This is a genomic window from Bacteroidota bacterium, from assembly GCA_016722375.1.
Classification (GTDB): domain Bacteria; phylum Bacteroidota; class Bacteroidia; order Chitinophagales; family LD1; genus Bog-950.
Window position 1 is genome coordinate 115343 of sequence record JADKJG010000010.1, and the last position, 40561, is coordinate 155903.

The 40561-nt window shown below is 42.9% G+C and carries 31 protein-coding genes, 2 tRNA genes and 3 pseudogenes (1 of these 36 only partly in view); 25 read left to right on the top strand and 11 right to left on the bottom strand.

The features are described 5' to 3' along the window. Window positions 1-2603, top strand: the 3' portion of a protein-coding gene (locus IPP77_14340; protein MBL0310800.1) for a hypothetical protein. 1 nt of this gene lie to the left of the window's left edge; only the last 2603 of its 2604 coding nucleotides appear in the window; its start codon straddles the left edge of the window (only 2 of its three bases are visible, at window positions 1-2); it ends in the stop codon at window positions 2601-2603. Between the two features lie 155 nt (window positions 2604-2758). On the opposite strand, the gene IPP77_14345 is transcribed toward IPP77_14340, so the two are convergent. Both IPP77_14345 and IPP77_14350 read right to left on the bottom strand, forming a co-directional pair. Beyond that, window positions 2759-4069, bottom strand: a complete 1311-nt coding sequence (locus tag IPP77_14345; GenBank protein ID MBL0310801.1) for an IS110 family transposase — start codon at window positions 4067-4069, stop codon at window positions 2759-2761. Window positions 4070-4452: 383 nt separating this feature from the next. Then, window positions 4453-4632 carry a hypothetical protein gene (locus IPP77_14350; GenBank protein ID MBL0310802.1) on the bottom strand — a complete coding sequence of 60 codons (180 nt, stop codon included), beginning with the start codon at window positions 4630-4632 and terminating at the stop codon, window positions 4453-4455. Window positions 4633-5463: 831 nt separating this feature from the next. Here IPP77_14350 and IPP77_14355 point away from each other — a divergent pair. From IPP77_14355 to IPP77_14365, 3 genes are read left to right on the top strand one after another with little or no spacing between them, the layout of a single operon-like run. Then, complete coding sequence (locus IPP77_14355; GenBank protein ID MBL0310803.1) at window positions 5464-5877, top strand: transposase; 414 nt, start codon at window positions 5464-5466, stop codon at window positions 5875-5877. Then, entirely contained in the window at window positions 5817-6188 is a 372-nt protein-coding gene (locus IPP77_14360; protein ID MBL0310804.1) for a transposase, read from the top strand. Before IPP77_14355 ends, IPP77_14360 begins: the two co-directional genes overlap by 61 nt. After that, window positions 6131-6322: a hypothetical protein gene (locus IPP77_14365; GenBank protein ID MBL0310805.1), complete on the top strand. Its 192-nt coding sequence runs from the start codon at window positions 6131-6133 to the stop codon at window positions 6320-6322. Before IPP77_14360 ends, IPP77_14365 begins: the two co-directional genes overlap by 58 nt. A 612-nt stretch (window positions 6323-6934) precedes the next feature. On the opposite strand, the gene IPP77_14370 is transcribed toward IPP77_14365, so the two are convergent. Beyond that, complete coding sequence (locus IPP77_14370; protein MBL0310806.1) at window positions 6935-7510, bottom strand: rhomboid family intramembrane serine protease; 576 nt, start codon at window positions 7508-7510, stop codon at window positions 6935-6937. Between the two features lie 83 nt (window positions 7511-7593). Further along, on the bottom strand, window positions 7594-10683 hold the full coding sequence (secDF, locus tag IPP77_14375) for a protein translocase subunit SecDF (protein ID MBL0310807.1): 3090 nt from the start codon (window positions 10681-10683) through the stop codon (window positions 7594-7596). Window positions 10684-10997: 314 nt separating this feature from the next. Here secDF and IPP77_14380 point away from each other — a divergent pair. From IPP77_14380 to IPP77_14460, 17 genes and pseudogenes are all read left to right on the top strand, one after another. Next, window positions 10998-11068, top strand: a tRNA-Trp gene (locus IPP77_14380). A gap of 63 nt (window positions 11069-11131) precedes the next feature. Next, window positions 11132-11329: a preprotein translocase subunit SecE gene (gene secE, locus IPP77_14385; GenBank protein MBL0310808.1), complete on the top strand. Its 198-nt coding sequence runs from the start codon at window positions 11132-11134 to the stop codon at window positions 11327-11329. 1 nt (window position 11330) lies between these two features. Then, on the top strand, window positions 11331-11864 hold the full coding sequence (gene nusG / locus IPP77_14390) for a transcription termination/antitermination factor NusG (GenBank protein MBL0310809.1): 534 nt from the start codon (window positions 11331-11333) through the stop codon (window positions 11862-11864). A gap of 26 nt (window positions 11865-11890) precedes the next feature. Beyond that, window positions 11891-12319: a 50S ribosomal protein L11 gene (rplK, locus tag IPP77_14395; protein ID MBL0310810.1), complete on the top strand. Its 429-nt coding sequence runs from the start codon at window positions 11891-11893 to the stop codon at window positions 12317-12319. Window positions 12320-12449: 130 nt separating this feature from the next. Further along, window positions 12450-13143: pseudogene (locus IPP77_14400) on the top strand (50S ribosomal protein L1). 32 nt (window positions 13144-13175) lie between these two features. Continuing rightward, entirely contained in the window at window positions 13176-13697 is a 522-nt protein-coding gene (locus tag IPP77_14405; GenBank protein MBL0310811.1) for a 50S ribosomal protein L10, read from the top strand. Between the two features lie 1366 nt (window positions 13698-15063). Next, the gene (gene mraZ, locus IPP77_14410; protein MBL0310812.1) at window positions 15064-15555 is read left to right on the top strand and encodes a division/cell wall cluster transcriptional repressor MraZ; all 492 of its coding nucleotides are present in this window, start codon (window positions 15064-15066) and stop codon (window positions 15553-15555) included. Window positions 15556-15570: 15 nt separating this feature from the next. After that, window positions 15571-16530 carry a 16S rRNA (cytosine(1402)-N(4))-methyltransferase RsmH gene (rsmH, locus tag IPP77_14415; protein ID MBL0310813.1) on the top strand — a complete coding sequence of 320 codons (960 nt, stop codon included), beginning with the start codon at window positions 15571-15573 and terminating at the stop codon, window positions 16528-16530. Between the two features lie 87 nt (window positions 16531-16617). Further along, complete coding sequence (locus IPP77_14420; GenBank protein MBL0310814.1) at window positions 16618-16986, top strand: hypothetical protein; 369 nt, start codon at window positions 16618-16620, stop codon at window positions 16984-16986. A 139-nt stretch (window positions 16987-17125) separates the two neighbouring features. Beyond that, on the top strand, window positions 17126-18400 hold the full coding sequence (locus IPP77_14425) for a hypothetical protein (protein MBL0310815.1): 1275 nt from the start codon (window positions 17126-17128) through the stop codon (window positions 18398-18400). Next, a pseudogene (locus tag IPP77_14430) lies at window positions 18312-18845 on the top strand (peptidoglycan glycosyltransferase). Before IPP77_14425 ends, IPP77_14430 begins: the two are co-directional and overlap by 89 nt. Window positions 18846-19228: 383 nt before the next feature. After that, entirely contained in the window at window positions 19229-20695 is a 1467-nt protein-coding gene (locus tag IPP77_14435) for a UDP-N-acetylmuramoyl-L-alanyl-D-glutamate--2,6-diaminopimelate ligase (GenBank protein ID MBL0310816.1), read from the top strand. A 9-nt stretch (window positions 20696-20704) separates the two neighbouring features. After that, a pseudogene (locus IPP77_14440) lies at window positions 20705-21958 on the top strand (phospho-N-acetylmuramoyl-pentapeptide-transferase). Continuing rightward, entirely contained in the window at window positions 21959-23296 is a 1338-nt protein-coding gene (gene murD / locus IPP77_14445) for a UDP-N-acetylmuramoyl-L-alanine--D-glutamate ligase (protein ID MBL0310817.1), read from the top strand. Between the two features lie 93 nt (window positions 23297-23389). Beyond that, window positions 23390-24577, top strand: a complete 1188-nt coding sequence (locus IPP77_14450) for an FtsW/RodA/SpoVE family cell cycle protein (protein ID MBL0310818.1) — start codon at window positions 23390-23392, stop codon at window positions 24575-24577. Between the two features lie 42 nt (window positions 24578-24619). Continuing rightward, entirely contained in the window at window positions 24620-25720 is a 1101-nt protein-coding gene (gene murG, locus IPP77_14455; protein MBL0310819.1) for an undecaprenyldiphospho-muramoylpentapeptide beta-N-acetylglucosaminyltransferase, read from the top strand. Then, window positions 25717-27078: a UDP-N-acetylmuramate--L-alanine ligase gene (locus tag IPP77_14460; GenBank protein MBL0310820.1), complete on the top strand. Its 1362-nt coding sequence runs from the start codon at window positions 25717-25719 to the stop codon at window positions 27076-27078. Before murG ends, IPP77_14460 begins: the two co-directional genes overlap by 4 nt. 1486 nt (window positions 27079-28564) lie before the next feature. Here the strand turns inward: IPP77_14460 and IPP77_14465 are convergent. Then, window positions 28565-30370 (bottom strand): ABC transporter ATP-binding protein, encoded by a 1806-nt coding sequence (locus IPP77_14465; GenBank protein ID MBL0310821.1) that lies wholly within the window; start codon window positions 30368-30370, stop codon window positions 28565-28567. A gap of 206 nt (window positions 30371-30576) precedes the next feature. Here IPP77_14465 and IPP77_14470 point away from each other — a divergent pair, with 206 nt between their 5' ends. From IPP77_14470 to IPP77_14480, 3 genes are all read left to right on the top strand, one after another. Further along, window positions 30577-31497: a hypothetical protein gene (locus IPP77_14470; protein MBL0310822.1), complete on the top strand. Its 921-nt coding sequence runs from the start codon at window positions 30577-30579 to the stop codon at window positions 31495-31497. A gap of 104 nt (window positions 31498-31601) precedes the next feature. Continuing rightward, window positions 31602-34151, top strand: a complete 2550-nt coding sequence (locus IPP77_14475) for a carboxypeptidase-like regulatory domain-containing protein (GenBank protein ID MBL0310823.1) — start codon at window positions 31602-31604, stop codon at window positions 34149-34151. 126 nt (window positions 34152-34277) lie between these two features. Next, window positions 34278-34469, top strand: a complete 192-nt coding sequence (locus tag IPP77_14480; protein MBL0310824.1) for a cold shock domain-containing protein — start codon at window positions 34278-34280, stop codon at window positions 34467-34469. A gap of 115 nt (window positions 34470-34584) precedes the next feature. Here the strand turns inward: IPP77_14480 and IPP77_14485 are convergent, their stop codons facing one another. The 3 genes from IPP77_14485 to IPP77_14495 form a co-directional block, all read right to left on the bottom strand. Next, a complete protein-coding gene (locus IPP77_14485) occupies window positions 34585-35400 on the bottom strand; it encodes a T9SS type A sorting domain-containing protein (protein MBL0310825.1) in 816 nt (271 codons plus the stop codon). Between the two features lie 175 nt (window positions 35401-35575). Continuing rightward, window positions 35576-36289: a hemerythrin domain-containing protein gene (locus tag IPP77_14490; protein ID MBL0310826.1), complete on the bottom strand. Its 714-nt coding sequence runs from the start codon at window positions 36287-36289 to the stop codon at window positions 35576-35578. A 111-nt stretch (window positions 36290-36400) separates the two neighbouring features. Beyond that, window positions 36401-36473 (bottom strand) — tRNA-Val (locus IPP77_14495). A 75-nt stretch (window positions 36474-36548) separates the two neighbouring features. Between IPP77_14495 and mltG the strand changes: the two genes are divergently transcribed. Next, entirely contained in the window at window positions 36549-37562 is a 1014-nt protein-coding gene (mltG, locus tag IPP77_14500) for an endolytic transglycosylase MltG (GenBank protein ID MBL0310827.1), read from the top strand. Window positions 37563-37607: 45 nt separating this feature from the next. Here mltG and IPP77_14505 read toward each other — a convergent pair whose 3' ends face one another. The 3 genes from IPP77_14505 to IPP77_14515 form a co-directional block, all read right to left on the bottom strand. Further along, window positions 37608-38486, bottom strand: a complete 879-nt coding sequence (locus IPP77_14505) for a class I SAM-dependent methyltransferase (protein MBL0310828.1) — start codon at window positions 38484-38486, stop codon at window positions 37608-37610. 20 nt (window positions 38487-38506) lie between these two features. After that, window positions 38507-39070 (bottom strand): TrmH family RNA methyltransferase, encoded by a 564-nt coding sequence (locus tag IPP77_14510; protein MBL0310829.1) that lies wholly within the window; start codon window positions 39068-39070, stop codon window positions 38507-38509. A 115-nt stretch (window positions 39071-39185) separates the two neighbouring features. Then, entirely contained in the window at window positions 39186-40130 is a 945-nt protein-coding gene (locus tag IPP77_14515; GenBank protein MBL0310830.1) for a carboxypeptidase regulatory-like domain-containing protein, read from the bottom strand. Between the last annotated feature and the right edge of the window lie 431 nt (window positions 40131-40561).

Genomic DNA, 40561 nt, shown 5'->3' on the forward strand with positions numbered 1-40561 from the left:
TGTCTCATTTCACTGCGCCGATATTTCCTGAAGACAGTCTCCCCGCCACAAGAACACTTGCCTCTGCCGATTCCTTGATCTCCATAGATTCCACCATCGTTCTGACACCCGACACTTTATCGAAAAATGATACCATAGAATTTGCCAGTCAAGATCAAATTTCCGAAATCATCACCTATCATGCCGAAGACTCCATCGTTTACGACATGGAGACCAAAAAGATGTTTCTGTACAACCAAGCCGATTTGGTTTACGGAAAAATAAAACTGAAAGCCAACCTCGTCAATTTCGACTGGACAACCAGCACCCTCAGTTCGGAAGGCACCCCCGACAGCACAGGGCGGATGGTCGGCACACCGGTTTTTTCTGAAAACGATAAGGAATATGAAGCCAAGCGAATGGCGTATAATTTCAAGACCAAGCGCGGGAAAGTGTATGAGGTCATCACCAAAGAAGGCGATGCCTATATCCACAGCAGCGAGGTGAAGAAGAATGAATTTGATGAATGGTATGGGCTCAAGTCTAAATATACCACCTGCGATCTGGAGCATCCCCACTTTTATTTTCAAGCCAAGAAAGTCAAGATTGTTCCTAACAAAGTAATCGTCACCGGTCCTACCAACCTATGGATTGCCGATGTGCCCACTCCCATCTATCTGCCCTTCGGCATCTTTCCCGTCAAACAAACGCGGCGCTCCGGCATCGTCATTCCCGAATATGGACAGGATGGTTTGCTCGGTTTCTTTCTGCGCAACGGCGGCTATTATTGGGCGATGAACGATTATCTCTCTCTAAAGTTCACCGGTATGATTGCCACCAACGGAACCTTTGGGCTGGGGCTGGCTTCTCAATATGCACTGCGCTATAAATTTACCGGCGCGGTCAATTTCAGCTATACCCGCACCCGCCCTCCTGATCCTGACCTGCCGCATCAAAAAGGATCCAACGCCTACAGCTTTTCCTGGTCGCACAATCAGGATCAGCGCTCCATGCCCAATTCCACCTTTGGGGCCAGCGTGAACATGCAGTCGGCTGATTATTATAATGCCAACCGTATTACAGACGTTTCGAGGCTCAACACTTCTTTCAACTCCACCATCAACTACTCGCGCACTTTTGCCGGCACGCCCTTCAGTCTTTCCATGAACATCCGCCATGAACAAAACCTTTTGAACCGCACCATCGGTTTCACGCTGCCTACCTTCCGCCTCTCCATGTCGCGCGTCAATCCTTTCAAACCCAAGATTCAAACCGACAAACGAAAGTGGTTCGAGAGCATTGGCATCAGCTATTCTTTCGAAGCACAAAACCGGCTCGACACTTATGATTCCATCATTTTCAAAAGCGATACTTGGAACAAATTCCGTTTCGGCATCAACCAGAACATCAGCATTGATGCACCCATCACGCTCTTCAAATACATCAACGTCAACCCTTCTTTCAGCTATCAGGAACGCACCTATTTCAAAGGCGTTGAAAAAATATGGAACCCCGACACCCTCTATATCTCCAAAGCAGATGGAAAGATAGACACCCTCTATGGCCGCGTAGAAAGCGATACTTCCTGGCGGTTCAATTCTTCCCGAAATTTCAATGCCTCCATTTCTGTCGCCACCAAAGTGGTAGGCATTTACAATTTCAAAAACAGCAAGCTGAAAGGCATGCGCCATATTTTCACGCCCTCCGTTTCGTTCAACTATCGCCCCGATTTCTCTACCCGCGCTTGGGGATATTATCGCACCGTGCAAAGCAACGCCGAAGGAACACCCCTCCGATATTCAACCCTCGACCCCGGCGCGCTCTACGGCATTCCCCAAGCGGGCAGCGAAGGCTCCGTCAACTGGAGCTTGCTCAACAGTCTAGAACTGAAGGTATTTTCAAAAAAGGATAGCGTGAACCACGAAAAGAAAGTAGGACTGTTTGACCAAATTACCCTCTCCGGCTCCTATAACTTCGTGGCCGATTCGCTGCGCCTGCGGCCCTTTGTGCTGAGTGTCGTTTCCTCCCGCATCTTCAACCTCATCAACCTAAACTTCAATGCCGTTTTCGACCCCTACACCACCGACTCCCTCAACCGCCCCATCAATACTTTTCAATGGGCGGCCAAACGGCAACTACTTCGTTTTGCTACCGCCAATGTCAGCTTGAGCACCTCGCTCCATTCCAAACTCCGAGGCGACGTGGCCGCGCCCGGCGTGGTTCCCAGAATGATGACCGATTATGTCAGCTATTCGCCCGACCAGATTTATGATTTCAACATTCCTTGGAACATCAGCCTCTCCTATCGCTTCAACCTCAGCCGCGGAAACTACCTCAACCCCGACACCCTCATCACCGTCCAGGCCATCAGCCTCACCGGCGATTTCAACCTCACGCCCCACTGGAAATTCACCCTCTCCACCGGCTTCGACATCTCGCGCAAACAAATCACCCTCACCAACATCTCCGTCATCCGCGACCTCCACTGCTGGGAACTCACCTTCAACTGGACTCCGCCCCTGCCCACCTTTCCGCAACAACAATTCTCCATCATCCTCCACCCCAAATCGCCCACCCTCAAAGACATGAAACTGCAAAAGCGAAACTCGCTGCAATATTTCTAAACGCAACATTTTGTGACTGCAATATTTTAGACGCAAAATATTGCGTCTCTACATAAATATTTGGGCGGCTTACGGGCTTTCGGCTATATCTTTTTCTTAACTCTAAAATATTTTTGGAAAGAAAAAGGATGCCGCCTCTATCCTGAGGACACACCCTATCCCATCGGCACTAATTGCATTTGCATTTTCTTTGCCAGCCGCTCCAGATACTTTTTTCTTTGATCATGAAGGGATACTTCATATTTTTCTATACCCTGCTCTACAAAGGCTTCTCCCTGAGTCATCACTCGGTAATAATAACAGGCAATTTTTCGGGCAATGGCTTTAATCGCCACTCCGCTTCCCCTTCGGGCACGGATTCTTCTTCCAAAAGAACCCAGCGCCAGATGCTTGCTCGTCAGAATACCCTGCGCTAGGTTTCGGAAGAGCAAACTCGCTTTATTCGTTCGTTTGACCGTCAGTCGCCGATTCATATTACCCGACTTACTTCGCATCGGCGCTAACTTCAGCCAACTGACAAAATGCTTTTCGCTTTTCCACGCATTCATATCCACGCCTACTTCACTCACAATCTGTAGAAAACTGTAATCCGTAATGCCTGCAATACCCGTCGGGTCTTTCCCTTCCGTCATCTTTAATAAAGGCTGATGCAGTTCTTTAATCTGTGGACGATTATAACGCATGGGCTTGCGCTTGCCCCCGCTCTTTATTTCTTCCTTTCCCTGAGTGATTTGCTCCAACAGTTCGCCCACTTCCCGATCACATTCGTTAATCAGGTTCTGGTAATAATGCCAGGTTTGATGGGCCTGTTTGAGCGCAAAGAGATGCTCCTGCCGGTAATCTCCCTGCAAGGCTTTCAGCACCAAATCTTTTTTCTTCTTCAAGATAGATTCATGACAATAGCTTACCAATACCTCCGGATCTCTTTCTCCTTCCAAAATCGCTGCTATCATCTTGCTGCCGCTGGCCCCCATGATATCACTGATGACTTCTGTTAAACGCACATTCATTTGCGTTAACGCTTTTTGCATCAAGTGCGTCTGCGTGGCTTGTGCACGGATATGATCCTGACGAAGACGCATATAGCTGCGCAGCCTGCGAATGTTTTCATCCGGAATAAAACTTTTCTTCAACAACCCGTAAGCATGCAACTGCCGCAGCCACTGGCAATCTTTTACATCGCTTTTCCGTCCCGGCACATTCTTCGCATCCCGGCCATTGACCAGATATACTTCGATGCCCGCCTCCTCCAACACCGCATACAGAATCACCCAGTACACTCCGGTGGACTCCATCGCCACGGTCTTGATGCCCTGTGTTTTCAGATAATCCCGAAGCGCATAGCACCCTTCCGTATAGGTAGGAAAGACCTTGACTTCTTCCTCACCCGCATCTACAAAAAAACTCTTGCTGCCGATATCTATCCCCGCAGCTTCGGGATGAACAATCTCTAATGCTTTACCCATAAATTTGATTTTAAATGATGATTAAAAAACGCCCGATGGCCGACTGTTTTTTTGTAGGAAAAATATCATCCTGAACGGGAATACGACTCAGCGCATCACCAAGTAACACTACATCTAACAGCCGGAACAAGATTCCCTGACAGGTATAAAACACTACTTGAAAGCGCTGTTACTTCCAGCGGGCCGCGCAAATTTACAACGTTATGCCATGTCCTTTCTCTAACAATCCGGCGGGCCGGTTATGGCTTCCCTGCCGCGGGTTCAGCCCTCCTTACCTTCTAACTGTATTTTCTCTGTGTTCCCAGCTCCTCTGCGCCCACTGCGTGAAATAAAGTCAAAAACAAAAGTCTTAAAGGCTTTTGTAGTTTCAATAACGTTCATCCTTACAGGATTAGATAGATGGATGGTTGTTTTTCTACCAAAGGCATCAATCCTACGGATTGAAAACCACCATAAGCAAACATTCGTGAATAGCTTCTATCAAGTTCCGCAGGAACTATCTTTTGGTAGAAATAAATAGTCTCCACTGTGTAAGCTCCATCGGAGCGACCGAATGAATACATTTCACGCGGAGAGCGCAGAGATGCAGAGCATCGAATCTTTTTATTGTTCTTTCTCTGTGTTCCCAGCTACTCTGCGCCCACTGCGCGAAATAAAGTTTTTCTACCAAAGGCATCAATCCTACGGATTGAAAACCACCATAAGCAAACATTCGTGAATAGCTTCTATCAAGTTCCGTAGGAACTATCTTTTGGTAGAAATAAATAGTCTCCACTGTGTAAGCTCCATCGGAGCGACCGGATGAATACATTTCACGCAGAGAGCGCAGAGATGCAGAGCATCGAATCTTTTTATTGTTCTTTCTCTGTGTTCCCAGCTACTCTGCGCCCTCTGCGCGAAATAAAGTCAAAAACAAAAGTCTTAAAGACTTTTGTAGTCTTCATCCAATGATAGCTCCTCTTATATGTATGAGCCTTCTACCAATTCCTAAAATATCTTCAAATTATTCGTTTTATTCATTCCATATATTTGGAAAGAGGCCAACTGTTTCGTTTGGTATATTCCGTATGTTTTGAAACAGGTCAACCACTTCGTTGTGTATATTCCATATATTTGGAAATTACTCAACTGGCAAGTTTAGTATATTCAGTACATTTTGAAACTGGTAAACTGGTTCGTTTTGTATATTCCACACATTTGGAAACATATCAACTGATTAGTTGTATATATTCCATACATTTGGAAATAGCTCAACTGGCCAGTTTAGTATGTTCATGTTTTCATGAAGTAGAGAGGTTTGAAAAACAGATGCACAATTGGGTGTAAACAAGACAGGTTGTGTAGTTGATAGTTAGTGGGATATTTGTGCTATGGATACAAAACAACTGAGTCTTATGGATAACATTTGGTCATTTTCAAAACGGAATAAACAATCAAAAGCAGTGATAATGCTTGCTAAGATAGATGCTGTAGTAAACTGGCAGGCCTTGGTCGCCTTGGTGCAGGTAATAGACAAGAGTAACACTGGTAAAGGGGGACGCAAACCCTTACCGTTTGAATGGAAAGTAAAAATGTTGTTCCTGCAATATGCTTTCAATTTAAGCGATGAAGAACTAGAAGATCAGTTGATAGACCGATTGAGTTTTCAAAAATTTGTAGGAATCAGTTTTGCCCAAGAGATACCGGACTTCACCACCCTGTGGCACTTTAAAGAGGCCTTAGTGAAGCATCAACTGATGGACCGCATATTCTCCGGCATCAACCATCAGTTGGAACTACATGGTTTGATGTTAAAAAAGGAACGATAGCGGATGCCACCATCCTAGAGTCAGCCAACAGGCCATTGAGCAAGAAAAAGCGCGAAGTATTGGCCGTCAAGCCCAGTGTTCAAATAGATACAGATGCCCAAAGCACCGAAAAGAATGGCAATAAATACTTTGGATACAAAGGACATATAGGAGTGGATGTAGGCAGCAAACTGATACGCAAACGGAAGTTCACCCCTGCCAATGTGCATGACAGCCGAGCCTTAGAAGATTTGTTAAGCGGAGATGAAAAAGTATTTGGGCAGATAAAGCCTATCCTAAAAACCAACACAAAACTATTGCCCGAAAATTAGGCATCTACTATGGTATTTTAGATAAGAAGAAACGGGGTGGCAAATTATCGAACAAACAGGAGAAGAGAAACAAACAGAAGTCAAGCGTAAGAGCAGCGGTAGAACACCCCTTTGCCTTTATGCGAAGAAGCTAAGAATGGGATTGGCCACCGCAAAGACAAAAATGCGCAATGCGTTACGCTTTGATATGAATTGTATTATTTACAACGTGCTTCGAGCAGCGTATTTGATGAAGATAAAGGTGGGGTGATGGGAGTCGTCTGTCCCGTTCATAAAGACGAACGAAAAGGATAAAAAATCAATGAAAACGGATTCATCAAACCACATAAAAACACTATTCAGCAGTGGTGATGACATCCCAATCCACAAAAAAACCTTTAGCGAATAACAAGTTCATCAATAAATGGGTTTTTCAAAGAACTCAAGTATGTCCACTGCTTCGTTTAGTATGTTCATGTTTTCGTGAAATAGGTAAACTACATCGTTTGGTATATTCACAATTTAGGGAATTAGTTCAACTGCCTCGTTTGGCATATTCACGATTTCAGGAAATAGCCAAAGTGCTTAGTTTGATATGTTCACGATCTCATGAAATATATCAACCATGCTTATTTGTAGCTTTCTGTAATAAATAGCAGTTGTATTATCTAAAAAGAGAAGCCAGGTAGGGAAATGAGCACAAGGGCTATTCGCCCCTTGATGGGTATTCATCAAAGAATCGCCTCTCTTCTTCTTGCCCCTCCAGTTCATTTTCGGTAGGCGGCGGCAAATCTTTTTTGCGCAGCAAAAAGGCCATGAGCGCGCCACTGAGTGCGCCATACAAATGCGACTCCCACGAAATACCCTGTGTGGGAAAGAACCCGACAATCATTCCCCCATAAACCAGCACGACAAACAGCGCAATGACCACCGAAGTACGGTCTTTGCGAAAAATGCCAAGCCCTAAGGAAGCCGGCGATGCCATATATAATGCCGCTGATGCCAATGTGGATGCCGGTGGGCGGCGCTAGTAGCCAAACCAGCGCGCCGCTCATCAGGTGTACGGCCACCAAAACGAGCAGGGCAAAACGTGGGTAGGCATTAAGCAAAACCAAGAGCAACACGATGATGGGCAGGGTGTTTGAAATTAAATGTTCAAAGCTGCCGTGAATAAAAGGAGAAAAGAGGATGCCCGGTAAGCCAGCCCGATGCTGCGGCCAGTTGCCATAGTGCGAGAAGTCATAGATGCCGAAATACTGGATGAATTGAACCAGCCAAAGTACCGACACGAGCAATAGCACGAAGACGATGCTTCTCCAGAAACCTATTTTTTCGCGAACCACTTATCGAATTAAATGGAATAAATCAGAAAAAAAAAACCCGCTACCGATCTGGTAAGCGGGTTTTACAAATATCTATGATAAACTTAGGCGGTTTTATTCTTCCGACTCATCAAATCCACCACAATAGGCGAAGCGACAAAGATAGAAGAGTAAGTACCCACAAGCAAGCCAATGATGAGGGCGAAGGCAAATCCGTGAATAGAGGTTCCGCCAAAGAGGAACAGAATGAGCGCCACCAAGAATACGGTCACAACGGTCATAACTGTACGGCTCAAAGTTTGGTTGATCGAATCGTTCACATTCTGCACCAGCGTACGGGTAGGATGTAATCCCACCGTTTCGCGTATCCGGTCGAAAACCACCACCGTGTCATTCACCGAGTAACCGATGAGGGTCAACACCGCGGCGACAATGGTTTGATCCACTTCTAAGGAGAAAGGAACCAGATGGCGGAAGAGAGAGAATACTCCCAATACAATAATCGGATCGTGAACGAGGGCGATAATAGCTCCTGCGGCATACTCCCAACGTTTGAAACGCAGGAAGATGTAGGCGAAAATCAGCAAGAAGCCGAAAATGACAGCAAACATGGAACTCTGGCGAATGTCGTCGGCAATGGAAGCTTCAATCTTGATGGTGCTCTTCACGTTCTTGGCACGGAAGTTATCGAGCGAAGGATACTCGGCGAAGAACGGCTTGACTCCTTCATAGATACGTGCCTCGATGATGCTGTCGGTTTCAGGTCCCGCCACATCTATCATATAGGCCGTAGTAATAGAAATCTGGTTATTGCTGCCATAAGTCTTCACTTGAGGAGTTCCATCCAGAGTTTGCCCCAAGGTTTTTGCCACCTCTTCGGTCTTCACATCTTTATCAAACTGAACTACATAGCTGCGTCCACCTTTGAAGTCCACGCCTAAATCAAAGCCGTAGAAAACAAAAGAAGAGATACAAACAACCAGCATCACCGCAGAAATGGTGTAGGTCACTTTGCGTCTGCCCATAAAATCAAAAGTGGTACCTTTTAAAAGATTCTGAGTGAATTTGTTGCCGAACTGAATGTTGAATTTGCGGTCAAACGCCCAATCGAACAAGATACGCGAAACCAAGACGACAGTGAACATAGAAGTGATCAAACCAATAATCAACACCAGACCAAATCCACGAATAGGCCCCAGACCAAATACATATAGCACGATGGCGATGGCCATGGTAGTCAAGTTTCCGTCAATGATGGCGTTATAAGAATGGCTATAGCCTTCTTCCACGGCCAGCCTCATCCCCTTGCCACGAGCTACCTCTTCGCGAACGCGCTCGTTGATAATCACGTTGGCATCTACCGCCATCGCTAGGGTCAATACGATACCCGCCATAGCAGGGAGGGTAAACGATGCCCCGAATGAAACCAAGGCGCCAATCAAAATAAACAAGTTGAGGAACATGGCCGTATTGGCGATAATACCCGAGGTGCTGTAATAGCTCACCATAAAGAGGAACACCAGCAAAACACCCAGAAGAAGAGAAACCAAGCCTGCTTTAATAGATTCTTTACCTAATGAAGGCCCAATAACTTGTTCTTCAATAACTTGGGTTCTTGCTTCGAGTTTACCGGATTTGAGGATGTTGGCCAAGTCAATAGCCTCTTCTAACTGGTCAATACCGGTAATTTGAGAACGGCCTCCGGAAATCTTCTGTTGTACCCGTGGGGCAGAGAACACACGATTATCCAAAACAATCGCGATACATTTCTTGGTGGCCTTGCCGTTTACGGTTGCGTTAACTGCGGCTTCGGTCATCTTCTCCCACTTGGCTGCTCCCATAGAGTTCATAGAAATATCTACTTCGGGAATTCCGTATTGGTCATAAGACTGGTAAGCATCATTAATAACACTTCCACTTAAAGGAGCTTCAGGTGAAGAAGGATTTTGTTTGATAGCATACAGGCCATAAATGTTTGCCTGTTGCGAAACCGGATGGGCACTCCATAACAGCTTTAAGTCACGAGGCAAAGCAGAACGAACTTCGGGACGCGCCAACAAGCGATTAACCCGTGCAGTATCTTTACCCACAGAGCGACCAATCATTGGCCCTTCGCCATATTGCTGTGATTGACCTTCCTGAATGATATTTGGATAAAGCACTTCAAACAGAGGGTTAGAATTCTTATCGGCAGAATCTTTTTTAGCCAAAGCAGAAGTATCGGAAGATGCCTGCAAAGTGGTATCTCCAAACAAAGAAGATCCGGCAGAAGCGATAGTATCGTTATCGTTAGAAGCAACTACGTCTGAATCGGTGGCTCTTTTATCTTTCGCTATAGATTCCCGAAGGATATTGTTAACGTCGCCTAGGTAATTGATTACTTCCTGAGTTTCGTAAGTATCCCAAAATTCTAACTGCGCCGTTTGCTGCAATAGTTTGCGCACACGAACCGGATCATCTACACCGGGAAGTTCTAAAATAATTCTTCCGGTATTTTCTTGTAAGGAAATATTAGGAGAAGCTACACCAAACTGGTCAATACGGGTTTTTAATACCTGGAAGGTTTCATGAATAGCCGCATCAAAATCTTTACGCAACACATTCGCTACTTCAATATTGGAAGAATTCAGATTAATCTTTCCCTGATAACTTTCTACCGTAGCAAAGATGGCAGCGAGCTTAGCATCCTTATTTAATTTTTCAAACTCTGCCTGAAACAAGGATAGAAAATCGCCTTGCTTGCTTTCTTGTGCCTTCTTAGCATTGGCAATGGCCTGATTAAACTGAGGATTTTTACTATTGCCCGATAGCTTGCGCAACACATCATCCTCCGAAATTTCCATGATGAGGCTCATGCCACCCTTTAAATCTAATCCAAGACTGAGGGCGTGTTCCCGACAGAACTTATACGTATATATATCTCTCAGTCCCCAAACATCTACAATCGGAATACCCGCTACCGAGTCGAGATAGTTATGTCGAAATACCTTCTTGATATCGGAGACAGAATCTTCAAACATTACCAGTTGAGCCGGGTTTAAACCCGCTGGCGTCGCGATCTTTACATGCTCATTGGCATAGGTGTCTGCCTTGCCTTCAACCCAGTTAGAAAGAAAAGTAAATGAAAGCTGGAAAATACAAGTGAGAACCAGAATAATGGTGAAAAATTTAATAACACCTCTGAGGTTTTGCATGTCTGATGGTTTAATCTAAAAAAAAACACAAGCCCCGCACTTTTCAGCGAGGCGGGCGCAAATATATAAGAATGAGGATAAAAAGAAAGGAGACAATGAGATTTGCATCTAATGTAATTGCGATCTGCAAAATATGGCTTACTTTACCGATATAAATGATGCGCTACCTTTAAATATTCTAAGCCAAGTAAGTCTTGGAGTTTATAATTGGAGGTGATCTCAACAAAGTATGGAATAATTAAAAAAGGTAAGTAATTAGGTCAAGGGTTTTGAAAATACAGTCATGTCATTATATTTGCGTCCCTTTTAAAAAGAGGGGCATAGTTCAGTGGTAGAATAGCGGTCTCCAAAACCGTTGACGTCAGTTCGAATCTGGCTGCCCCTGCAATGGGATTTTGGAATATTTGGAGATGGAGTTAAAACAAGAAAAGAAGTAACATAAATATAAATGAACAAGGTAACAGTCTATTTCAGAGAAGCTTATGATGAGCTGGTGAATAAAGTAACCTGGCCAACTTGGGTAGAATTACAAGAAAGTTCGGTAGTCGTGATGGTTACTTCATTAATTATTTCACTGTTCATATTCGGCGTGGACCTTATTTTTAAATATGGAGCACAAGAACTCTACAAACTCATCGTCGGCTAAAATGGCAGAGGAAAAAAAATGGTATGTTGTCCGTGTTATCAGCGGGCAGGAGCGGAAAATACGCGATCACATCATGTTGGAAGTGACCCGTTCCAAATGGGGTACTATTGTGAGCAACATATTGGTACCGACAGAGAAAATATATACCATTAAGAACGGCAAGAAAACCATTAAAGATAAAACCCTGTTCCCCGGCTATATATATATGGAAGTGGAAGACAAGAAAATGTCGCAGGAAATGTGGACTTCTGTGCGTCAGGTTCATGGAGTACTTGGCTTTCTCGGTACCTTATCGAATGCCGAAGTAATGAAGTTGTTAGGTAAGGCTGATGAGATGATGGATGCCACTGAAACTATGGCTGAGCCGTTTATCATCAATGAGGATGTAAAGATTGTAGATGGTCCTTTCAATGACTTCGTAGGTAACATTGAGGAAATCAATAACGAAAAGAAGAAACTCAAGGTCATCGTCAAAATATTTGGAAGAAGAACCCCGGTGGAAGTAAGCTTTATGCAAGTGGAGAAAATAAGTTAATCAAAAACAGTAAATCGAAATAAACAATGGCAAAGGAAATTCAAACATTCATCAAGCTCCAAGTAAAAGGAGGTCAAGCAAATCCCGCTCCACCAATCGGCCCAGCTTTGGGTTCCAAGGGAGTGAACATCATGGAGTTTTGCAAAAGATTCAATGCACAATCTCAAGACCGCATCGGAAAGATTCTTCCGGTGGTGATCTCAGTATATAAGGATAAGAGTTTTGATTTTATAATCAAAACTCCTCCGGTTCATGCTTTACTCATGGAATATACCAAAAAGCAGGCAGGTTCTGCTGAACCCAATCGTAAGAAAGTGGGCACGGTTAGTTTAGACATCATCAAGAAGATTGCTGAAGAAAAAATGCCCGATCTGAATTGCTTCACTATTGAATCAGCCATAAAAATGGTAGCTGGTTCTGCTAAAAGTGCAGGATTTAACGTAGAAGGATATTAAAACTGGTAACGGCTCGTTGATGACAGTTTATGGAAATATCCTTACTGTTAACTACTAACCGCCATCCACCAACTATTTTCATAACCGAGGAAGGGCTTCATTGACCCGCTTCACCTCAAAAACAACAACAATGAAATTAACTAAAAAAAGAAAAGTAGCACAGGCAAAAGTGGACATCAACAAGTTGTACACTTTACCCGAAGCCTCCAAGCTGGTGAAAGAAACCACGACTTGCAAATTCGATGCCTCCGTTGACCTTCACATTCAATTGGGTGTGGATCCTAAAAAAGCCGATCAGGCCATCCGGGGAACAACTGCGCTTCCGCACGGAACGGGTAAAACCAAGAAAGTATTAGTGTTAACCTCTGCCGACAAGGAAGAAGAAGCAAAGAAAGCAGGTGCTGATTTTGTTGGCTTGGACGAGTTTGTTCAGAAGATTGAACAAGGTTGGATGGAGTTTGATGTCGTCATCGCTTCACCAAACGTAATGGCTAAGATTGCCAAGATTGGTAAAATACTCGGCCCTCGTAATCTCATGCCGAATCCTAAATCAGGAACCGTTACTCCCGAAGTAGGCAAAGCTGTAGAAGAAGTAAAGAAAGGTAAAATAGCCTTCAAGGTAGATAAGTTCGGCATTGTGCATAGCTCTATAGGTCGTGTATCTTTCAGCGTGCAACAGATTAATGAAAATGCTGAGGCTCTGTTGCAAACGCTGGCGAAATTAAAGCCTGCCACTGCAAGGAATTTATTTCAAAGGTATCAGCATGGCTTCTACCATGAGCCCCGGAGTCAATGTTGATTACAAAACAGTTAGTGGATTATAATTTTATCACCCTCTATATAAATATAGCGAACAATGGAAAAAAATAAAAAGAACCAGGAAATAGCTGATTTGAAAGAAAAATTCAGCAATTCAACATACTTCTATTTGACAGATTCCTCCACTCTTTCAGTGGAGAAGATTAACAACTTCCGCAGACTTTGTTTTAAATCAGGTGTCGAATATCGCATCTCGAAAAACACGCTGATTAGAAAGGCATTGGAACAGTTGGAAGGAAACTATGAGGCCATTTATCCTTTACTGAACGGGCCTACCGGTGTTATGTTTTCTACAGACGGTGCCGTGCCTGCAAAGGTGATTAAAGAATTCAGAAAAGACGGTGAACGTCCTATCCTGAAAGGTGCTTATATTGACACTGATGTGTTTGTCGGTGATAATCAGTTAGCGATACTTGCCAGTTTGAAGAGCAAAAAGGAATTGATTGGCGAAATTGTCGGCTTATTGCAGTCTCCTGCTCGCAATGTTATCAGCGCCCTTCAAGCTTCATCTTCTCAGAAGATTGCCGGCCTATTAAAGGCTCTGGAGAACAGAAGCTAAACAAATACGATAGTCGGTTTATCTCTTCTTAGATGAGGATTGACTTTCAAGCATTCATAAAATAAAAAAATGCCCCAATGGGGCATTTTTTTATTTATCCCAGAATGTATTTGGTTGAACTGCAAATAGACAATTAGAAATTCGGATATTGATTTTTGTTTTAGGGAAAGGAGTTGTCAATTTCAAGTAAGGAAAACTTACTCGAAAAACAGCGCATATTTGATTGATTAGAGTGATAATAAAGCAAAACCTATGACAGATTTAAAAAGGTGCAGCGGTTCTCTGAAAAGATGAAGATTCGGTAGTTCGTACGCACAATTTCCTTAACTGAAAAGTACGAGTGATAATTGCATAGACTCATGTTTTGAGCTAAAAAGCACCTATCTTCAGCTATTTGGTACCGAGTAGCAGCTAACAGGGACCGAATAGCCGCCAACAGGAACCTATCTCTTGCGAACAGGCACCGAGTAGCTACGAACAGGTACCTGTCTTTAACTAACAGGGACCGAGTAGCAGCTAACAGGCACCTGTCTCTTACTAACAGGGACCGAATAGCTACAAACAGGGACCTATCTCTTACGAACAGGGACCGAATAGCTGCGAACATGCACCTGTCTCTTGCTAACAGGGACCGAATAGCTAGAGATGGGTACCGAATAGGAATAAGTCGGTCAAAAATTGAAAGAGAAGAGGACAATTTGGCAAAGCCGGTTGAAACGGCAAAAGCTAATGCCTACTTATAGCTGCTTCGTGTGTAACACCTATTTTCAGACAACGATTATTGCCGAATTAACTACTAAAAGGGAGGCAAATACAAAGACGGGAAAATGCAACTGGATTCTGTCATGTAAGTATTGTTTACAACAGACAAACAACTCCTTCCTATCTGTCAAATACAACTTTACTAACGGCTACTGTCTATCTGTGATTAAAACGCCCGCAGTTTAATCACCAAAGGTTACATGTTTAGACATCGTCGGTACCCAAAACTACTGGTTCTTCGGCATCCTGAGGACAACATGTAAAGGATAGCATAAAATGGATACTATCCTCTACACTTTTTGTCCTTTTTCTAACAATCCGGCGGGCCGGTTAAGGCTTCCCTACCACTACCCTGTTAGCAAACTGTTCATGGACTGTTAATACAGGTTCATAACCTGTTGATAAGGTCTGCTTTATGCACAATAGGTCTACTTCAGATACGAATTCCCACTTCATCCCACCTCTGAGATCCAATGTAGATAAGGAAATTTGACACTTTCGTTGCTGTGGAAAATTAAATTACCTATATTTGGGTCATAATGTGGTATGAAGTGGGCAAGGCTCTTACATTTGTCCTCGTAATTGAAAGAATAACAGAAACAAAATGAATTTCCTCGGACAGTTTGATTGCACAATGGACGACAAAGGGCGGATAAAAATGCCTGCATCGCTGCGCAAGCAATTTGCCGACAACGACAAGGGGAAATTTATGATTGCTAAAGATCTTGAAGACTGTCTGGTGATATATACCGTGAAAGCATGGGAACAACAGGCAGCTCGCTTGCAAAAGCTCAACCCATTCAACCTTAAACATCAACAGTTTATCAGTGCCGTTACAGTTGGTTTAACTGAAGTGGAGATGGATGGTGCCGACCGATTTCTTGTTTCTAAAAGCCTAATAAAATATCTCGGCAACGGAAAAAACATTGTGATGAAAGGAAAGTTCGACCGCATTCAGGTTTGGGATGCCGATAAATTTGAACAATACACACAGGGGAATATTGCCAACGTTCAGAGCCTGTCTGATGAAGTGTCGGGTTATCTGGATGAATTGGAACAGCGCCCCAACCAACCACCCCGAAAGGGAGGAGATTGAGGTAACGCCATAGATATGACGAAGCCTGACAAAAAAAGTGAAATCAAAGATTCTAACTCTGGAGTAGAATTAGAAGAGGTAAAATATCATACGTCCGTTCTTTTACATGAGTGTATAGAGGGTCTCAATATCCAACCCGATGGAGTCTATGTGGACGCTACTTTTGGTGGTGGTGGTCATTCAAGCGAAATTTTGAAAAAGCTGGGCAAAAATGGAAGACTTTTTGCTTTCGACCAAGATGAAGACGCACTAAAAAACACATCGGCTGACAAACGGCTGACACTGATTCATGCCAACTTTCGAGAAATGAAAAATTTTCTGCGACTGTATGATGCTCTTCCGGTCAACGGCATTCTCGCCGACTTAGGAGTTTCAAGTTGGCAATTCGACACCGCCGAGAGAGGTTTTAGTTATCGCTTTGATGGCCCGCTAGATATGCGGATGAATCAGAAAGGGGAGCGAAGTGCTAAAGAAATATTGATGAAATATACAGCAGACGAGTTGCAACAGATGTTCAGTCAATACGGAGAGGTTCGAAATTCAAAAACGTTGGCACTATCCATTGTAAATGCTCGGAGTGTGAAACCGCTGAAAACCATTGCCGATCTGAAAAGAATTGCAATTGAAAACCGCATGGGCGAAGAACACAAATATCTGGCACAGGTTTTTCAAGCTATTCGGATAGAAGTGAACAATGAACTGGAGGTATTGAAAGCGTTTTTATTACAAACGCATGAGATGTTAAGTACTGGAGGACGGTTGGTGGTTTTAACTTTTCACTCGCTCGAGGACCGTTTGGTTAAAAACCTGATACGAAATGGAAATTTGGAAGACGAACCAGAGAAAGATTTTTTCGGAAATTATGAGAAGAAGTTTAGACCGATAAATAAAAAACCAATTGTGGCAAGCGATATAGAGATGAAGGTAAATTCAAGATCGCGGAGCGGGAAATTGAGAATAGCTGAGAAGATATGACAACTAGAAGATTTAAAAAATAAGAAAGAACAAAACAAAAAGAGCACTCCCAACTACTTCATAGGTTAGAGGCAGGGGTGAGACAATATGGAAGATCAGAGCACAGAAGAGAAATTGGATATTATAAAGTCTAAAAAAGGCTTTGCGATGCTACTCGGTCGTTTAGATTCAGTCAGCGAATCTGGGTTGAAAAAGGTATTGACAAATATGCCTGCGGTATTGTTCCTTGCTTTACTGGCTATCCTACACATTGCTAATAATCACATGGCGGAAAATTATGTGAGAAGCATTTCTCGTACAGAAATAGAAGTTAAGGAATTACGTTGGCAATATATGTCCACCGCATCCGATCTGATGAAAAAAAGTAAGCAGAGTGAAGTGGCAAAATTGGTGAGCGTCCAAGGAATCAAAGAACTGAGAATCCCTCCCTACAAAATCGAAGTGAAGAAAAAATAGTTCATGCAGAACAAGGCGAAGACTCTTACCGGAGAAACATTAACGCTACACGCGTCGGGAAGAAGCCTATGTAAGTTCCAGATGAAAACTAAAAAAGTGGTGCCATTTCAAAGAGAAGAGGAAATGAGTATCTGTTTATATGGCAAGCAATAAAAAGAAGGAAATCCTCTTACGGGCATATCTGGGCTACATGCTAGTTTGCATGTTGGGATTCGCCATCTTGGGGCGTGCTTTCTACATTCAATCGGTAGAAGGCAGCTACTATATCAGCTTGGCAGATAGTCTAACCATCTTCCCAAAAAAGATTTCAGCCGAGCGAGGAAATATTTTTGCAGATGATGGTCGTTTGTTTGCCACTACGCTTCCCACCTTCAATATACATATAGACTTCAAAACTACTGCTAACCACTCCGAACTTTTCAATAAGAAAGTGGATTCAGTGGCCCTTTTGTTGGCAAAAATGTTTCCCGAAAAATCTAAAGAGGGTTACAAAAATGAATTGATATACAGTTATAAAATGAAGAAACGCTACTACCTATTGAAGCGTAATATTTCATTCTCACAATTAGCAGAGATGCGAACCTGGCCAATGTTTCGGGATGGGCGATATAAGAGTGGTATGTTATCTGTACAAAACGAAAGACGCTTTCTTCCCTTTGGACAGTTGGCGAAGCGCTCTATTGGATTCACCAATGTGAATCATGCCAAAGTAGGACTGGAAGGAAATTTCGATCAGTTGTTGCGGGGAACACAGGGACAAATGATGGTTCAGAAAATTTCAGGAAACATTACTGTCCCAATTGATTCACGCGAAAGCATTTCACCACAACCAGGTAAAGATATTTACTCCACTATCAATGTAGAATTGCAGGATGTAGCGGAAGACGCACTACAACGCACCCTAGAGCATCATCGGGCAGATCATGGTTGTGTAGTACTAATGGAAGTTAAAACCGGAAGAATAAAGGCCATTGCCAATCTTGGTTTAAATAAAGATTCCTTATATGAAGAGGTGGCAAATTATGCAGTCGGTGAAGCAACAGAACCAGGCTCAACCTTCAAGATTGCTACGATCGCGTCATTAATGGAAGATGGATTAATAACGAATAATACCAAAATAGATGTAGGAAATGGAACGGCAACTTTTTATAAGCTAACTGTAAAGGACCATGATATTCCCGAAACCCCGCAACTGACAGTCAAGAGAGCTATTGAAGTTTCATCGAATGTAGCGGTAGCAAAACTGGCCTATCAAAATTACGCTTCCAACACCCCGAAAGTTCTACGATCACTTGGTCAAGTTCGGCTTCACGCAACCGGTAAAAATAGAACTCCCCGGCGCGGTTCAACCGGTTCTAGCAGACCCGAAGAAATGGAGCGGCGTATCAACTCCTTTTATTGCTCACGGTTATGAAATGCAGATAACACCACTACACACGTTGATGTTTTATAATGCTATCGCTAACAACGGGATCATGGTCAAGCCTCAAATAGTTGAAAAAATAATGGAGTATGGTGAAACGATAGACTCTTTTGAGAGCGTAGTGATAAATAAGAACCTGCTGGGAAAAAGAACCATTCAGCAATTGCAGGAAATATTGAAAGGGGTAGTAGAGAACGGTACAGCTATAAACCTCAAAACAGATTACCTACATGTTGCAGGGAAAACCGGCACCGCAGTAATTGCTCAGGGGAGAAAAGGTTATAAAGGCGATGGGAACAAGGTGTATCAGGCTTCTTTCTGCGGTTATTTTCCTGCCGAGAATCCCGAGTATTCTATGATTGTTGTGATTAATTCACCCAGTACCAATGGTTATTACGGAAATGTGGTAGCCGGTGCAATTTTCAAAGAAGTCGCAGACAAAGTTTATTCATTGAATCTACACATGCATGAAGCAGTGAATAACAGATTGATATCTGAAAATAGAACTCCGGATTTTCAAAAAGCCCGAATGGATGATTTGAAAAATATCTATGGTTTTTTTGAAACAAAGCTAAACGACCTTAATAGCGAGTGGGCTTCGACCGTTTCAAACGATCAAAAAATTACTGCGAGTGAAAATGAATTTGAACCGGGTATAGTGCCTGATGTAAGAGGAATGAGCCCGAAGGATGCAATTTATATTCTAGAAACAATGGGAATGAAAGTAAGCGTCCTAGGAATTGGAAATGTAAAGGGACAGAATGTAGCACCGCACTCAAAACTTACAAAAGGGACTTCAATTACACTCACTCTGGGATAATGGCATTGCTGAAAGACATATTATATGGTGTATCGCTCCGGCAGGTGACAGGCTCGACCGATGTAGAAGTAAATCTACTGCACATGGATTCCAGAGAAGTGGGATCAGGAGATTGCTTTGTTGCAGTGAAGGGGGCTAGCATAGATGGGCATAAGTTTATTTCTGAGTGCATTGAAAAAGGCGCTCGTGTAATTATCTGTGAACAGATGCCCGAAAATCTGAACGAGAGAGTCACGTACATCCAAGTGCCGGACAGCAGTAGAGCTTTGGGGATCATGGCATCTAACTTCTATGGAACCCCTTCATCAAAAATGAAGGTTGTAGGCATTACAGGTACAAACGGAAAAACCTCCGTAGCAACTCTGCTATTTCGATTATTCAGGAATCTTAGAAGGAATGTAGGCTTAATTTCTACGGTACAAAATCAAATTAACGAGCGCATTCTTTCTTCCACATATACTACACCAGATGCTATTGGTTTAAATAATCTAATGAAGCAAATGGTAGAAGCCAATTGTGAATATTGCTTTATGGAGGTGAGCTCTCACGCCATTGATCAAAACAGAATTGAAGGGCTAAAGTTCACAGGAGCTGTTTTTACCAATATCACGCATGATCACTTAGACTATCACAAGACCTTCGAAAACTATCTGAGAACTAAAAAACGGTTCTTTGACGAATTGCCGGCAAGTGCCTTCGCATTGACCAACTTGGACGATAGAAATGGAATCGTTATGTTTCAGAATACCAAAGCATCGAAACATACCTATTCATTAAAAGCTCCGAGTGAATTTAAAGGAAAGGTAGTTGAAAATAGCGTGAGCGGTTTAATGTTGGAGGTAGATGGAATAGAATTTCACACCAGACTAATTGGAGAGTTTAATGCATACAACCTAACCGCCGTCTATGCCGTTTCCTGTTTATTAGGGCTAGAGAAAATGGAATGCCTAACAGTTCTATCCATGCTAAGCCCACCGGAAGGAAGATTTGATCAGGTAGTTTCATTAAATGAAAAAATAGTGGGGATTGTTGACTATGCACATACACCGGATGCGTTGAAAAATGTTTTGCAGACCATTCGAGCTGTACGCAATGGAAACGAAACGGTCATGACTGTGATTGGCTGTGGTGGCGATCGCGATGCGGCCAAGCGGCCAGTGATGGCCGAGATAGCCTGCAAGTTTTCGGACAAAGTGCTTTTGACATCCGACAATCCTAGAAGCGAAGATCCTTCAGACATTTTGAAACAGATGAATGCGGGAGTACCGGTTACAGATAAAAAAAAAGTATTGACCATCATGGATAGAAAAGAAGCGATTAAGACTGCTGTGATGATGGCTCAGAAGGGAGACATCATACTCCTTGCTGGAAAGGGGCATGAAAAATATCAAGAGATAAAAGGTGTGAAATCGCCTTTTGATGATAAGAAAGTATTGAACGAGACCTTTTTAGAATTGGGTAAATAGAAAATAGAAGTGCTATACCATCTTTTCAAATTTTTAAAAGAACAATATCACCTTCCGGGAGGAGGGTTGTTTCAGTATATATCTTTCCGTGCAGCGGGAGCTATTCTGCTTTCACTGACTATTTCTTTAGTTTATGGCAAAGACATTATTGCCTTTATACGGAAAAAGCAAATTGGCGAGAATATCCGCGAGCTAGGTTTAGAAGGTGAAAAGCAAAAAGAAGGCACTCCTACCATGGGCGGATTGATTATTCTCTCGTCTATCATTATTCCAACATTATTGTTTGCGCGTTTAGATAACATCTACATTATCCTGATGCTAATTACCACAGTTTGGCTGGGTTTGATTGGCTTTGCAGATGATTACATCAAGGTTTTTAAAAAAGATAAAAAAGGGCTTGCAGGTACTTTTAAAATAATCGGGCAGGTAGGTTTAGGTATCATAGTCGGTTCTACTTTATATTTTAACGAAGGTGTTATCACCAAGGAGGAGGTCCCTGCTGAAAAGGTGCATCAGTATAGTCCTGACAAAATCACTAAGGTAACAGATGACAACCTTAAAGAACACTACATGGTTAGCCGGAAAGCACCCATCACAACTATTCCTTTTGTAAAGAATCATGAAATTAACTACTCCACTATTCTTGGTTGGATTAATAAAGATTTGCGTCCGTACGCTTGGTTAATTTTTATTCCTATCGTTATTTTCATCATCACTGCTGTTTCCAATGGTGCTAATTTAACAGATGGCATTGATGGTTTGGCAACCGGCACCTCTGCCATTATTGCCGCCACACTTTTAGTATTTGCCTACGTATCCGGTAACATCATTTTTGCTGATTATCTCGACATAATGTACATACCTAATTCCGGAGAACTGGTAATATTCTGCGCTGCCATGGTGGGTGCCTGTGTTGGCTTTTTATAGTACAATGCTTATCCGGCTGAGGTCTTCATGGGAGATACCGGTTCTCTTGCCCTAGGAGGAATTATCGCCACACTGGCCATTGCTATCAGAAAGGAATTGTTGATACCAGTGATGTGTGGCATTTTCCTGGTTGAAAATTTGAGCGTAGTGATGCAAGTATCCTATTTCAAATACACCCGGAGAAAATTTGGTGTTGGAAAAAGAATATTTCTGATGTCGCCTTTGCATCATCATTTTCAGAAGATGGGAATGCATGAAAGCAAAATAGTCTCCCGCTTTTGGATTGTTGGAATTCTATTGGCTGTGTTAAGCATTGTAACCCTGAAAGTAAGATAGATGGGCAAGCGGCTAGTTATTCTTGGTGCGGGAGAAAGTGGTGTTGGTACAGCCGTATTAGGTACGAAACAGGGCTATGATGTTTTTGTGAGTGATGGAGGAAAAATTAAAGGCTTCTATAAAGAAGAGTTAAACAACCGGAAGATAAAATTTGAAGAAGGCGGGCATACCGATGAAAAGATATTGAATGCCGAGGTAGTTATGAAAAGTCCCGGAATACCGGACAAAGCTGAAATAGTAAAGAAAATACGCAATAGAGGAATCAAAGTAGTGAGTGAAATAGAGTTTGCGTCTTGGTTTACTAATGCGCAAATCGTTGGAATTACCGGTGCTAATGGCAAAACCACCACAACCGCACTGACCTATCATATCATGAAGAACGGAGGAATGAATGTTGGTTTGGGAGGTAACATTGGGAAGAGTTTCGCCATGCAGGTAGCCACTGAAAATTATGACTACTATGTTTTAGAGATTTCGAGCTTCCAACTAGATGACATAGAAACATTCAGACCAGACATTGCCGTACTGACCAATATCACTCCAGACCATCTTGACAGATATGATTACCAGTTGCAGAATTATGTAGCTTCTAAGTTCAACATCACTAAATATCAAAACGAGAACGATTACTTCATCTATTGCGCGGATGATGACTTGACGATTCAGAATCTCTCACAGTATTCTGGTAAGGCGCAGAAAATTCCCTTTGGCTACGATACAGAGTTTGCCGAAGGTGGATTTGTAAAAAACGAACAACTCCTTATTAACCATAAAAACCAACAATTTACCATGAGCATTCAAGAACTCGGACTTAGTGGACGTCATAACGTCTACAACTCATTAGCGGCCGGGATAGTCGCTAACATTTACGGACTTCGCAAAGACCAGATCAAAGAAAGTCTTGCGGATTTCAAATCCCTCGCCCACCGAATGGAATCTGTAGCGAAGGTCAAAGGCATTGAATTTGTCAATGACTCTAAAGCTACCAATGTCAATAGTACGTGGTACGCATTGGAATCCATGAGCAAGCCAATTATTTGGATTGCCGGGGGGATAGACAAAGGAAATGACTATTCCATTTTGTCGCCTATTGTCAAAAGCAAAGTGAAGGGAATGATTTGTCTGGGAGAAGACAACACCAAACTTCACAGTGCTTTTGGAAAGCTGGTGGACATTCTGGTCAACGTTACAAACATGAATGATGCCGTAAGAATGGCTTACCATCTTGGCAACGCTGGTGATGTAGTTTTGCTTTCACCGGCATGTGCGTCGTTCGACTTGTTTGAAAATTACGAAGACCGGGGAAATAAATTCAAAGAGGCGGTGATTCAACTCTAAACAAGTACACCGTATAGCGTATTAAGTATATAGCCAGAATTGTGTTGAACCATTTTGTTATGATACCAAGTACTTGCTACCAAATACTATCCAATGAATAAGGCAATACATAATTTTTTTACTTACCTACAGGGAGATAAAATGATTTGGCTGGTGGTGATGCTATTGTTCATCATTTCCATGCTGGCCGTCTATAGCAGTACCGGAACACTTGCATACAAAATGCAAGTAGGAAGTGAGAAATACCTGTGGAAACAAATCGCCATGACTTTATCCGGATTGATGTTGATGTTCGTCACTCATTTGGTTGATTATAAATATTATTCGCGCATTGCCCAGTTGTTATGGTTATGGAGCATCCCGCTCCTGATATTTACAATGTTCTTCGGTACCGAACTAAACGATGCCAACAGATGGATCACCCTGCCGGTCGTAGGGCTGACTTTTCAAACTTCCGATCTGGCCAAGCTGGCACTTATTATGTTTCTTGCTAGGCAATTATCATTAAAGCAAGATCAGATTACTGATTTCAAAGAAGCCTTTTTACCCATACTGCTACCGATTATACTCACGGCAGTTCTGATAGCCCCAGAGAACCTCTCTACCGCAGTTATTCTCTTCTTGACTTCTTTGTTCGTTATGTTTATTGGCCGCATTGCGTTGAAGCATATTTTTATGCTGATAGGTGTCAGTGCCGTCGCGGCTGCAATCTTTATTGCTCTATTATTTGTTCTTCCAGATAAAACATTGAATCATCTTGGAAGAGCAGGCACATGGAAACACCGATTAGAAAATTTTGAAAAAGGCAAAACAGAAGGAGAAGAAACTTATCAGGTACTCCAAGCAAAAATCGCCATTGCCAAAGGCGGAATTCTTAAAATTAATCCCGGTGGTAGCGACCAGAAGAATTTTCTTCCACATCCCTATTCTGACTTTATCTATGCCATTATTATCGAAGAATATGGACTGTTCGGTGGGGCCATTCTTCTAGGTCTATATCTTTTCTTTCTCTACCGATGTATTCGCATCGTCATAAAAGCGCCCAAAGCATTTGGTGCTTTACTTGCTGTGGGTCTTGGCATTGCCCTAGTGATACAGGCCATGATTAATATGGCGGTAGCGGTCAACTTAGTACCGGTTACCGGCGTAACCCTTCCACTCGTCAGCATGGGGGGGAGTTCTATTATCTTTACTTCTATTGCTTTTGGAATCATCCTGAGTGTCAGTCGCAATATTGAGCAGGAAGAAAAACAAGAACAAGAAGCGGTAGCTGCTGAATAATCTCGCGATTTCTTTATTCGACCAAATACAGATATTTGACTTATGGCTGGGCTTAGAGTAATTATCAGTGGCGGAGGAACCGGAGGACATATTTTCCCGGCTATTGCTATCGCCAATGCTATTAAAAAAAGAAAACCGGATACCCAGATTCTCTTCGTGGGGGCAAAGGGTAGGATGGAAATGGAAAAAATCCCACAGGCCGGTTATGAGATTAAAGGTTTGGATATTGCCGGATTTCAAAGAGGATCCATCGTCAAAAACCTACTGCTTCCATTTAAAGTTTTCCAGAGTTTACTATCAGCCTATTCCATTATAAATAAATTCAAACCCGATGTAGCCATTGGTGTAGGCGGCTACGCCAGCGGTCCCCTATTACGCGCTGCGAGCTTTGTGGGAGTACCTACTGTGATTCAAGAACAAAATTCATTTGCGGGAATCACCAACAAACTATTAGCAAAGGGTGCCAAAGCAATCTGCGTGGCCTATGCAGGAATGGAAAATGTTTTTCCTAAAAACAAGATTATCCTCACCGGAAACCCTGTTCGCGCAGAGATTGTAAATGCAGGAACCAACCGGAATGAAGCCTTACAATATTTCAATCTGAAGGAAGGAAAGAAGACCATTCTCATAATTGGTGGAAGTTTAGGAGCCAAAACCTTGAATCAGAGTGTTGAAAAATCCTTGGAAAGAATCAAAGCATCTGATGTGCAGATTCTCTGGCAAACCGGTAAGGTTTATTTCGAAGATTGCAAGAAATTCGCAACCGGTATTCCTAATCTAAAGGCCATGCAGTTTATTGACCGAATGGATTATGCCTACGCCTGCGCCGATGTAATTATTTCACGTGCCGGGGCTTTGTCTATTTCCGAATTGCAACTGGTGGGCAAACCGGTCATTCTCGTTCCATCTCCCAATGTGACCGAAGACCATCAGACTCATAACGCTATGGCCTTAGTGAAAAGAGATGCTGCCATCATGATCAAAGATGATGAGGTTCGCGTCAATCTGATTGGTGCCGCTATTGATTTATTAAATAATGAAGCAGAGCGGAATATACTATCGCAAAACATTCTGAAGATGGCTATCCCCGATGCGGCAGAACGAATTGTAGAAGAGATTCTGAAAGTGATAAAGAAACAATGAAGCCATTAAAAGAAATAAAGAAGATTTACTTTTTAGGTATCGGTGGCATCGGCATGAGTGCGCTCGCTCGTTACTTCAAAACGATGGGTGCCGAAGTCAGCGGGTATGACAAAACGCAAACCGCCCTGACCGATGAATTGGTGAAAGAAGGCATAGCAATTATTTTTCACGATGAAGTAGCGCAGATGCCCAAGGATGTTGATCTGGTGGTTTACACGCCTGCGATTCCCAAAGACCATAAAGGATTTAATTTTTATAAAGACAACCACTACGAAATACTGAAGCGAAGCGAAGTGCTGGGTATCATTTCTGCCGACCGGTTCACCATTGCCGTCGCTGGTTCGCATGGAAAGACTACCGTCAGCTCCATGATTGCTCACATCCTCAAAGAATCGGGTTTTGATTGCTCTGCCTTTTTGGGTGGCATCGCGGTGAACTATAACACCAACTTCCTTCAGGGAATTAATGATGTAGTGGTGATTGAAGCCGACGAGTTCGACCGGTCCTTTCATCGCCTATGTCCCGACATGGCGGTGGTCACAGCGGTAGATACCGACCATCTAGATATTTATGGTAGCAAAGAAGCCATTGATGAAGCCTTCATAGAATTCACCAACAAGATTACCGAAGAAGGATTTCTGGTGATCCGAAACGGCGAGAGCATTAATGATCGTCTGCCGATTTTGGATAAAGCCTTCTACTCACTGCATGACCGCGAAGCTGATGTGTATTGCACTGACTACCAGATTGCCGACGGTGGCTATCTATTCAACATCAACTACTACGGTTTGATGCTCGAAGGTTTTCGATTGAACATCGGCGGCTTCCACAACATCGAAAACGCCATCGCAGCCATCACCGTCGCCAAAGAGCTCAAGATAACCGATGAACTAATCAAGAAGTCGCTCGCCTCTTTCAAAGGCATCCGGCGGCGGTTCGAGAAAGTATATGAAGATGAGCGGATTACTTTTATTGACGACTACGCGCACCATCCAGAAGAGATTCGCGTATTCCTCCAATCCATCAAAGAACTTTATCCCGGTCGCAAGTTGACCGCCGTTTTTCAACCGCATCTCTTTTCGCGCACCAAAGACCTCGCCACTGATTTTGCCAAACAACTCAGCATCGCCGACGAAGTCATTCTGCTCGACATCTATCCCGCCCGCGAACAACCGATGGAAGGGGTCACCTCCGAACTAATCTTCAAGCAACTTAACTGCGCGCAAAAGCAAATGATTCGTAAAGAGGAATTGGTAGAAACCATTCGCCACAAAAAAGATTTAGAAATCTTGGTGACCATCGGCGCGGGAGATATTGACAAATATCTTCTGGGAATCAAAGCCGCTATCAGCCGATAGAAGCCTAATATTAATAAGGGCGGCGCCCCGGCCTTACTCTGTTTAATTTTTTTGGAAGGCCGGTGCCGGGCTTTCGCCTATATCTTTTTCTTAACTCTAAAATTATTTTGGAAAGAAAAAGGATGCCGGCTCTATCCCTGCCGCAATGCAGCGCTCTTCATCAAAAATAGACTTCTTCGGAAAATCGTCCATTTGTCTCCCTCTGGAGGGAGCGTAGATGGAGGAAATTAATCAACCCTGATTTTCCGAAGAAGTCTAATGTCTTTGATAGGCTTTCTCATTCAAATAATAAACAGATGATGATTTCAAACTACAAAAGTCTCAGAGGCTGTTTGGATTTCTGTATAAAAAAAGTGTATCGCACGGAGTCACGGAGCATCACGGAGAAAATACCTCTGTGTTCTCCGTGCCTCCGTGCGACATATCAGATTCATAACAAATTCGGTTGTTCAAATCCAAACAGCCTCTGAGACTTTTGTAGTTTATAAACTCAACGAGGCCTTCGCTTTGCTTGCTGGTGGCGTTTAATCTGCTATAAATTGAGAAACTAAACGGAGGGGGGATATTTTTGGAAACTTCGCCTCCTTTTAATGATTTGAAACTCTTTAAAACAAGATATAGTACATTTTCGGAGAAGGTACGCCGTTTTGCAAAAAAGGCGTACCTTTTAGCCTGTTTGGCGTACCTTTTTCAGAAAAGGCGTACCTTTCAACCTATTTGGCGTACCTTTTTCAGAAAAGGGCGCACCTTTCAACCTATTTGGCGTACCTTTTTTTAAAAGGGCGTACCTTTCACCCTATTTGGCGTACGTTTTCCGAAAAGGTACGCCTTTTCTGAAAAAGGTACGCCTTTAGCTAAAAATGGCCGAAGACTACAAAAGTCTTAGAGACTTTTGTTTTTGACTTTATTTCACGCAGAGGGCGCAGCGTAGCGGGGAACACAGAGAAAATACAGTAAAAAAGACTCCATACTCTGCATCTCTGCGCTCTCTGCGTGAAATGTATTCATTCGGTCGCTCCGATGGAGCTTGCACAGTGGAGACTATTTATTTCTACCAAAAGATAGTTCCTACGGAAATGATGGATGTTATTCGCGAATGTTTGCCTACGGTGGTTTTCAATCCGTAGGATTGATGCCTTTGGTAGAAAAGCGAATATCTATCTAATCCTGTAGGGATGACCGTTATTGAAACTACAAAAGTCTTAAAGACTTTTGTTTTTGATTTTATTCCACGCAGAGGGCGCAGCGTAGCTGGGAACACAGGGGAAATACAGTAAAAAGATAAGGAGGGCTGAACCCGCGGCAGGGAAGCCTTAACCGGCCCGCCGGATTGTTAGAAAAAGGACAAAAAGTGTAGAGGATAGTATCCATTTTATGCTATCCTTTACATGTTGTCCTCAGGATAGAGGCGGCATCCTTTTTCATCCAATAAAAAATAGAAGAGTCGAAAAAGATATAGCCGAAAGCCCGGCTGCCGCCCAAAAAATTAATTAAGTCGCGTCCTTTCTTCGTCCACGCGCTTTTGAATGTCGCCCAGTTCGCCTTTGGGAATGGCGGAGATAAGTCCCTGGGTGTAGGCGTGTTGCGGGTGGTTGTAGATATCGTCGCTGAAGCCCATCTCTTCAATCTTTCCTTTGTTCATCACGACCATTCGGTCGCTCATGAATTTGACTACGGAAAGGTCGTGGGAGATGAAGATGTAGGTGAATTTGAATTCTTCGCGCAGGCTGATGAGGAGGTTGAGCACCTGCGCCTGTACGGAAACGTCGAGCGCGGAAACGGATTCGTCGCAGATGATGAATTTGGGATTGAGGGCCAGGGCGCGGGCGATGCAGATGCGTTGGCGCTGGCCGCCGGAAAATTCGTGAGGATAGCGGTTGAAGAAGTCGGGGCGCATGTTGACTTTGGCAAGCAGGTCGAGTACTTTTTCTTTTCGTTCTTTTTCGTTGGCATAAATTCCATGAACGGTCATGGGTTCCATGATGGCGCTGCCGATGGTGATGCGGGGGTTGAGGGAGGAGTAGGGGTCTTGGAAAATGATTTGCATGTTTTGGCGCATGTGGGTCATGTCGTTGTGGTTCATGCTGAGTAAATCTTTGCCATCGAAAATCACTTGGCCTCCATGCGCAGGCACCAAACGAAGGATGGTTCTGCCCAAGGTAGTTTTGCCGCAACCGGATTCGCCGACGAGGCCGAGTGTTTCGCCTTCATACACATCGAAGGACACGTCGTCCACGGCTTTGACATAGTCGGTGGTGTTTCCAAAAAAGCTTTTGCCGGTTCCAAACCAGGTTTGTAGGTTTTTTAGTTGAAGAAGGGGTTTGCCTTTCAATACATTATCGCGGCGTTCCATCATTTCTTTTTCAGAAATTACAACGGCATCAATGGCTTGTTGTACAGAAGTTTGTTTTTCGATAATGGTTCCGTCTGCCGCTTCTTCCATGAAGTCAACGACGGTAGGCAGTTTTCTCAACCGTTTGCCTAAAGGCGGACGGCAGGCCAAAAGACTTCGGGTGTAGGGATGTTTGGGATTGCCGAAGATGTCGAGCACTTTTCCTTGTTCTACAATTTTTCCTTTATACATCACCAAAACCCGGTCGGCGATTTCGGCAATCACACCGAGGTCGTGGGTGATGAAAATTACGGAGCTGTCAATTTCGCCTTTTAGCTTTCCCATCAGGTCGAGGATGGTGGCTTGTACGGTTACGTCGAGGGCGGTGGTCGGTTCGTCGGCAATGAGGATGGATGGATTGCAACTCATGGCCATAGCAATCATCACTCTTTGCTTTTGCCCACCAGAAAGTTGGTGTGGATAGGCATTGTAAATACGCAGTGGATTGGGTAGTCTTACTCTTTCAAACATGGCGAGGGTGATGTCCATCGCTTTTTGTTTGCTGACTTTTTGGTGAAGCATGATGGCTTCGATGACTTGAAAGCCGCAGGTGAAGACCGGATTGAGCGAGGTCATAGGCTCTTGAAAAATCATGGAGATTTCGTTGCCTCGGAATTTGCGCATTTCGCTTTCGGAGATTTTGGTCAGGTCCACCACCGTTCCATCGTTTTGATGAAAGAGTATTTCGCCCGAAGCAATTCTTCCCGGCGGGTCGGGAATCAACCGCATGATGGAAAGCGAGGTGACGGATTTGCCCGAGCCGGATTCTCCCACAATACCAATGGTTTCTCCACGGTTTAGCGTGAAGCTGACATCGTTGACAGCTTTGGTAATTCCATCGTCGGTTTTGAATTCGGTGACGAGGTTTTTAACCTCTAGTAGTATCTTTGGTTCAGACATGTTGCTTTTGATTCTGTTTGAAAGGCGGCTAAAAGTATCCTTAAATAGGAATTTTGCAAAGGTGGAATGTTATGGATGCCGCTCGGTATAGTCAAAAACATACATAAGATACCCGATGCTCGTTAATATGTATAAATCATTATTGCTGAAAAGCACTTTAGAAATATAACTTTGCGCACAAATCATTTAACCTAAATTATACATCAATGGAAAACGAAACAAAAAGCGGCAATAAAAAGATACTACCCATTATCATAGGTCTTTTGCTGCTCATCAACGGAGGAGCCATTTATCTTTTGGTAAAAGAAAATAGCAAGAACAAAGATTTAACAGAACAAAAGCAGGATCTGCAAATTGACTTCAAAGCTCTTTCGGATACGCTGGATTCAAAGAAAATGGAGTTGGAGCAGTTCAAGGGAAAGAACGCAGAACTGGATAGCATCATTACGGCGAACCAAGCGGAAATAGATAACCAGAAGAAACAAATTACTTCACTGTTTGCCAAGGGAAAAATGAGCAGCAAAGAGTTGGCAACAGCTAAGGAGATGATTAAGCAATATGAAGTAGCCATAGCTGATATGCAAAAGAAAGTGGAAGAGCTGACCCAGCAAAATCAAGAACTGACCACAGCGAATCAACAGCTCAGTACAGACCTCCACAGCGAAAAGCAAGCCACCGCGCAATTGAACGAACAGAATCAAGGCTTGAGCAAAAAGGTAACCTTAGGTTCTCTTCTTCAACTGCACAATATGGAAGTGGTAGGTATTTCTAAAAAGAAAAGTGGAAAAGAGGTAACCGAAAAGAAAGTGAAGAATGTAGAAAGTCTTCGCATCAGTTTTGAAACCGGCGATAATAAATTGTTGGATCCGGGAAATGTCAGTTTGTATCTCCGTATCATTAATCCAAGAGGAGAAACCATCTCAATTGCTGACCAAGGTTCGGGAACTGTTCAATCTACTGATGGCGGATTGATACAGTACACCAAAAAGGCTGATATTGACTGGAATCAATCCAACAAGAAGATTATCGTGACTTGGAGCCAGAATATTACGGATGCAGGTACCTATAAAGTACAAGTCTATCAAAGCGGATATAAGGTAGGCGATGGGGAGGTGACCTTGAAATAAATTTTAAGTTCTTTTTAAAAAGCTCCGACGATTGTCTTCGTTCGGAGCTTTTTTTATTGTTGCAACCATTCTCCACGTTTGCTAATTTCCTATTTTCATACTCAATGAGGCTAATTGTTTTTCTTTTCTCTTCTCTCCTTTTCTCTTCTTCTTCTTATGCTTTTATCCTCAAAGGAACAGTATATGGTGAAAACAATAAAGGGCTGGCTTATACGAACATTTATGTCAAAGGAACCTCCAACGGCACTTCGGCCAATTCGCAAGGTAGGTATCAACTTGATTTGCCAGCAGGAGATTACGAGATAGTCTTCCAGCATCTGGGCTATAAGCAACAGATTGAAAACGTGTCAGTTTCGGCCAATGTAGAATTGAATGTAGTGCTGACCTTGCTGGAGTTTCAAATCCGTGATGTAGTAATCAATGCCAGTGAGGATCAGGCAATTGCTGTCATCCAAAAGGCGATTGAAAAAAGAAAATATTTTCTAAGCGTGGTGGAGAGTTATTCCTGCGATGCTTATGTAAAAGGATTGCAGCGAATCACCGAAGCGCCAGACAGAATTCTTGGAAGAAGAATCAACCGAAGTGGAACGCTGACCGGGCCGAATAATTCGGGAGTACTTTATCTCAGTGAATCACAGTCGAGGCTTTATTACATGAAACCGAATAAGTTTCGTGAGGTTGTTTATTCCTCCAAGGTAAGCGGTGCCGCCAGCGGGTTTACATTTAATTCTGCTCAAAATTTTTATTTCAATTTTTATGAACGCAGTATTTCCATTCCGTTTATCGCTCAGCGTCCGTTTATTTCTCCCTTATCCGAAACCGCTTTCTTCTATTATAACTACCGGATGTTGGGTGCTTATCAGGAAGGAGACCGGCTCATCAATAAAATCCTAGTAACCCCTAAACGGAAAAATGACCCCTGCTTTAATGGTGTTCTAAGTATTGTGGAGGATAACTGGAACATTCATTCGCTTGAACTTTATCTTACTAAACGCAACGGTATTCAGTACATTGATACCCTCAAAGTGACTCAATACTTTATTCCCATAAAGAATGATATCTGGCTCCCCTCGCAACAACGGTATGATGCCAATGGAGGTATTCTGGGTGTGAAAGGAGATGGTTATTATCTCGGTATTTTCAAAAATTATATCGTTAATGACATAATAGCAATGGAACCCACGGTGGCGAAGAAGGATACTTTATCTCCTGTCAAAAAATCAAAGAAGACCTTGGCCAAGCGAGAAAAGAAGGTGGAGAAAGAAATTTTCTCTGCCGAAGTTCTTAAAGTGGAGCAAGGAGCCAACAAACGTACAGAACAATATTGGGATAGCATCCGACCCGTGCCTTTGACTGAATTAGAAGTGGGTGACTATAAACTTAAAGACAGTATTCAAGTCATCCGGGATTCTAAAGAGTTCAAAGATTCATCCGATCGGCGGGCAAATGTTCCAGGCGTACTTTCCATACTGACCGGATATACTTTTCGACGGCAGAACCAAAAGATTTCCATCACCGTTCCTTCACCGCTTACTTGGAACAACTATAACACGGTGGAAGGTTACAACCTACATATCAACCTGACCATTCGGAAAGAATTTAATAGTCAACGTTCTCTTTCCTTTGAACCTTTCTTTCGATACGGCTTTGCTAATAGGCAGTTTAATTCCAAGTTGGCTATCGTTTATAAGAATAGTCAAAAGAACTCGGAATACTTTACGCTGAGTGGTGGTCGCTATATCAGTCAGTTTAACGATTTGCAGCCCCAACAAGAGTTAGACAATACAGAACAATCGCTTTTGCTTGGCTTTAACTTCATGAAGATTTACCAGCAATACTTTCTCAAGTTTGACTATACCCGTGAACTCTTTAATGGCTTAGATGGAAATTTTTCTTTGCTGTATGCACGACGTCAGCCGCTTGAAAATATGAGTCATTATACCTTTTTTTCAAAAAACAAATTGAAATACAGCGCAAACGGTGTTGACCTTCCCGATCTTATCGGCCAGGAAGGAAATATCCCGCCCAACAATATTTTCCGTCTGGATATTCAACTTCATCTGACTTTTGGCCGAAAGTATATTACTCGTCCCGACTCCAGATTCAGAATTGATAATTCCAAATATCCCGAACTATATCTCACATGGCGAAAGGCGATCCCCATCAAAGGATTTAGTGATCAAAACTTCGACATGCTTGAGATTCAGATGCGTGGTGAAATTCCGATGAAACTTCTTGGCACCACACATTATCAGCTTGGAGGTGGCGGATTTCCCAATACCAGGTCCATTACTTATGCTGACTACCATCATTTTTATGGGAACTTCATTACCTATGGAAAAACAGACCTCCTTGGCTTTTACCTTATCCGTTATTATCGGCATAGCACCTCGAAATACTTTACAGAGGCGCATATTGAACATCATTTTGGCGGATTCTTCTTCAACAAAATTCCTGGCATTCGCACGTTGAAGTTAGGCGAAGTAGTAGGGTTTCATTTTCTCTACAGTCCCACCCGAGGCGCTTACTATCAATTAGATGCCGGGATTGACAATATCTTTAAAATCATGCGCGTAGATTTTGTGGCGGGGTGGGGGCAAACTGTACACAACATTGGAGGACGAGTCGCTTTTTTATTAAATGTCTTGAACTAAAAAGCTATAAGCCGCCAATAGTTTATCCTTCTACTATTGCTTATCAGTTGTATAAAAGCCCCCATCACGTAGGGTATCCAAAATGCCATAATAAATATATCTTTGCCTGCAATAAAAATCATCAATATGCAAAAAGGTAAGGTAAAATTCTACAATCGGGTAAAACGTTTCGGCTTTATCGTTGACAACGAAACCCTAAAGGAGTACTTCGTTCACTCATCCGGTCTGATAGATGAAATCAAAGAGGGTGATGAAGTTGAATTTGAAATCGAGGAAGGTAAAAAGGGATTAAATGCGGTCAATGTAAAGACTGCCTGATTAGTCATATTTCCATACCATCATCAAACAAAAAGGCTTCGAAAATATTTTCGAAGCCTTTTTGTTTGCAGTGAAGTCCCACCAACGGAACTTCGATCACTATCTAAATACTTTTCTATCGCATCTGTACCAACTGGCGACTGAATACTTCCCCATTCACCGTCATCTTGACAATGAAAATGCCACTAAGAAATCCATAGTTCTTTGCAGTAAATACCGAAGAGTGAACACCTGTTTTTTGATTTTCATCTAGTATCCGACTAACCAGTTTTCCACTGATGTCAAACACCTCTAACTTTACCTGAGAATCTTCTATAAGATTATAGCGAATGTTCGCTTGTTCTACAAAAGGATTTGGGAATGTAGTGATGTCAATTTTAGCAGATGTCCCAACACTTCCAGTAGTGGTATTAGCAAGTTTAGATAGGTCAATATTACTATTGTCCGATTTGGTCAACTCTGTGATGCCACCGGAACATGGGAAGTTGGAATTCTCCATAAAACTTGGAGTGGCGCCAACCAGTTTAATTTGGCTTCCTACCTTTGCAAAGTTCAACTCGCCACTTTTAAAGCACCATACCATACCATTCGGACGAATAGCGCTTTTTACTTCCTTTTCTGCAAAGTGAAATTTGTTGCCCACTATCATGCCTTCAATTTTCATGTCGGCATAATCACCGGCAGTATTGATAATGGTAGTAGTTCCAGTCACCCGATCACCTTCTTGTTTCAAATCAAATTCATACACAAATTCTTCGATGATACTTTTTCGATCCCAAGAAAGTTGACTGCGCTTACCCACCCATTTTCCTGATACATCAATTTGTGAAACCTGAGCAGTGTTCAACACCTCCGGTTTGGAATCCTGTGCGGTAATCAGTTGGCTGGAGAAAAGAAAAATAGAGAAAAATAAAATGGCTGCTGTTTTCATAAGACTGCTGTTTTAGTTTTAAAAAGTAATTCTTGAATGTTTAATACAAACTTACAGCCGAAAGGTAAGAAGAAATTGGGCAAAACAAGAGTTGTCCTGTTAAAAACTTTTAACGTCAAAATTTCTATAGACACCCTCAATTGGAAATAGGGTCGCAGTAAATGAATTCAACAAATCAATTAGAACCAGCACGATATTTCAAATCATCCATGAATGACTGCTCCAGCCCCAAAGCGCGCGGTAGCAATATTCGGTCTTCGACCATAGAATGTACAGCCAAATCCTTTTCAAAAGTTTCCAACTGGCTCAGCAAAATACGATATGGAGTTTGATTCGTTACCGGAGGACGACACTTTAACATGGTTCCTCTAACCTGAGTCAAGTCTTGTTCCATATCGTGATGGCTTTCAAGGAAGTGCTGGAGCGAATAGCTTTGTGTCTTTTTATAGAAAGTATAAATATCCGAAACGGGTTTATCCGTTTGGCAGAGATATTGAATATAGGGAATCAATTGTTTTTCTTCCAGTGCTATATGCTCCACTAAATCGTGTTTATAGCTTTGATAAAATTGGGTGAGGACGGTTAAAAGCGGATGTCCCCCAGAATAATTTTCAAGTAATAGGTGAATGCTTTGTTCTATCTCCGGCAATTTCTTTGACAGATAAAACTGATGGGTGCGCTGGATATAGTCCATGATGACCGGAATAGGGAAGTCTTGAAACTTATCTTCCGAAAAACTGCTTGGGTCTTCAAACAAATCAAGAAGTGCCAGCACTAAATCTCCCTGAATACCTGCACGTTGCAAATCTTCATAACCGTTTATTGCGTGAAACGCTCCTTTGTCGGCGTAACGCTGTAATATTTGCTGAATGTGGTCCGTTATATCCATAATCTTCCTTTTTTGCTGATTAACTACTTTGCAAAAGTGCCAAATACCAGAAATATTTTTGAATGATTTTCAACAGGTTCACATGAATCCCAAAATCAGAGGGTGGTAATGTGCGCGGTAGAGGGCTCGAACCTCTGACCCTCTCCACGTCAAGGAGATACTCTACCAACTGAGCTAACCGCGCCGAAGGTTGCAAATATAACAGACCGAAGGAAATAGCCTTTACCATTCTTTTCCATAGCTTTATATTTTCGTCGCTATGTGGAAGTTCCTCTTCGGTATTTTATTCGTCCTTGGTTTATTCTGTCTAGCCGGTGCTTACAAAATATTCTATGCACCCAACATAAACGCCGAACGACGGATTGCCATAAAAATTCCTACCGGTTCTACCTATCAGGAGGTGATGAACATTCTACACAAACACAGCGTCTTAAAAAACGAATGGACTTTTGAAATAGTCAGCAGATGGAAGTATCTGGATCAAAACATAAAACCCGGTTACTATGTACTGACGCGCGGCATGGATAATCGCCTAATTGTAAACACCCTCCGCATGGGATGGCAAACACCCGTCACGCTCGTGATTTATAACGTCCGCACTAAAGAAGAATTTTCCGGTCTGGTCGGGCACACCCTCGAAATAGATTCTAACAAGCTGCTTGCTAAATTGAACGATGAAACCTTCTGCAAAACTTACGAACGAGACACCAACAACATCCTTTCGCGATTCATCTTGGACAACTACGAATTCTACTGGAATACTTCACTTGAAAAATTCATGCAAAAGACCGAGACTGCCTATCACCGGTTCTGGGATGAAGAACGCATGAGCCAGGCAAATGCTCTTCATCTGTCTCCTACCCAAATAGTTATTCTGGCTTCTATCGTAGAGAAGGAAGTCATCTTTGATAAAGAACTCTCCATCGTTGCGGGGGTTTACCTGAACCGTCTGCGCATCGGTATGCCTCTGCAGGCCGACCCTACTTTAGTCTTTGCCCGTCGAGACTTCAAAGCCCAAAGAGTGAACGCTACGCACCGCGCGGTTGATTCCCCCTATAACACTTATAAAAACCGTGGACTGCCACCCGGACCTATCTGCCTTCCTCGGAAAAAATCTATTGATGCCGTATTGAATGCTGAAAAACATCCCTACCTCTATTTCTGTGCCAACCCCGACATGAGCGGTAATTCTATCTTCTCTAAAACCCTAACAGAGCAAAATAAGATTGCTCGTCAATACCGCAAGACTTTAGACAAGATGAATATTCATTAGTGCGTCAAACTTTCCAATCTTTAAAAGGCCCCGAAAGACTATCCTTCACTTCTTGATATAATAACCCTTCAACGTCATTCCCTTATTGGTCAAGGTCAGTAGGCCGTTGACTATATCTTTGGCAATTTGCAGATACCATTTGCCATCAATATTTTTCCTCAGCCTTTCATCCGAAGATGTTTCTGTGTGCATTTTTTCCTCCGTACTACCGGTAGAAACTTTCATCCGCGAAATACTGATACCGGTGCTCTTGAAATCGTGCAGCCTAAATCCTCTTTCAGTCACTACTCTGCTTAAAGTTTTGCGTGTGTAATAGGACAGATGTTCCGGATAGCCGATAATGTTGTATTGCTCCCCGGTCTGATAACGGAGCATCGAATCAAAGTTCGGCGTGGTGCAATAAAACAATCCCCCCGGTCGAAGCAATTGATGGATATTCGTCAGTTCCGGTACCGGATTATTAATATGCTCCATCACCTCGAAGGAGGTCACAATATCAAAATCATGTTCCGCAAAATCCGTAGGATTCAGCACTCCTTCTTTCATATCAATTCCTTTGGCACGACACCGTTCAATAGCCTTGGCTGAATACTCCGTTCCATAAACTTTCCATCCTCTTTCTTTCGCCGCATCGAGAAAGAAACCCATGCCACAACCTACATCCAGAATTTTATTGCTTTTCCGAAATGGTTCCAACTCATCCAACAAAGCATGATAACTTTTCACCGTGATAGGCGACAAATAATAATCACCCCCATAAGAATAAGTACTGTAATGCGCCCCCAGCTCATCCAACGTCGGAATGCGACGCATAAAAACAAAACCACAGTCGCCACACTTCACCATATCGTGGCGCTCATAACCCACCAAGGGCTTCAACTTGGAACTATTACATAGATAACATTGCTCGTGATACTGCTGCATGGAACAAATATAGAACTAGTTCACAGTTGACGGTTGCCAGTTAGCGGCGAACTACCAGCCGTCAATTGTTTCATAGCCTCCCAAACCACCACACCCACACTCACCGCCACATTCAAAGAATGCTTTGTGCCCCATTGCGGAATCTCCAACACCATATCCGAACTACTGACCAGCTCCTGCCCTACTCCATCCACTTCATTGCCAAAAACAAAAACATATTTTCTATCGCCCTGCGCAACAAACTCATGCAACATCACCGCCCTTTCCGCCTGCTCCACCGCCACGATTGTATAGCCTTCTTCCCGCAACAAAACCAGCGCCTCCATCGCCGAAACAAAATGTTTCCATACCACCGTTTCCGTTGCCCCCAGCGCTGTTTTATGAATATCACGGTGAGGCGGACAACCGGTAATGCCGCACAGATAAATGGCCTCGAGCCTAAACGCATCCGCCGTGCGAAAAATAGAACCCACGTTCAAATGACTCCGAACATTATCCAGCAACAACACCACCGGCGCCTTGTCGCTGGTCTTAAACTCATCGGCATTCAATCTCGCCAATTCTTCATTCAACAGTTTTCGCATGGCGCAAGATTAAAGAAGAAAAACAATCAGCCCCCTCTTATCCCTGCCGCAGTGTAGAGACGCAATATTTTGCGTCTATTGTTCGGATGGAATACAGACGCAAAATTTTGCGTCTCTACGTATTATCCGGTTCTATGTCTATGTTGGTCACCAATTTCTTGTGTGCCTCGATGACAATATTTTTCGTAGCAGTTTTATGATGTTCCTTCGTGGCAATCAGCGAATCGTTACCGGTAGGCACCCCGTCAACGAAGACGAAGGTACCGGTGCTGTCGGTCACGCTCACCAAATCTACATTGGCCAGTTTCACCTCTACACCTTCTTCCGGTACACCGGTTACTAAATTCTTCACCACACCGGTTATCTTAAATTCATCGCCCTCTTGAATATTGTTGTACGGACCGGGCAATAAATATTCGTGTCGCTTGGCATAGTCGTCTTTATAAAGCGTTTTGCTGGCGCGACTGATGACCTGCAACACCATCCATAAATCATTGTAAACACCAATGCGCGCCTGTGTTTTTGTAGGCCGCTCTCTGATGGCTTTGTTCTGCGCCGTGTTGGCCAGATTAAAAGCGGTGAGCGCCAAAGTCGAATCGGACACGACACCAGCCGGAATATTGACCGCCGCCAGTTCCACACTGTATTTTCCGAGCGCGGCGATGAAGGCAGTCATAAACTCATTGACCTTGCTCTGCTGCGTATCCATGATTTTATAATCATCGTTTCCGAACTCGTTCCACACCGATTTTTTATTCGGGAAAGCCTTTTCGATAAAATATTTTACGTTTTGATATTGCGCCTTGCATTCATCCCAGCGGGTTTGCATTTCTTCGGTCAACTGTTGAATCTGGTCTTGCACCGTTTCGTCGGTTTCGATGTTCATGGCCGCCGTAAGTTTGGTCTGAAAATCTGTTTCAAAACTGCCGCCAAAATCAGCGTCGAAGCTGATAAAATCTGCCGTGTCGTCAACAAATAATTCGTGCATCACTTGCGCATCTTCCACCATTCGCGAGTCTTTGATGCCGCCATAAAGTCTATTTACCTGTGTCGTTCCCATGTTTTGTTCGTTTATCTCTATTAATACGAAGCAAATATAAGGAAGGTTTCTTTGATTATCTAGATTATTATCAAATTTTATTGACAATTTAATAAATCAGATAGGCAATATGCAAAACTATGGTCTATATATAGTATAGTATGATGGCAATATGCTACACTATATACTATATATAAGTAAATAGGAAGGCAATTTATGTAAATGTGTACACAATTTGTCAGACTGTCTTAATCAATTCAGACAAAGGGTGTAGATTGTCCATTAAATTGAGTGGTCATTTTGTCAAATTGGTAGTATTTTTCTAAAATAAGCATATTGAAACTACAAAAATCTTTGAGACTTTTGTTTTTGACTTTATTTCGCGCAGAGGGCGCAGAGGAGCTGGGAACACAGAGAAAAATGCAGTTAAAAGATTCGAGGCTCTGCATCTC

What these genes read in the sequence shown, in the direction of transcription:
- IPP77_14345 (MBL0310801.1), bottom strand. Translation starts at nt 4,069, where the DNA reads ATGGGTAAAGCATTAGAGATTGTTCATCCCGAAGCTGCGGGGATAGAT.
- IPP77_14350 (MBL0310802.1), bottom strand. Translation starts at nt 4,632, where the DNA reads ATGTATTCATTCGGTCGCTCCGATGGAGCTTACACAGTGGAGACTATT.
- IPP77_14355 (MBL0310803.1), top strand. Translation starts at nt 5,464, where the DNA reads ATGGATAACATTTGGTCATTTTCAAAACGGAATAAACAATCAAAAGCA.
- secDF (MBL0310807.1), bottom strand. Translation starts at nt 10,683, where the DNA reads ATGCAAAACCTCAGAGGTGTTATTAAATTTTTCACCATTATTCTGGTT.
- secE (MBL0310808.1), top strand. Translation starts at nt 11,132, where the DNA reads ATGAACAAGGTAACAGTCTATTTCAGAGAAGCTTATGATGAGCTGGTG.
- nusG (MBL0310809.1), top strand. Translation starts at nt 11,331, where the DNA reads ATGGCAGAGGAAAAAAAATGGTATGTTGTCCGTGTTATCAGCGGGCAG.
- rplK (MBL0310810.1), top strand. Translation starts at nt 11,891, where the DNA reads ATGGCAAAGGAAATTCAAACATTCATCAAGCTCCAAGTAAAAGGAGGT.
- IPP77_14405 (MBL0310811.1), top strand. Translation starts at nt 13,176, where the DNA reads ATGGAAAAAAATAAAAAGAACCAGGAAATAGCTGATTTGAAAGAAAAA.
- mraZ (MBL0310812.1), top strand. Translation starts at nt 15,064, where the DNA reads ATGAATTTCCTCGGACAGTTTGATTGCACAATGGACGACAAAGGGCGG.
- rsmH (MBL0310813.1), top strand. Translation starts at nt 15,571, where the DNA reads ATGACGAAGCCTGACAAAAAAAGTGAAATCAAAGATTCTAACTCTGGA.
- IPP77_14420 (MBL0310814.1), top strand. Translation starts at nt 16,618, where the DNA reads ATGGAAGATCAGAGCACAGAAGAGAAATTGGATATTATAAAGTCTAAA.
- IPP77_14425 (MBL0310815.1), top strand. Translation starts at nt 17,126, where the DNA reads ATGGCAAGCAATAAAAAGAAGGAAATCCTCTTACGGGCATATCTGGGC.
- IPP77_14435 (MBL0310816.1), top strand. Translation starts at nt 19,229, where the DNA reads ATGGCATTGCTGAAAGACATATTATATGGTGTATCGCTCCGGCAGGTG.
- murD (MBL0310817.1), top strand. Translation starts at nt 21,959, where the DNA reads ATGGGCAAGCGGCTAGTTATTCTTGGTGCGGGAGAAAGTGGTGTTGGT.
- IPP77_14450 (MBL0310818.1), top strand. Translation starts at nt 23,390, where the DNA reads ATGAATAAGGCAATACATAATTTTTTTACTTACCTACAGGGAGATAAA.
- murG (MBL0310819.1), top strand. Translation starts at nt 24,620, where the DNA reads ATGGCTGGGCTTAGAGTAATTATCAGTGGCGGAGGAACCGGAGGACAT.
- IPP77_14460 (MBL0310820.1), top strand. Translation starts at nt 25,717, where the DNA reads ATGAAGCCATTAAAAGAAATAAAGAAGATTTACTTTTTAGGTATCGGT.
- IPP77_14465 (MBL0310821.1), bottom strand. Translation starts at nt 30,370, where the DNA reads ATGTCTGAACCAAAGATACTACTAGAGGTTAAAAACCTCGTCACCGAA.
- IPP77_14470 (MBL0310822.1), top strand. Translation starts at nt 30,577, where the DNA reads ATGGAAAACGAAACAAAAAGCGGCAATAAAAAGATACTACCCATTATC.
- IPP77_14475 (MBL0310823.1), top strand. Translation starts at nt 31,602, where the DNA reads ATGAGGCTAATTGTTTTTCTTTTCTCTTCTCTCCTTTTCTCTTCTTCT.
- IPP77_14480 (MBL0310824.1), top strand. Translation starts at nt 34,278, where the DNA reads ATGCAAAAAGGTAAGGTAAAATTCTACAATCGGGTAAAACGTTTCGGC.
- IPP77_14485 (MBL0310825.1), bottom strand. Translation starts at nt 35,400, where the DNA reads ATGAAAACAGCAGCCATTTTATTTTTCTCTATTTTTCTTTTCTCCAGC.
- IPP77_14490 (MBL0310826.1), bottom strand. Translation starts at nt 36,289, where the DNA reads ATGGATATAACGGACCACATTCAGCAAATATTACAGCGTTACGCCGAC.
- mltG (MBL0310827.1), top strand. Translation starts at nt 36,549, where the DNA reads ATGTGGAAGTTCCTCTTCGGTATTTTATTCGTCCTTGGTTTATTCTGT.
- IPP77_14505 (MBL0310828.1), bottom strand. Translation starts at nt 38,486, where the DNA reads ATGCAGCAGTATCACGAGCAATGTTATCTATGTAATAGTTCCAAGTTG.
- IPP77_14510 (MBL0310829.1), bottom strand. Translation starts at nt 39,070, where the DNA reads ATGCGAAAACTGTTGAATGAAGAATTGGCGAGATTGAATGCCGATGAG.
- IPP77_14515 (MBL0310830.1), bottom strand. Translation starts at nt 40,130, where the DNA reads ATGGGAACGACACAGGTAAATAGACTTTATGGCGGCATCAAAGACTCG.